At 42.7% G+C, this 57,671-nt stretch carries 54 protein-coding genes and 1 riboswitch (1 of these 55 running past the window's edge); of the genes, 1 reads left to right on the top strand and 53 read right to left on the bottom strand.

Annotated elements, in window-relative coordinates:
* Positions 1–259 carry the start of a BtaManbiosPhlase gene (locus tag ACGTNH_RS05665; protein ID WP_394586141.1) on the bottom strand. The gene continues 833 nt to the left of window position 1, outside the view, so only the first 259 of its 1,092 coding nucleotides appear in the window; its start codon is at positions 257–259; its stop codon lies beyond the left edge, outside the window.
* A 244-nt stretch (positions 260–503) separates the two neighbouring features.
* Between ACGTNH_RS05665 and ACGTNH_RS05660 the strand changes: the two genes are divergently transcribed.
* Positions 504–1,520, top strand: a complete 1,017-nt coding sequence (locus tag ACGTNH_RS05660) for a substrate-binding domain-containing protein (RefSeq protein ID WP_394585643.1) — start codon at positions 504–506, stop codon at positions 1,518–1,520.
* 186 nt (positions 1,521–1,706) lie between these two features.
* Here the strand turns inward: ACGTNH_RS05660 and ACGTNH_RS05655 are convergent, their stop codons facing one another.
* From ACGTNH_RS05655 to ACGTNH_RS05400, 52 genes are all read right to left on the bottom strand, one after another.
* Positions 1,707–2,912, bottom strand: coding sequence for an acyl-CoA dehydrogenase family protein (locus ACGTNH_RS05655; protein ID WP_394585642.1), 1,206 nt, complete (start codon positions 2,910–2,912; stop codon positions 1,707–1,709).
* 16 nt (positions 2,913–2,928) lie between these two features.
* Positions 2,929–3,975: a phosphotransferase family protein gene (locus ACGTNH_RS05650; RefSeq protein ID WP_394585640.1), complete on the bottom strand. Its 1,047-nt coding sequence runs from the start codon at positions 3,973–3,975 to the stop codon at positions 2,929–2,931.
* A gap of 39 nt (positions 3,976–4,014) precedes the next feature.
* Positions 4,015–5,397, bottom strand: a complete 1,383-nt coding sequence (locus ACGTNH_RS05645; protein ID WP_394585638.1) for a short-chain fatty acid transporter — start codon at positions 5,395–5,397, stop codon at positions 4,015–4,017.
* A gap of 15 nt (positions 5,398–5,412) precedes the next feature.
* Positions 5,413–6,168 carry an SDR family NAD(P)-dependent oxidoreductase gene (locus tag ACGTNH_RS05640; protein ID WP_394585636.1) on the bottom strand — a complete coding sequence of 252 codons (756 nt, stop codon included), beginning with the start codon at positions 6,166–6,168 and terminating at the stop codon, positions 5,413–5,415.
* Between the two features lie 3 nt (positions 6,169–6,171).
* Positions 6,172–7,761, bottom strand: a complete 1,590-nt coding sequence (locus ACGTNH_RS05635) for a class I adenylate-forming enzyme family protein (protein WP_394585634.1) — start codon at positions 7,759–7,761, stop codon at positions 6,172–6,174.
* 171 nt (positions 7,762–7,932) lie between these two features.
* Entirely contained in the window at positions 7,933–9,372 is a 1,440-nt protein-coding gene (locus ACGTNH_RS05630) for a sigma-54 interaction domain-containing protein (RefSeq protein WP_394585632.1), read from the bottom strand.
* 202 nt (positions 9,373–9,574) lie between these two features.
* Positions 9,575–10,615, bottom strand: coding sequence for a zinc-dependent alcohol dehydrogenase (locus ACGTNH_RS05625; protein ID WP_394585631.1), 1,041 nt, complete (start codon positions 10,613–10,615; stop codon positions 9,575–9,577).
* A 16-nt stretch (positions 10,616–10,631) separates the two neighbouring features.
* A complete protein-coding gene (locus tag ACGTNH_RS05620) occupies positions 10,632–12,629 on the bottom strand; it encodes a sigma-54-dependent Fis family transcriptional regulator (RefSeq protein WP_394585629.1) in 1,998 nt (665 codons plus the stop codon).
* Positions 12,629–13,396, bottom strand: coding sequence for an SDR family NAD(P)-dependent oxidoreductase (locus ACGTNH_RS05615; protein ID WP_394585627.1), 768 nt, complete (start codon positions 13,394–13,396; stop codon positions 12,629–12,631). Before ACGTNH_RS05615 ends, ACGTNH_RS05620 begins: the two co-directional genes overlap by 1 nt.
* Before the next feature lie 26 nt (positions 13,397–13,422).
* Positions 13,423–14,586, bottom strand: coding sequence for a dihydrolipoamide acetyltransferase family protein (locus ACGTNH_RS05610; protein ID WP_394585625.1), 1,164 nt, complete (start codon positions 14,584–14,586; stop codon positions 13,423–13,425).
* A gap of 56 nt (positions 14,587–14,642) precedes the next feature.
* On the bottom strand, positions 14,643–15,629 hold the full coding sequence (locus ACGTNH_RS05605) for an alpha-ketoacid dehydrogenase subunit beta (protein WP_394585623.1): 987 nt from the start codon (positions 15,627–15,629) through the stop codon (positions 14,643–14,645).
* Positions 15,630–15,641: 12 nt separating this feature from the next.
* Complete coding sequence (locus ACGTNH_RS05600; protein ID WP_394585622.1) at positions 15,642–16,646, bottom strand: thiamine pyrophosphate-dependent dehydrogenase E1 component subunit alpha; 1,005 nt, start codon at positions 16,644–16,646, stop codon at positions 15,642–15,644.
* Positions 16,647–16,813: 167 nt separating this feature from the next.
* Positions 16,814–17,455: an MBL fold metallo-hydrolase gene (locus tag ACGTNH_RS05595; protein WP_394585620.1), complete on the bottom strand. Its 642-nt coding sequence runs from the start codon at positions 17,453–17,455 to the stop codon at positions 16,814–16,816.
* 452 nt (positions 17,456–17,907) lie between these two features.
* On the bottom strand, positions 17,908–18,756 hold the full coding sequence (locus ACGTNH_RS05590; protein ID WP_394585618.1) for an N-acetylmuramic acid 6-phosphate etherase: 849 nt from the start codon (positions 18,754–18,756) through the stop codon (positions 17,908–17,910).
* A 75-nt stretch (positions 18,757–18,831) separates the two neighbouring features.
* Positions 18,832–19,857, bottom strand: coding sequence for an ABC transporter ATP-binding protein (locus ACGTNH_RS05585; protein ID WP_394585616.1), 1,026 nt, complete (start codon positions 19,855–19,857; stop codon positions 18,832–18,834).
* Positions 19,796–20,839: an ABC transporter ATP-binding protein gene (locus ACGTNH_RS05580; RefSeq protein ID WP_394585614.1), complete on the bottom strand. Its 1,044-nt coding sequence runs from the start codon at positions 20,837–20,839 to the stop codon at positions 19,796–19,798. Before ACGTNH_RS05580 ends, ACGTNH_RS05585 begins: the two co-directional genes overlap by 62 nt.
* 5 nt (positions 20,840–20,844) lie before the next feature.
* Positions 20,845–22,044 (bottom strand): anhydro-N-acetylmuramic acid kinase, encoded by a 1,200-nt coding sequence (locus ACGTNH_RS05575; protein ID WP_394585612.1) that lies wholly within the window; start codon positions 22,042–22,044, stop codon positions 20,845–20,847.
* A gap of 18 nt (positions 22,045–22,062) precedes the next feature.
* Positions 22,063–22,890: an ABC transporter permease gene (locus tag ACGTNH_RS05570; RefSeq protein WP_394585610.1), complete on the bottom strand. Its 828-nt coding sequence runs from the start codon at positions 22,888–22,890 to the stop codon at positions 22,063–22,065.
* 32 nt (positions 22,891–22,922) lie between these two features.
* Positions 22,923–23,867 (bottom strand): ABC transporter permease, encoded by a 945-nt coding sequence (locus ACGTNH_RS05565; RefSeq protein ID WP_394585608.1) that lies wholly within the window; start codon positions 23,865–23,867, stop codon positions 22,923–22,925.
* Positions 23,868–23,927: 60 nt separating this feature from the next.
* A complete protein-coding gene (locus tag ACGTNH_RS05560) occupies positions 23,928–25,475 on the bottom strand; it encodes an ABC transporter substrate-binding protein (RefSeq protein WP_394585607.1) in 1,548 nt (515 codons plus the stop codon).
* On the bottom strand, positions 25,468–26,538 hold the full coding sequence (locus ACGTNH_RS05555) for a serine hydrolase domain-containing protein (RefSeq protein WP_394585606.1): 1,071 nt from the start codon (positions 26,536–26,538) through the stop codon (positions 25,468–25,470). Before ACGTNH_RS05555 ends, ACGTNH_RS05560 begins: the two co-directional genes overlap by 8 nt.
* Positions 26,539–26,559: 21 nt before the next feature.
* A complete protein-coding gene (locus tag ACGTNH_RS05550) occupies positions 26,560–27,405 on the bottom strand; it encodes a MurR/RpiR family transcriptional regulator (protein WP_394585605.1) in 846 nt (281 codons plus the stop codon).
* Between the two features lie 201 nt (positions 27,406–27,606).
* Positions 27,607–29,049 carry an aldehyde dehydrogenase family protein gene (locus tag ACGTNH_RS05545; RefSeq protein ID WP_394585604.1) on the bottom strand — a complete coding sequence of 481 codons (1,443 nt, stop codon included), beginning with the start codon at positions 29,047–29,049 and terminating at the stop codon, positions 27,607–27,609.
* 18 nt (positions 29,050–29,067) lie between these two features.
* Positions 29,068–29,814, bottom strand: coding sequence for an SDR family NAD(P)-dependent oxidoreductase (locus tag ACGTNH_RS05540; protein ID WP_394585603.1), 747 nt, complete (start codon positions 29,812–29,814; stop codon positions 29,068–29,070).
* Positions 29,814–30,881 carry a tartrate dehydrogenase gene (locus ACGTNH_RS05535; protein ID WP_394585602.1) on the bottom strand — a complete coding sequence of 356 codons (1,068 nt, stop codon included), beginning with the start codon at positions 30,879–30,881 and terminating at the stop codon, positions 29,814–29,816. The genes ACGTNH_RS05540 and ACGTNH_RS05535 overlap by 1 nt, the downstream gene beginning before the upstream one ends.
* Complete coding sequence (locus ACGTNH_RS05530; protein WP_394585601.1) at positions 30,881–32,107, bottom strand: M20 family metallopeptidase; 1,227 nt, start codon at positions 32,105–32,107, stop codon at positions 30,881–30,883. Before ACGTNH_RS05530 ends, ACGTNH_RS05535 begins: the two co-directional genes overlap by 1 nt.
* Complete coding sequence (gene panF, locus ACGTNH_RS05525; RefSeq protein WP_394585600.1) at positions 32,108–33,577, bottom strand: sodium/pantothenate symporter; 1,470 nt, start codon at positions 33,575–33,577, stop codon at positions 32,108–32,110. It lies immediately after the preceding gene.
* Positions 33,574–33,852, bottom strand: a complete 279-nt coding sequence (locus ACGTNH_RS05520) for a YhdT family protein (protein ID WP_394585599.1) — start codon at positions 33,850–33,852, stop codon at positions 33,574–33,576. Before ACGTNH_RS05520 ends, panF begins: the two co-directional genes overlap by 4 nt.
* Positions 33,853–34,168: 316 nt before the next feature.
* Entirely contained in the window at positions 34,169–35,860 is a 1,692-nt protein-coding gene (locus ACGTNH_RS05515; RefSeq protein ID WP_394585598.1) for a DUF6044 family protein, read from the bottom strand.
* Positions 35,823–36,962 (bottom strand): dTDP-4-amino-4,6-dideoxygalactose transaminase, encoded by a 1,140-nt coding sequence (gene rffA / locus ACGTNH_RS05510; RefSeq protein ID WP_394585597.1) that lies wholly within the window; start codon positions 36,960–36,962, stop codon positions 35,823–35,825. The genes ACGTNH_RS05515 and rffA overlap by 38 nt, the downstream gene beginning before the upstream one ends.
* A complete protein-coding gene (locus ACGTNH_RS05505) occupies positions 36,959–37,315 on the bottom strand; it encodes an EamA family transporter (protein WP_394585596.1) in 357 nt (118 codons plus the stop codon). Before ACGTNH_RS05505 ends, rffA begins: the two co-directional genes overlap by 4 nt.
* Positions 37,316–37,327: 12 nt before the next feature.
* Complete coding sequence (locus tag ACGTNH_RS05500) at positions 37,328–38,008, bottom strand: GNAT family N-acetyltransferase (protein WP_394585595.1); 681 nt, start codon at positions 38,006–38,008, stop codon at positions 37,328–37,330.
* A 4-nt stretch (positions 38,009–38,012) separates the two neighbouring features.
* Positions 38,013–38,960: a glycosyltransferase family 2 protein gene (locus ACGTNH_RS05495; RefSeq protein WP_394585594.1), complete on the bottom strand. Its 948-nt coding sequence runs from the start codon at positions 38,958–38,960 to the stop codon at positions 38,013–38,015.
* Positions 38,939–39,967, bottom strand: a complete 1,029-nt coding sequence (gene rfbB, locus ACGTNH_RS05490; RefSeq protein ID WP_394585593.1) for a dTDP-glucose 4,6-dehydratase — start codon at positions 39,965–39,967, stop codon at positions 38,939–38,941. The genes ACGTNH_RS05495 and rfbB overlap by 22 nt, the downstream gene beginning before the upstream one ends.
* A complete protein-coding gene (gene rfbA, locus ACGTNH_RS05485) occupies positions 39,964–40,893 on the bottom strand; it encodes a glucose-1-phosphate thymidylyltransferase RfbA (RefSeq protein WP_394585592.1) in 930 nt (309 codons plus the stop codon). The genes rfbB and rfbA overlap by 4 nt, the downstream gene beginning before the upstream one ends.
* A gap of 230 nt (positions 40,894–41,123) precedes the next feature.
* Positions 41,124–41,678, bottom strand: a complete 555-nt coding sequence (locus ACGTNH_RS05480; RefSeq protein ID WP_394585591.1) for a hypothetical protein — start codon at positions 41,676–41,678, stop codon at positions 41,124–41,126.
* A gap of 200 nt (positions 41,679–41,878) precedes the next feature.
* Complete coding sequence (locus tag ACGTNH_RS05475; RefSeq protein ID WP_394585590.1) at positions 41,879–42,034, bottom strand: hypothetical protein; 156 nt, start codon at positions 42,032–42,034, stop codon at positions 41,879–41,881.
* A 164-nt stretch (positions 42,035–42,198) separates the two neighbouring features.
* On the bottom strand, positions 42,199–43,356 hold the full coding sequence (locus ACGTNH_RS05470; RefSeq protein ID WP_394586140.1) for a M20 peptidase aminoacylase family protein: 1,158 nt from the start codon (positions 43,354–43,356) through the stop codon (positions 42,199–42,201).
* Positions 43,357–43,432: 76 nt separating this feature from the next.
* Entirely contained in the window at positions 43,433–44,140 is a 708-nt protein-coding gene (locus ACGTNH_RS05465; protein WP_394585589.1) for an ATPase, read from the bottom strand.
* Positions 44,141–44,722: a cob(I)yrinic acid a,c-diamide adenosyltransferase gene (locus ACGTNH_RS05460; protein WP_394585588.1), complete on the bottom strand. Its 582-nt coding sequence runs from the start codon at positions 44,720–44,722 to the stop codon at positions 44,141–44,143. It lies immediately after the preceding gene.
* 11 nt (positions 44,723–44,733) lie between these two features.
* Positions 44,734–45,114 carry a bifunctional adenosylcobinamide kinase/adenosylcobinamide-phosphate guanylyltransferase gene (locus ACGTNH_RS05455; protein ID WP_394585587.1) on the bottom strand — a complete coding sequence of 127 codons (381 nt, stop codon included), beginning with the start codon at positions 45,112–45,114 and terminating at the stop codon, positions 44,734–44,736.
* Positions 45,075–45,671 (bottom strand): histidine phosphatase family protein, encoded by a 597-nt coding sequence (locus ACGTNH_RS05450; RefSeq protein ID WP_394585585.1) that lies wholly within the window; start codon positions 45,669–45,671, stop codon positions 45,075–45,077. Before ACGTNH_RS05450 ends, ACGTNH_RS05455 begins: the two co-directional genes overlap by 40 nt.
* The gene (locus tag ACGTNH_RS05445) at positions 45,644–46,411 is read right to left on the bottom strand and encodes an adenosylcobinamide-GDP ribazoletransferase (protein ID WP_394585584.1); all 768 of its coding nucleotides are present in this window, start codon (positions 46,409–46,411) and stop codon (positions 45,644–45,646) included. The genes ACGTNH_RS05450 and ACGTNH_RS05445 overlap by 28 nt, the downstream gene beginning before the upstream one ends.
* Complete coding sequence (locus ACGTNH_RS05440) at positions 46,408–47,877, bottom strand: cobyric acid synthase (RefSeq protein ID WP_394585583.1); 1,470 nt, start codon at positions 47,875–47,877, stop codon at positions 46,408–46,410. The genes ACGTNH_RS05445 and ACGTNH_RS05440 overlap by 4 nt, the downstream gene beginning before the upstream one ends.
* Positions 47,874–48,407: a bifunctional adenosylcobinamide kinase/adenosylcobinamide-phosphate guanylyltransferase gene (locus ACGTNH_RS05435; protein WP_394585582.1), complete on the bottom strand. Its 534-nt coding sequence runs from the start codon at positions 48,405–48,407 to the stop codon at positions 47,874–47,876. Before ACGTNH_RS05435 ends, ACGTNH_RS05440 begins: the two co-directional genes overlap by 4 nt.
* Complete coding sequence (gene cobD, locus ACGTNH_RS05430) at positions 48,404–49,468, bottom strand: threonine-phosphate decarboxylase CobD (RefSeq protein WP_394585581.1); 1,065 nt, start codon at positions 49,466–49,468, stop codon at positions 48,404–48,406. Before cobD ends, ACGTNH_RS05435 begins: the two co-directional genes overlap by 4 nt.
* The gene (cbiB, locus tag ACGTNH_RS05425; protein WP_394586139.1) at positions 49,443–50,390 is read right to left on the bottom strand and encodes an adenosylcobinamide-phosphate synthase CbiB; all 948 of its coding nucleotides are present in this window, start codon (positions 50,388–50,390) and stop codon (positions 49,443–49,445) included. The genes cobD and cbiB overlap by 26 nt, the downstream gene beginning before the upstream one ends.
* Positions 50,390–51,853, bottom strand: coding sequence for an adenosylcobinamide amidohydrolase (locus tag ACGTNH_RS05420; protein ID WP_394585580.1), 1,464 nt, complete (start codon positions 51,851–51,853; stop codon positions 50,390–50,392). Before ACGTNH_RS05420 ends, cbiB begins: the two co-directional genes overlap by 1 nt.
* Complete coding sequence (locus ACGTNH_RS05415) at positions 51,846–52,898, bottom strand: FecCD family ABC transporter permease (RefSeq protein WP_394585579.1); 1,053 nt, start codon at positions 52,896–52,898, stop codon at positions 51,846–51,848. The genes ACGTNH_RS05420 and ACGTNH_RS05415 overlap by 8 nt, the downstream gene beginning before the upstream one ends.
* Positions 52,891–53,868, bottom strand: coding sequence for an ABC transporter substrate-binding protein (locus ACGTNH_RS05410; RefSeq protein WP_394585578.1), 978 nt, complete (start codon positions 53,866–53,868; stop codon positions 52,891–52,893). The genes ACGTNH_RS05415 and ACGTNH_RS05410 overlap by 8 nt, the downstream gene beginning before the upstream one ends.
* A gap of 129 nt (positions 53,869–53,997) precedes the next feature.
* Positions 53,998–54,181: riboswitch (cobalamin riboswitch) on the bottom strand.
* Positions 54,182–54,680: 499 nt separating this feature from the next.
* Positions 54,681–55,904: a DUF819 family protein gene (locus ACGTNH_RS05405; protein ID WP_394585577.1), complete on the bottom strand. Its 1,224-nt coding sequence runs from the start codon at positions 55,902–55,904 to the stop codon at positions 54,681–54,683.
* A 354-nt stretch (positions 55,905–56,258) separates the two neighbouring features.
* Positions 56,259–57,662, bottom strand: coding sequence for a TcaA NTF2-like domain-containing protein (locus ACGTNH_RS05400; RefSeq protein ID WP_394585576.1), 1,404 nt, complete (start codon positions 57,660–57,662; stop codon positions 56,259–56,261).
* Positions 57,663–57,671 lie beyond the last annotated feature (9 nt).

Raw genomic sequence — 57,671 nt, 5'->3', positions numbered from 1 at the left:
AATCATAGGTTGAGTCATCTTCATGAAGCTCAATAAGATGAAGCTTCCCTTCTCCTTCACTAAAATCAATAATTGGCGCTTTTACAATTGCAGGATTGTTCGTAATTGGACGTTCTGCTACTCTTAATAAGAGAAGTGTTTCCCCTTCATACTCCGCCACCCCTGCGTTAAACACTCCTATCACTTCATGATCATCGTGATAAGGAGTAACGTCTGCCGGTGTAATTAACGGGTTGCGTTCCAGCCGTGTCACATTCATCAACCTTCATTCCTCCATCCATTTTGTAAGCCTTTTCAAAATAACTCGTCATTACATTACAAAATTATTATCCCTTTACTATCTTGTTTAGTAACCTTACAAATGATTATACATTCTGCATTTGTAATGTCAATATGTAATCCGTAATTTACTTGACTTAAGGAATTAATTGTAATTAAATCAACAATACAGTATATTATAAAGTAACGTTACAAAATGTTTTAAGAGAGAGGTTGTTTCCTTCATGGCAAAAAAAGTGACAATGCAAGACATTGCCGACCAGCTCAATATATCAAAAAACTCGGTTTCCCAAGCGTTAACTGGAAAGCCAGGCGTAAGTGACGAACTTAGAAAACTTGTCCATCAAGTAGCCAAAGAACTCGGATATAAATATAACCGCTCCGTAACTACTCGCAGTTATAATCAAGTTCAAAGCGGGAACATTGCCCTCATTGCGTCTGACTTCGCTTTTTCCATGAAAAGCTTTTTTGGGGAAATCTACTTAACAATAGAAGAAGAAGTCAATAAACGAAATAAAAACCTGCTCATTCAATCTATAAATAAGCAGTCAAAAGCGTCACTTACCCTGCCTTCATTTATTGAAAAAAAAGAAGTGGACGGCGTTCTCATTCTTTCTCATATTAGTAACGACTACATTCAAAAGGTGCTTGATACGGGGATCCCAACTGTTTTAATTGATCATCATCATCCGACCATTCATGCTGACGCCATTCTGACGAACAATCGTTTTGGCGCCTATACCGCTGTCCAACACTTAATTGAGCTCGGCCATGAAAACATAGCTTTTGTGGGGGATACAAGTTTTTCACCGAGTTATCAGGAACGTCTCGAAGGTTTTCTGCTTGCTCTTAAGGATTACGGGATTGAACCGACTCAAGAATTTTTACTAACCGATGCCCCAGAAGAAAATAACGTCCTTAATCATTTTATCGGTGAACTGTCGAAACAGCCGACTGCCTGGTTCTGTGTCAATGACGGACTTGGCTATCTTATTACTTCAGGTTTACAGCAACACGGGATTCAAGTCCCAAGTGATGCCTCAGTCTGTAGTTTTGATAACGGTCAGCTCTCTCAACTATCCACTCCATCAATTACGACGATGGATATTAGCTTTAAGGATTTTGGTCAAAATGCCGTGGAAAAGCTGTTTTGGAGAATGGATAATCCTGAACAGCCATATCAGGAGATTTTATTACCGGCGACACTCATTAAAAGAGACTCCACAAAGAAAAAGAAGTAAAATCATACAAAATAGCGCTTTGCAGAAATGAACTGCAAAGCGCTTTTGTTGTTTACCATTTTTAGTGTACCAGGTACCGAGAGTCGATTTTTGTGTACCTGGTACCAAAAATCTATCAAAAATTCAAAAATCGCCCTATTGAGTGGAAATCTCTTTAGGGCGATTTTTTGATGAGTGGATAGAAATCTATTGATAGTTTTTTAATTCAAGTCTGCCAATATCGCGCAGGTGGACTTGGTCTGGCCCGTCGACGATGCGGAGTGTTCGGGCGTTGGCCCAGTGCGCGGCCAGTGGGAAGTCTTCCGAAACCCCTCCCCCTCCAAATACTTGAATAGCACGATCGATGACGTTAAGGGATACGCGCGGAGCTGCGATTTTAATCATTGCGATTTCTTTTCTTGCTGCTTTTGACCCGTGTTCATCCATTTTCTGCGCTGCATGGAGGGTCAGCAGGCGGGCTTGGTCAATTTCAATCCGGGATTCAGCGATATGTTCGCGAATGACTCCTTTTTCAGCGAGAGAAGAACCAAATGTTTCTCTTCGCATCGCTCGCTCATTCATAAGTTCCAATGCCCGTTCTGCTGCTCCAATCGCTCGCATACAGTGATGGATGCGGCCTGGTCCTAATCGGGACTGCGCAATTTCAAACCCTGCTCCTTCTTCATATAAAAGGTTTTCTACAGGTACGCGAACGTCTGTAAAATGAACTTCTGCGTGGCCGTGGGGCGCGTGATCATAACCAAAGACCGGCAGATGACGCTTCACTTCCACCCCTGGCGTATCCATTGGCACAAGGATCATCGATTGCTGGCGGTGACGAGGACCATCTGGATCTGTTTTTCCCATGAATATCGCAATCTCACATCTAGGATCCATGGCTCCTGAGGACCACCATTTCCTCGCATTTATGACGTATTCGTCTCCTTCACGCTTGATGTAACTTTGAATATTGGTCGCATCAGATGAGGCAACATCGGGTTCTGTCATTGTAAAACAAGATCGTATTTCACCCGCAAGCAGGGGATTCAGCCATCTTCTTTTCTGCTCATCAGTGCCAAATTTCATGAGTACTTCCATATTGCCCGTATCGGGAGCATTGCAGTTAAACACTTCTGGGCCGATTAGAGAGCGCCCCATTACTTCACAAAGGTGTGCGTATTCATAGTTTGACAGCTGTGTTTCATAACCCTCTTCTCCTATAAATAAATTCCATAACCCTTCTCGTTTCGCTTTCGCCTTTAATTCTTCAATTATCGGCGGGATGGTCCAGCGTGAGTCAGCTTCGTTTAATTGCTGTTCATACAGTTTTTCATTCGGGTACACTTCTTCTTCCATAAAAGAAATGAGTTTTTCCTGAACGTCTTGGATTTTAGGTGATAAGGTTGTTAACATAGGCTATTCCTCCATTTTAAGTATAAATAGGGTGACGTCTGGTTTCTTCTGCTTTTTTCATTAAGTTACTAATGCCCTGGTCTAAGTTTGCAAAGCGGTCGTCTTGCAGCTCGCCGCTGCTCCATCGAGCATAAATCTGCTGAAGGATGCTGGCGATTTTATAAAAAGAAAACACGAGGTAAAAATTAATTTGACTCACGTCTCTCCCGCTTCTCTCCGCATATAACTCAAGCATTTGCTTACGAGAGAGAAACCCTTCTTCTTTGGTCACTGCTGTTAAACCAGTTTCAGGATCCCCTGGTTCCGTCCAATAAGCGAGTGCTGCTCCTACATCTGTCAACGGATCGCCAATGGTGCTCAGTTCCCAATCAAAAACACCTGTGACTTCACCAGGATTCTCTTTTGAAAACATCATATTATTCAGTTTAAAATCATTGTGCACAAGTGTAGGAACTGGAGAATCCGGAAGTTGCTGGAGCAGCCAGGCTTCCACTTCTTCTACCCCGGCGTAATCATGGGTTTTCGCCCGGTTGTAGCGTTTGATCCAGCCCTTTACTTGCCGTTCTAAAAAACCATCCGGCTTTCCTAGATCAGCTAATTGGTGGTCGTAAATATTAATCGAATGAAGTTTGACGAGAGAATCGACCACGGCTTCAGAGACAATTTTACGTATTCCTTCTATATCATCATAATGAGCTGGCAGCTGATCATCAATGACGACGCCCTCTTTACGTTCCATGACATAAAAGTGTTTATCCATTAATGAAGGATTCTCACTATATACATACGGCTTAGGAGCTAGAAGAAAAACAGGATGAATTTTTTCCAGGATCTTAAACTCTCGTTCCATATCGTGTGCCCGTGGCGGAATTTCTCCAAATGGCGGTCGGCGTAGGACGCCCTTCCAATCTCCTACTTCAATAGAATACGTAATGTTAGAATATCCGGCTGAAAAGCGTCGCACCTTCAGTTCTCCTTTTGCCTCGGGTATTTGCCTCTCCAGCAGCCGCTTTATCCCATCCCAATTAATTTCTTCACGATCTTGTTTCGTAAGCTCAGCCATCTAATGCCTCCTTTTATTGTAAACGCTTTCTTTATTTTGTTAAAAAATAAGCAGCACGATCGTTATGATGACCCCTGTATACAATAAGGTAATGGTGGCAAACCCCATCATGTCACGAATACGCAGCCCGGCAATTGCAAGCATCGGTACCGCCCAAAAAGGTTGAATCATATTTGTCCACGCGTCTCCCCATGCTACAGCCGTAACAATCTTTGCAGGATCGACACCCATATCCATCGCTGTTGGCAGCATGATTGGCGCTTGAACCGCCCATTGACCTCCTCCTGAAGGGACGAACATGTTCAGTAACCCTGAGGATAAAAAGGCAAAGAAGGGAAGGGTTTGCTCATTCGCTACACTGGCGATGTTTGTCGATAGCCATATCGCCAACCCGGATGCGCTGATCATTCCCATAATTCCTGCATAAAAAGGATATTGAAGCGCGAACTGTCCTACACTTCCAGAAGCTGCTTTAATTCCATTCCCTAATTCGCTTACGTTGCTATACAACAGTAACGCAGCGGTTAAAAACATTAAGTTTACGATATTTAAGTCTAAGGAAAACCCATTCATCGAAAATTGTGCGATGAGATACGTTAATCCCAGCAGACCACCCGCTAATACGATTAATCGGCTGTTATCTAATTTTTCGTTCGGTTGTAAGTCTTTCGTTTTTACCTGGTCATGGGTGATCTTTGTTTCTTTTAACATTTCTTTATCGATTGTCATTCGATCTTCGGGGCGCTTCGGGTGAATAAGCATCATAACAAACGGCAACGTGGTGAAAATGACAAGCACCAGTATGATATTTGTGATTGAAAACAAAGTCTCTGACGTTGGAATAAGCCCGACCATGTCCTGGAAATTGTGCCCTTCTGTTGCTACAAAAAGTGAAGGTGAGGAGGATAATCCACCTTCCCAAATGACGAAGCCTGAATAGCCAGCCGCAACTAATACACGATAATCAACGGTCGTCACTTTTCTTCCTACAAGTCGAGCCATAATCCCAGCGACGACGAGGCCAAGTCCCCAGCTGATGAGTGAGGCAACGAGTGAGGAAAAGGTTACGACTAATATGGCTGATTTCGAAGTTTTACACAAACTCGCCGCTTTCTCAAGCAGGTTAGATACCGGCTTTGTTAAAGCAAGTGCATAACTCATAACAAACGTGGTAATGATCTGGGCCGTAAATTCAAGCAATCCCCAAAATCCATCTCCCCAGTGTAACACCATATCAAATGGAGAACTTTCAGTAATAAATACCCCGCTAAGAAAGGCGACAATCGTTAAAAGCACAGCAAATACAAAGGCATCAGGCAAATATTTTTCTGCAATTTTCGCAAAAAACATTGCCAGCTTTGAAACGAGGTTGTTTGATTTCGGCGGCTCTTGCCAATCCATTTTTTTCGCAGTCGGTTCCATACCTTATCCCCCTTATTATTGTGCAGTCCATCCTCCGTCAACATAAATCGTTTGTCCTGTCATATAGTTCGAAGCATCTGAGGCAAGCAACAGGAGAGGGCCTTCTAAGTCTTGTAATTCCCCCACTCGTTTGACCATCGTTTGATTAATAATTTGGCTACAGCGTTCTTCATCATCAAGCCATCCGGCTGTCATTGGGGTTTTTATGTACCCAGGTGCTAGGGCGTTGACGTTGATATCCTTATCTGCCAATTCATGCGCCCATACTTTCGTTAGTTGATTGATGCCTCCTTTACTTGAAGCGTAACTCGTTTGAAAGCTGCTTCCTACACCTCCAAAAATAGATGAAATGTTAATGATACGTCCGCCTTTCCCTTGATGAATCAATTGTTTTGCGACCGCTTGACCCACGAGAAAGACGCCTTTTAGATTCGTATCGAGGACACGATCCCAATCTTCTTCTTCCACTTCTATCAACGGTTTTCGAATGTTCGTCCCCGCATTGTTCACGAGGATGTGGACTTCACCAAATTGCCCGACCACTTCGTCGACCCATGCGTTCACACTCTCTTTATTCGTGACATCCACTGATGTAGCCATCACGTCATATCCTTCATTGGATAGCTCTTTTTCCGCATTCTCTAAGTCGTCCAACCCGCGGCTGGAGATGGCCAGCTTCGCCCCCATTCGACCGAGACAATGGGCCATCCCTAATCCAATTCCTTTACTTCCTCCTGTAATCATCGCAACTTTTCCTTCGAGTTGAAACATCTTTCATCCCCTGCCTTTCATGTTTTGTACATCCGCTAGACGCTGTTTTAGTATTTTTCCTCCAGGATTTCGCGGGAGATGGTCAATGAACACCACTTGTTTCGGTACTTTATAATCGGCGACCCGCTCTTTCATAAACTGCTGGATGTCATCCTCTGTCGGGGTGCTCCCTTCTTTTGGCACGATAAAAGCTTTCACTTCTTCTCCAAAAATTTCATCAGGAATCCCGACAATCGCTGCTTCTAACACATCCTTATGACCGTATAACACATTCTCCACTTCAGCAGAAAAAACTTTTTCTCCACCTCGATTAATAATGTTCTTCTTACGATCCATTAAATAGACGAAATTTTTTTCGTCTACCATCGCCATATCTCCAGATTTCCAATACCCCTCTACAAAAGAACTCAAATTCGCTTCATCGTTCTTCCAATATCCAGGCACGATCATCGGCCCTCTAATGAATAATTCCCCGACTTCTCCCGGAGGCACTTCGATCCCATCCTCATCCACTACTTTAATCTCTCCTGCAGGAACGGGCTGTCCGATCGAAGCAATTCGAGAAAACCCTTCAATTTTAGGAGTAATGGTAGCTGGAGAAGATGTTTCCGTCGCACCATAAGCGTTGTGCAGACGAATAAAAGGAAGCGCTTTCATTAAAGACTCTATCGTTTCCTGTGACATTGGCGCCCCTCCGAAGGCTGCAATATCCAGGGAACGCATATTTTCAGGCTCAAATGTATGATGGCTCAACATCATAATGTAAATCGTTGGGACATTAAATAAAAACGTGATCTCTTCCTTTTCTATCAGTTCAATGAATTTCCCTGTCTGATAACGTTTCATTAAAACATTAGTTCCACCGACGAGCAGCATATAAAATAATTGCCCAATTAAGCCCGTGACGTGAAACAACGGCACAGCGATTAACGTTCGCACGGGTTCCTTCGCTTGAAATACCTCTTTATAATGAAGCGCACTGTGAATGATGTTCACATGACTTCCAATCGCTCCTTTCGGAAGTCCAGTCGTACCAGATGTGTACATAATATAAAGAGGATCTTCCTCTTGCAGATTGGGGTAATCAGCTTCAGGAAAAGCGTGATGCAGCAAAGATTCAAATTGGTCATATAATAATCCCTTATCCACATCTTTCGTCCCAATCACTAATGATTCTGGGTGTGTTCCTTTCCACTTCTGAACGACGTCATCAAATCCTTCTTCAACGAAGAGTACTCGGGCTTCAGCCTGGTCCATCATGTTGATTAGCTCTTGAACCGATGAACGTAAATTCAACGGTACCACAATGATCCCTAAGCTTGTACACGCGAGAAACATTTGAATAAATTCAGCCCGGTTTCCGACGAGTAAAGCCAGTCGATCTCCCTTTTCTAACGAACATTCATAATGCAAATAAGCACTTATTTTTTTCACTTGCTTCATCAATTCTTCATACGTGATGCGTCTGCACTCATAGACAACCGCTTCTCTTGACGGATGATTTTGTACCGTTTGCTCAAAAAGTTCCCACACGCTGGCAGGGCGCGTATCATATGCGTAAACTTCCCGATCATGAATCCGTTCTTTTTTCATGAGGACAATCCTCCCCTTTTTTAAAAATACCTTCACTCTTATACAAGCAAGAATCATGCCAACTTTTTTATTTTGAATAATTGTGAAAATTCAGTATTTATGTAAAAGGGAGTCTGCTCATGCGATTCATAAAAGAATCAACAAAGGAATAAACGAATCAAAAAAGAGAGGCTATAGATGCCCCTCTTCATGGACGTATTCCTGATCATTGATTGGATACTTGTTCAACTTTTTCACTAGAGAAGATTGGCTGATCCCGAGCACTTCAGCTGCTTTTCTAGTCGTTGTATGTTCTGCTAAAGCTTCTCTAATGAGTGACAATTCATAACGAATAACTTTTTGTTTTAAGTCCAACTGCTTCCATTTGGAAGACTCTTCTTCCTGAGTAGTAATCGACAAGTCAGAAGGCTGAATCTCTTCATGATCAGAAATCACTGCGGCCCGTTCCAGCACATTTTCCAGCTCCCTGATGTTCCCATGCCAATCATACTGTTCCAAAATGGGCAGCGTGTCAGGATGCAGTGTTTTATTGAAATGATACGATTCATTTAATCGGCGTAGATAAAAAAATGCAACTGGTGTAATGTCCTCCCGCCGCTCTCGCAATGGAGCAATCGATATGGGGATCACGTTTAAACGATAATACAAATCCTCGCGAAATTTCCCTTCAACTACGAGCTGCTTTAGATCTTGATTAGTAGCAGCGATGATACGCAGCTGCAGTGGAATTTGCTGAGTGCCTCCGACCCTTCGAATCTCTTTCTCTTGAAGCACCCGCAGAAGCTTCACTTGAAACTCTGGTGGAATTTCTCCAATTTCATCTAATAAAATCGTTCCTCCGTTGGCTTTTTCAAAAAGTCCCGCCTTTCCGTTTGCCGCCGCGCCAGTAAACGAACCTTTTTCATAGCCGAATAATTCAGCTTCCAATAATGTAGAGGGAATAGCACCACAGTTGACTTTAATAAATTCGCGGGTCGAATACGGACTGTTTTGATGAATGAAGTTAGCGATAATCTCTTTACCCACACCCGTCTCTCCTGTAAGCAGAACGGTCGAATTCACCTTAGCTACCTTCTCAGCTACTCTAAAAGCTTCCTTCATCTTTTTACTTTTAGCCGTCACCCCTTTAGGAGGAAGGTTCGACTCCTGCCGTACCGGCGGCTTCGTTTCTTTTATGTCCCATTCCATTGTATCTTCAGAAGAGTGGAGCTCGAATTTTAAATAATTCAAATCTCGCAGATTGCGAATATTCGTGACCACGTGCGAGATTTTCCCATCTTCCCCTTTTACAGGGCTCCCCGTCGCAAGCACTTCAACTCCATTCACATTCTGAACGATTGTAACCGCTTTCTTTTCCTCTAAAACTTTATACGTTACCGAATCAGAGATAATCCCCTCATCGATTGCTTCTTTTAGATTGCGGTGCAGAAGTTTATGCTTAGGGACGCCTGTTATCCGAGTATACGCATCATTCATTGTCCACCCGATTCCTGAAGCATCCGCTACAAAAATTCCGTCGTAACTGGACTGAATGATAGAATCAAGTAGATGCAGGTTTTGCGGTAAAGAATGCTTAACTTCTTGTTCATTTTGCTCCAGCGATGGTTTCATATTTCGCCTCCTACTCCGTTCATTTGTAACTCTATTATTAGCCAGCTTTATAAAGTTGTCAAAGTATTCCCCCAATAAAAAGTACCAGGTACACTTTAACGTCTTCTATGTACCTGGTACCAAATTCTTTTTTTCTTTTTTCTCTGTGTACCAGGTACACGTATTTATCTTCTATGTACCTGGTACCGGTTTTTATATGATTTTACGGTTTTACGACTACTTTTACGGAATCCTCTGCTTTTTGCTGGATTTTAAAGGCTTCCTCTATATCTTCAAGGTCATACGAATGGCTGACCAGTGCATTCAGGTTTACTTTTCCTTCTGATGCGTATTGAACGGCCGCCCCCATATCTGATCCAAGCACACCGATAATTTCAGGGGCTTTATGCACGACCCTCATTAAGTTAACAGGTACAGGCTGATCCGGAAGAGCTACAACGCCAATAATCCCTTTACTCCTTACGGCTTCTAAACTCTGTATAAACGTTTGTCTGCCCCCGGCACAGTCTATTACAAGATCGGCTAACCCTCCTGAACCAAAGTGATATTTCCCTTCTCCCCATAGTTCTTGAAGAAATGGTATTAAATCCTGTTCAAAAGGATTAATGGTGTGGTCTACCCCATGGGCTTTATTTCTCCGCAGTTCGGAGGGTTCGGAAACGACCACTTCATAGTTATATACATTTTTCAATAATTGAGCCGTTAAGTTTCCTATAATCCCTCCACCTAAGATGACCGCTCGTTTGAATGATGCCCGGTGTACTTTAGAGACGGTCAGAGCGGCTACACCTAAAGGTTCCATTAAAGCCGCTTCCTCATCTAGTAAATTCTCTGGAACGTGAAAAACGGTTTGATCCAACAGCGCGTTTTCAATTCTTACATATTCAGAAAAGCCGCCTGGGCGTCCATATCCTATGGCGGTATGAAATAATTCTGGACAGTAAATAAAATCTCCTGTTTGACACCACTGGCATTCCCCGCAAAAAACGGCAGAAGAGCCGACTACTCGATCACCGCTCTGTATGCCTTTGACATTTGAACCTGTCTCCGTGACTTCTCCTACAAATTCATGTCCCATAATTTGCCCTTCGGATACAAAGTCTCCTGTTCTCATTGAATGTAAGTCCGAACCACAGATCCCACATGAACGAACTCTTAAAATAATATCATGATCTCCGCACGCTAAAGGAGCAACCTTATTTACTTCCATTGACTGCGCTCCTCTAAAAATGGCTGCTTTCATATAAACCACCTGCTTTCTATATCTTTTTTTCGTCTCTCACTTTCTTTATCTCTATCCCGTACACTTGCGCCCAACGGTAAACGGTGCTCGAGGAAACCCCTAACCTCCTAGCAGCAGCTCCAACACTTTTGTTCTCCTTAAGAGCAATGATTAGTGATTCTTTCTTTGTTTGATCAGCATAAGATTGATAGAGGGTATTGTCCTCTTGATCGTCTTCCTCTAATTGGTTTTTCATATAAGAAGGCAACGCTTCTGCCTCCAGTTCTTCTCCATCCCCGAGAAGCTCCATTTGCTCTAAAACATTTTTTAACTCTCTTAAGTTTCCTGGCCAAGAATAAAGGTAAAAGCTTTCCAGTACGTCGTTACTAAGCTTCTTAGTTGGTAAAAAAGTTTCGGCGAGAAGCTTAATGTCTTCCTTTCTTTTACGTAAAGGAGGAATAGGAATGGAAATTACATTTAACCGGTAAAAAAGATCAAGGCGGAATTTTTTCTCTTGCACAAGCTTGAATAAATCATGGTTCGTAGCAGCAATTACTCGTACATCAATTGGCTTTGACTGGATCGCTCCAACAGGGGTGATTTCCTGCTCCTCTAAAACTCGAAGCAGATGAGTTTGTAGGTCTAAGGGCATGTCCCCTATTTCATCTAAAAAGATAGTTCCCCTGTCCGCGGCTTCAAATTTACCTTTTTTACCGCCTCTTGATGCATTTGTAAAAGCTCCATCAACATAGCCAAAAAGTTCACTTGTAATCAATTCTTTAGGTATAGCTGAACAATTAATCGCAAGAAACGGCTCCGTCTTTCTCAAGCTTTCACTATGAATCGCCTGAGCAAATAATTCTTTTCCTGTCCCGCTCTCACCAACGAGTAAAACACTTTTATCTGTAGGGGCTACTCTTTTCGCTAAGTGAATGGCACCTTCAAAAGATTTAGCCTTCCCTACAATAGAAGAAAAAGAATACTTTGCTCGCATTGTCCGTAACTCATTTGGCACTGTCTTTTTCAAGATAAGAATGGTACCTATGTGATCGCCGCCAACCAAGATTCTTCTGGATGTTAGTAATAAATTAATTCGTCCTTCTGGTGGAAGTTCAAGTGTTTTTTGAATGATCACTTCATCTCCCTGAATGGCTTTGTCCAAGTGTTTTTGTAAGGGTGTTAATTTCTCGATCTCATGGATCTTTAATTTCCGCTGCTCGTGCGCGGGCAACTTTAATAGGTGCGATGCAACTTGATTGTACCGAATAATTTCCCCACTTCGATTTAATATGAGAACCCCGTCTGACACGGATTCCATTGCTGCACTAAAATAGTTATTAATCATATACTGCTCATGCTTCAACCCTTGCTGTTCCAATAGTCGAACAACTGTTTCGGCTGCTGTTTTTACAAGAGCTAAAGAATGAGGATGGGTAGATCGTAAGTAACCGATTAATGTTAAAGCTCCGATTACTTCATTCGTGCAGGGATCTTTAATAGGTGCACTCGAGCAGTGAGACGTATGCCAAGCCTTGCAATAATGCTCTGCACCGACTACTTGTACGGGGCGTCCAAGAGCTAAGGAGGTTCCAATGGAATTCGTACCAATCAACTTCTCATTCATATGGACGCCAACTTTAAAATTAGTTGATGTAGCATTTATCGTGATATCGTTATCCCCCTGAAGTTCAAGCACGACCCCTTCATTGTCCGAAAATGCAATAATGCTATTCGTACCTTCTACAATTTCAAATAGGTCTTCCATAAAGGGCCGGATTAACGTAAGGGCTTCTTTATTGTTCTCTTTCCTTTTTTCTAATTCATAATCATCACATATGACCGTGGCCTTCGTTTCAAACGGGTCTACTGCATATTGTTCCGACCGCTTCCATGAATCAAGGATCATCGGCCGAATGTCTGCTGCGACCTTTCCTTTTCTAAAGAAATTCGTCCAGTTCCATTGCAAGGTCCTTTCTCTTACTGAAGCTCTAGAAGATGAATAACTATGTTGTAAGAAAAAGCGATCATTTCCCATCACACAGCACTCCATCCGCCATCTACTGGCATAACCAGTCCCGTAATGTAGCTTGCTTCCTCTGATACTAAAAACAACGCGGCTTGAGCCACCTCTTCTGGTTTACCTACTCTTCCTAGAGGTCCCGCTTCGTAGTTCTTAGCAATCTTTGGATCATCCAAAACCTCTCGAATCATAGGGGTGTCAATTGCCCCAGGACAAATACAGTTCACCCGAATATTATGCTTGCCATAATCAACAGCCATGACTCGGCTTAAAGCGACCACCCCGCCTTTTGAAGCTGTATAGGCATCTGCTCCAGTTACGCCAAGAATGCCGTTTAGCGAGGAATTATTTACAATGCTGCCTGATTGCTGCTCGATCATAATCGGCAGTATGTGTTTACACATTAAGTAGGTGCCATTTAAGTTAATCGATAAAATTTGGTTCCAATCCTCAAGCGGCGTCTCAAGCACCGAGGCCATTTGATATTTCGAACGGGAAGAAAAACCAACCCCGGCATTGTTAAACAGAATATCAATTCGTTGTTCCTCATGAACTACTTGCTCAACTAGCTTTTTTACGTTTTCTTCATTAGAGATGTCTGTTTGAATGAATGTGGCGTTGTTACCTTCCTCTCCTATTTCCTGCTCTACATTCTTTCCATGCTCTTCCTTCCACTCTGCAATAATTACACGAGCACCCTGGGCCGCGAATAGTTTCGCGGCCTCTTTGCCTTGTCCACTGCCTGCACCTGTAATTATGGCTACTTTATCTTTTAATCTCATACCATCCCTCTTTCCTGAAAAGTAGATTAAGAGATTACATCCTCAACGCTCAGCCTCTCTAATCGATCTCTCAGTTGATTTGTAAACTCCGCGCCGGTTATCCCGTCAATAAAGCGGTGATCATAACAGATGGATAGGGACATCACCGGAGCAACCACCACCTCACCCTCTTCGTTTACGATAGGAGTGTTCTTAATGGCACCTGCAAATACAATCGTTGATTGCGGGCTGTTTATGATAGGTGTCCCCGACTCAATACCTACGCTGCCTAGATTAGAAACTGTGATTGTGCCATCCACGTAGTCCTCCGGCCTCAGCTCATTTGCTTCGGCTTTCTTTGCTAATTCCTTTACTTCTTTGGAAATTTCGTCTACACGTTTTTCAGGTACGTTTTTCAAAACCGGTACGACAAGTCCGTGCGAACTATTAACAGCGACTGATACATTGACTTGTTCAAAAATATTCACTTTCTTATCCTTGCTAAGCTGGCTATTTACGATAGGATAATCGGCAGCAGCTTGACCGACGGCTTTAACGAGCAGGTCATTTAATGACACTTCTAATTCTTTTTTCACGGCTAAAACATTCTCCATACGAACCGTCACCATTTGTGTGAACTGAGGAATGGTCTGCCAGCTTTTCAGCATGTTGTCGCCCATCGCTTTTTTCACATGGTTGAGTGAAATAGTTTCTTTAACCGTCAGCTGAGAATCTGTGTCTGCACTTACAAATCCTTTTACATCTTCAACGGTAATCAGACCATATTTTCCCGTTCCCTCAATTTCGTCTAAGGAAATACCCATTTCTTTGGCAAGTTTACGAGCTCGCGGAACGGCTTTTTTTCGTTTACTTTTAACAGCTGTAGCCACATTAGTAGTTTCTGCACTAGATAAACTTTCTTGTTTCTGTTCATTTGAAGAAGGGTTGAGGTATGCTGACACATCGACGTCTTCATCAGCATCGGCAATAATCCCAACGATCGTATTCACAGGTACTTCCTCACCTCCTGAAACGATGACTTTTTTTAACACCCCGGATTCTTGGGCTTCGATTTCGAGCGTTGATTTCTCTGTTTCAATCTCAAAAATAAAATCCCCTTTATTCACTTCCTCGCCTTCATCTACAAGCCATTGATTGATCGTACCGTTTTGCATCGTAACCCCAAGCCTCGGCATCTTCACCTCATACATGAACGTACACCCCTTATTCGTTAGTATTCAAAATGTTCCGATAATTTAGGGCAGAGTTATACGGGAACATCATTTAATTCATTGACTGCCGTTATAATCTGCTGCGTGTTCGGACGGTAATATTGCTCCAGATGAATACTTTGAGCAATAGGAACATCAGGACTGCCAATCCTTTTTATCGGAGCTTCTAAATCAAAAAGAGCTTCTTCTTGAATTTGAGCAGCAATTTCAGCTCCAGAGCCACCCGTTTTTGATTCTTCATGAACGATAACCACACGGCCTGTTTTTCTTACCGAATTCAAAATGGTTCCCATATCTAAAGGAGCCAGGGTACGCGGGTCAATCACCTCGGCTTCCACTCCCTGTTTAGAAAGCTCTTCCGCTGCTTCTAAAGAAGTATGAACTTGGAGAGCAGTTGCAATAATCGTGACATCTTCCCCTTCACGTTTTACATCTGCTTGTCCAAAAGGAATAAGAACCTCTTCGTCAGGAACTTCGCCTTTCAAGTCATACAGCAGTTTATGTTCAAAGAACAAAACAGCATTATTATCACGAATTGAGGTTTTCAATAACCCTTTGGCATCTGCTGGAGTGGATGGAACGACAATTTGCAAACCAGGGCCATGCATAAACAGGGCTTGAGGACTTTGTGAATGTTCTGGTCCCGCTCCCCCGGCAATTCCAATGGGCAGCCGTAACGTAACAGGCATCTCCATCTGGCCACCGTGCATAAACCGCCATTTGCCCATTTTATTAAAAATTTCATCAAAGGCGATACTGGCAAAATCACCGAACTGAAGTTCTGGAATCGGTCGAGCATGTCCTGTAATGGCCATCCCTACTGCAGCTCCAACAATGGTCGCTTCAGCTATGGGCGTATCGTACACTCGAGAAGACCCGTACTCTTCATAAAGACCTTGAGTGACTTTGTTAATTCCGCCAAACTTCGCCACATCTTCTCCAAAAAGCACTGTACTTTCGTCTCTTGCCATCTCTTCTCTTAACGCTTCATTTAGAGCTTCACGCATCGTAATTTCTCTCATTGTCTCTCCTCCTTATGCATATAAACCTTCTTTAATTCGGTCACCATCTGGCATAGGGGCAGCTTCTGCTTTTTTAATTGCAGCCAAGATCTCTTCTTCGATTTGTTGATCTAATTGATTTAATTCTTCTTCTGTCGTAATATCCTTCTCTATTAATTTCTTTTTAAAGTTTTTAATAGGATCACGGTTTTCTTTCCAATCTAACAACACGGCTTGATCGATGTAATCATAAGGATCACCTTCAAAATGTCCGCGGTGACGGAACGTTTGGGCCTCTATGAACGTCGGACCTTTCCTTTGCTTGGCACGTTCCACCGCCTCTTTCGTCACTTCATGCATAAGAAGAACATCGTTTCCATCGACGACACAGTTAGGAATGCCATAACCTTCTGACCAGTCCGCAATATGCGCTTTTACCCCGTGGGTTTCTGAAACATGACACGATATGGCATACTCGTTGTTTTCACAAATATAAACAACCGGCAAGTTATAGAGTTTCGCCCAGTTCAATGACCCATGCATCGTCTCTCTGGAAGCGGCACCATCTCCAAAGTAAACCACCGTAACCTGATCCGTCCCTTTCATTTTGGAAGCATATGCGGAACCAACAGCTAAACTTAACTGCGAACCGATCGTACCAGCCTGACCCAGTACTCCTCTGGAAGGATCGGCACTATGAACAATTCCTGCTCCAAGACCTCGAGTAGTCCCTTCAGTTGTTCCTAAAAAGTCACCATATATCTTAGACAGAGGGACGCCCTTTGCAATTTTTTGATTACACCCTCTATGGTTGTAGTAAATATAGTCGTCATCTCGTAAAAGTTGTGAAATCGAACCAGCTGAAAGACCTTCAGAACCGATACCAGAATGATAGAAACCAGAAACTTTACCCTCTTGCATTAATCGGATTAAGTGTTCATCAAACGTACGGATCTTCCCCATCGTACTGTATAGATCCATTAACAAATCTGAATCATAGTCTTCCACGTTTGTATCTCGGTGGTAAATTTCAGCCATTTCATACACTCCTTATTAATTTTTATCCCCAAATCCTTAAGAACTGATGAAAACATACGTGTGCTGCGCTCGATTCCTCACCTCCTTTAAATAATATTTGGTGAATGGAAAGTAAGTAAATTCGCGTTCCTTTAATGTAAAAAATTACCAGAAAACATCTCAATTGCTTATTGAATTAATAATTCCATCACATTGGGAAATGTATTATTTTTCTTCTCAAAACCTATCGTCGTTTTAGGGCCGTGACCTGGATAGACAACTACTTTCTCTGGAAGGGTAAACAGTCTTTCTCTAATAGATCGTTTAAGCATGGGGCGATCACTGTAAGGGAGGTTAGTAGGACCGATAAATCCTGCTAATAAAGAATCTCCAGTGAACACACATTCGTCACTGATGAGATAGCTGACTCCTCCCGGGGAATGCCCCGGTGTGTAGAGGACTTTAATCTTCATCGGATCGCATTGAACCACTTCTTCTCCTGTAAATAATATATCCGGCCATTCTCCATAGACTGGCGCACCAGTGTTGGATGAACGATTGAGACGCGGCTCAAGAAGCCATTTTGCTTCTAACTGGTGGATACCAACGAAAGCAGTCGTATATCTTTTTAACCTTTTCACACCTGCAATGTGGTCATAATGGCCATGGGTAAGTAATATATAATGTATCTCTCGATCACCAATATAGGAGACGACATCTTCGACACATTCACCGGGATCAATAACCACACATCCCTCGTCTAAAGTTACAACAAAACAATTACTCCTTAAGGTCCCAGTGATAAAACGCTGAACAGTAATTTCTCCCATTTTCACTTCCTCCCTATTTTTCTATAAAGCCACTAAAAGAAAGCGTTTTCAAAATGTTTTTCTTTTACCCTTATTTATGCAATATTCATGCCAACATTAAAGTCTTGTATTTACTCACTTTCAAACTCTAAAATTATTAAATTTAATAAAATTATTATTATCTTTCTTATTCATGCAGTTCTTTTATGTAAAGAAATCGGAAGAAAGAGTGAAAATGAAATAATGGTATATGTGAATAGAACGATTGGAAGTCTATAGATGGTAATAGATTGGAACAAGGAGATCAGGTCTTCGGTAAGTGGAGTAATCGTTTGTTTCATAAGAAATGTTACATTTCATTATAAAGGTTTTCTGCTATTTTTACAGAATTTAACTTACGCACAAAAAAAACCCGGACGGGATGCCGAGTTTTGTCTTTCTTCTCTGGATACAGGTACCTAGTGGGAAGAGTCCTACCTTTTATCCTCCTTTATCCATTCCATCACATTTGGAAAATGACCATTATGTTTATGTAACATATGCTGGGCATGAGTTTTATCAGATGGGAGCAGTATCATGAGAAACGCTACTTTCACATCCCCCTCTGTTTCCTCAGCATAACGTCGAGCTGTTTTTTCTTCGACACCTGTAACTTCCTGGATGATAGAAAACGTTCTTTCCTTTAGTTTATAATTGGAGGCTTGCACGTTAATTATCAAGTTATTATAAACTATTTCTAATTTAATCATCAGATTGTAGAAATTATATTTAACCTCATCTTTTGTGCCGTACCAGCTTTTAATCTTTTTTGAACCTTTAATAATTTCTTTTCCTACGTTTAGATCAATGGGAAAGTCTACTAATTCAGAAAGAGCAGCATTTTCTCTACAGCTAACCCCGGCTGTTAAAATTCCAAGCTGTTCTGCCTTCTTAACTGCTCCAAGTACATAAGGAGTTTTTCCGCTAGAAGCGATTCCTATCAACATATCATTTTCACTTATGCGTGCCTCTACATCTTTGGCTCTGTCGCTTTCACTATCTTCGGCGTTTTTAATAGGGTACCGCAATGCTTTGTCCCCGCCTGCAATAATTCCATTAACGAGAGAGGGATCCACTCCAAAAGTAGGGGGACATTCAGAGGCATCAAGGACACCTAATCGTCCACTCGTACCCGCTCCAAAATAAAAGATTCTTCCCCTTTGTTCCAAAATGGCTGTAGCGCGGTCTATTACATTTTGAATTTGGGGAAGCGCCCGGTGTACCACGTGCGCGATTTTATGATCCTCGCTGTTCATAACATGCAGTAATTCCTCGGTAGACATTTGGATGCAATTCTAGATTATTTAATTCTAACTCCAACACATCTCTTTTCATCACCTTTTCACCTCTTTTCCATCCTAATAAGCGTGTTCAAGACCCTGCTTAGTTTCATTCACTCGGCTGTCCTCGTTATATAGATGACACGCTACCCAGTGATTATCTTTCACCTCTTGATAAGTCGGCTTTTGTGTTTCGCAGAGTTCGTGAGCCTGCGGACACCTGAGCCTAAACGGGCACCCTGAAGGAGGATTTGCAGGATCTGGCACGTCCCCTTTTAAAACGATTCTATCCTTTTTCTTATTACGATCATAAGAGGGTATCGCCGAAAGAAGAGATTTTGTATAAGGGTGTAATGGATGGTTGAACAACGATTCGGTCGTGGTCATTTCCATCATTTGTCCTAAGTACATAACTCCTATACGATCACTTAAATGCTTGACCACATTAAGGTCATGTGAGATAAACACATAGGTTAATTTAAATTCTTTCTGGAGATCAATTAATAGGTTTAAGATTTGGGCCTGGATAGAAACATCAAGAGCGGAAACAGCTTCATCCAATATGATTAATTTAGGGTTCATGATCAAGGCTCGTGCAATACTTATTCTCTGTCTCTGCCCTCCACTGAATTCATGAGGATGACGAGAAACCTGTTCCTTCGAGAGTCCTACTCGCTCTGCAACCTCATAAACTTTGTCTAGTGCTTCTTCTTTTGAATATAATTTGTGGGTCATTAACGGCTCTAAAAGTAAGCTTTTAACTGTCATTCTAGGATTCAGTGAACTAAAGGGGTCTTGAAAAATCATTTGCATATCTTTGCGGTACTTTCTAAATTCCTTTTGTGTGCATTCCAGGACCTCTTCCCCATTAAAATAGACTTCACCATCAGTCGGCTCAGTTAAACGAAGAATCGACCGTCCGGTTGTGGATTTTCCGCATCCGCTTTCGCCTACGAGAGAAAAAGTCTCTTGTTCTTGAACGTCAAAACTAATTCCATCTACTGCCCGAACATAACTTTTGGTTCTTTTGATAATCCCGCCTTTAATCGGAAAATGTTTTTTCATATTCTTCACTTTCAACACTGGCTGTTTGCCCTTGTTCATTGTACTCACCCCTTTCTGTATGTAACCAGCACTTACTCACCTGATCTTCAGAAACCTCTACATACGGCGGAGTTTCTTCCTTACAGATATCCATCACGTGAGGACACCTTGAGGCAAACCTGCAGCCATTTTTCTTCAATTGAGTAGGAGTCGGAACATTGCCAGGAATAGAATATAATTTTTCAGATCGATCACCTAGGGTGTGTATGGATTTTAAAAGTCCCTGGGTATAAGGGTGCTTAGGATGACTAAATAAGCTATCAACAGAAGATTCTTCTACAATCTCTCCCGCATACATAACCGCTACTCTCTCACATGTTTCATTGATCACACCTAGATCGTGGGTAATCATTAAAATAGAAGTATCATATTTTTCAGTGAGTTCATTCATTAAATCTAAAATTTGCGCCTGAATCGTCACATCTAAAGCCGTGGTTGGTTCATCAGCAATTAATAGTTTAGGCTTACAAATTAACGCCATGGCTATCACCACTCTTTGACGCATTCCACCCGATAATTCGTGAGGATAGCTTTTCATAATAGACTCCGGCCTAGGAATACCGACATCTTTTAATATGCTGATAACCATCTTCCGCATTTCTTTTTTCGAATGATTGAAATGGATTTTTAAAACCTCGGATATTTGATACTCTATTGTAAAAATTGGATCTAAAGCAGTCATAGGTTCTTGAAAGATAATCGCTATATCTTTCCCTCTAATCTTCATCATTTCTTTATTGGAAAGAGTCGTAAGCTGCTGGTTTCCTTCAAATAATATTTGTCCTTCACTGACACTGAGAGAATCGGCCAATAAATTCATAATGGCAAGAGAAGTTAAGCTTTTTCCACTACCAGATTCCCCCACTATTCCGTATTTTTGTTTTTTGGCAATCGATAAACTAAGCCTATGGACAATGTTGTAGTAAGACTTTTCGATTTTAACATCAATCGATAAATTATTGATTTCGAGTAGATTGCTCAAGACTTTCAACTCCTTATAGACATTAAGCGTTGATAGGCTTCTGGCTGGGAGTATGCGATTTTCCCCATAATAACTGAACGTTCAGCTCCCGTAGCTGAAGGTATCTGATTTTCTTTCCCTATAATAGTTTGATAGCCCATTACAGCAAAAGCTAATGCTTCTTTAAAAGAGCTTGGTACTCCAAAATCGTCGATGGTTCTTACTTTGAGGTGCTGCATCTTTTGCTGTAATCTCTCTAAAATATACAGATTATAGCTTCCTCCCCCGCCGATAATAACTTCATCTAAGTGTACTCCATCCACTTCTATAAAGTCACGATACCCCTTTACGATCGACTCAACGGTCCATTCACTGACGGTTGTCACAAGATCCTCCTCCGCAATATGTTTAAAATCTTCCATCATTCGAGCAGCAAAAGACTGTCCAAATAATTCTCGTCCGGTCGTTTTAGGAAGAGGGCTTTGAAAATATTCATGATCCATCAATTGACTTAACAGTTCTTTATCAATATTTCCTTTACGAGCTAGTTTCCCCTCATGATCATAGCTCCATTTTCCATTCGTTATAGAGTGAACTACTGCATCGATAACCATATTTCCTGGTCCCGTATCGAATGATAGAGTGCAAGAAACATCTCCATTTGAAGGAATATACGTAACATTTCCTATTCCTCCAATGTTCTGTAAAGCTCGTGCTTTTCCATCTCTACCGAACATTAAATAGTCCAGGTAAGAGACGAGTGGAGCTCCCTGTCCGCCAACAGCCATATCTGCTGTTCTAAAATCTCCAACTACTGCAATGCCTGTTTCTTCAGACAGCACCGACAGATCACCTATCTGGAAAGTATTCTTTAATTCATATGATTTCTGCCCTGCTAAAGGCTGATGGAAAATAGTTTGGCCGTGGGAACTAATGAAGTGAATATCTTCCGGCTTCATCTTCGCTTTTTGCAGCAATTGATGAACAACATCAGCAAATTTTTTCCCTAAATACATGTTCATGGCTGATACTTCTTCGATCTTCGCAGTTTCTGGATCACAAATTCTCATAATAGATTCATAGATTTCCTCGTCGTAACTTTTGGTTAGTGATTCTATAATACGAAAGGGAAGACCTTCCTCATTATAAACGCTTTCGACGAGAACTGCATCGATGCCGTCTAATGAAGTTCCTGACATTAAACCAATTCCATATATTTTAACCATCCGTTCACCCCGCTAAAATTACTTCAGTTTCGGATCTAAAATATCTCTTAAACTGTCACCAAATAGATTGAAGCAAAAAATTGTAAAAATGATCGCTCCCGCTGGAAATAAAATCGTCCAAGGGGCAAATTCCATCAGTGCTCGTCCATCGTTCAACATGACCCCCCAGGAAGGATTCGGCGGCTGCACCCCCAACCCAAGAAAACTTAAAGCAGCTTCTGTTAAGATAGCTCCTGATAAACCTAAAGTCACCTGCACAATAAACGGTGCCATAATATTAGGTGTTACATGCTTAACAATAATTTTCACAGGTGAAACGCCAATTGCCACAGCGTTTGAAATATATTCATTCTCTTTCACACTAATGACCGTCCCCCGAACGACCCTGGTAAATACAGGTGTGAAGACAATTCCAATAGCTATCATTGTGTTCGTAAGACTTGGTCCCAGAACAGCAACGATTGTCAACGCTAATAGAATGTCAGGGAATGCAAAGAAGACATCCATGATTCTCATTATAATTTGATCGACTTTGCCTTGAAAAAAACCACTAATTAAACCAAACAGAAGACCAAAACCTGCTCCAATCCCTACAGCAATTAAGCCTACTTGCAGAGAAACCTGAGCCCCGTATACGATTCTTGAAAAAATATCCCGTCCAAATTCATCTGTACCAAAAATGAATTCTTTACTTGGTCCTTCCATAACGTGAGTTTGAGACATTTCTTCAGGTCCGTAGGGCGCAATAAGAGGAGCCAGCAATCCTATAATGATAACCATGGCTATACCAACAAAGCCGACTATCCCTATTTTATCTTTTCTCAATCGTTTGAGAAAATGCTTCATTACTACTCACCCTTTTGTTAAAAAACTTCAACTTATTTATACTTGATTCTTGGATCTAAGTAAGAATAGAGTACATCTACTAGTAAGTTAATAAGCACAAAAACAAAGGCGATAAATAATACAGCTCCCTGCACAACTATAAAGTCCCTTTGATTAATGGCTGTTAATACTAGCTGACCAAGGCCCGGCAATGAAAAAATCTGTTCGATTATGACCGTGCCGCCAAGAAGCGTTCCCACTTGCAGACCTATAATTGTCAAAATGGGAATCATGGCGTTTCGAAGGGCATGGTTGAAGATAACTATTCTTTCTCTTGCACCCTTTGCCCTAATTGTTCTAATGAAATCCTGCCTTAGGATTTCCAGAATAGAAGACCTCGTCATTCTCATCACTGCTCCAGCCATCGAACTTCCAAGTACAATAGCTGGTATAATCATGATTTCTAAGTTTTGAAGTGGATTTTCAAAAAAGCCAACATATTCAATTGGAGGACTATACGAGAATGCGAGTGATAAAACAAGAATAATTATGATCGCCAAAGCAAAGTTTGGTACAGAGACCCCCAGCAACGAGATTAACCTTACGCCAAAGTCTGCATTTGTATTTCTTTTGACTGCTGCAATAATTCCTAAAGGAATGGCAATAATCCAGGAAATAAAAGCAGAAAGCAAAGTAAGCTCAAACGTCAACTTAAATCGGTTTAGAATATCTGGTAGCACTTCTTGACCTGTTCGCATGGACTGACCGAAATCTCCTGTTAACACTCCACCCATCCAATTAAAATATTGCACATACAAAGGTAAATTGAGACCGAAATCTTCACGGAGTTGACGTAGTGATTCCGGCGTGGCGTTATTACCTAAGATCGTCATCGCTAAGTCACCAGGTACGATGCGCATGATGATAAAAATAAACACAGAGACTCCGAATAGAACTGGGATTAGCATTAAGATTCTTCGAATTATATATGTAAGCATTCTATTTCACCCTTAAAATAAATGTTGAGTGCTGCCTGGTATAGGCAGCACATCAATAAGTTATTCTTTCGTAACTTCCACAATATCTTCTGCATTATGCGCATAAGGGGTGTAGTTGGCTACACTCTCATTGACAGCTACATAATTTTTTGGAGAAACCAAGAACAAGTTTGGTGAAAGATTGATTATTTCTTCTTGTGCTTCCACGTACATTTCTTTACGAGACTCTTGATCGTTTTCCATTTCCGCTTCTTCTACAAGCTGATCATAGTCTTCGTTAGAGAAGTTCCAAACATTTGCTGAGCCTTCTGTATGGAAAAAGTAATTAAGTGAACGATCAGGGTCTGTGCCTGAGCCATTTCGGCCAATTAGGACGTCAGCTGATGTGTTAGACCAAACATCGATATACTCTCCCCATTCAATCTGGTTAATGGAAGCATCCACGCCAATTTCTGCCCATTGTTGTTGTAAAAGTTGAGCCGTATCGACCATATCCGGGTAGGTAGAAGCCGTAGTAATTTCTGTCTCAAATCCATTCTCATAGCCTGCCTCAGCTAACAGTTCCTTAGCTCTTTCAATATCGCGGTTATAAAGCTCTTCCTCCGTTACATCAATAGGCCATTCCCCCATGGACGGAGCCACAGGTCCGGACTGCTCAGCGTCTCCATCCCATACAATCTCCGTAACTTTATCGCGATCAGTAGCTAAACTTAGAGCCTGGCGAACTTTCTCATCATTAAACGGTTCTTTATCTACATTAAATCCAACGTAGCTGTACTCGAGGGACTGATAATCGATCACTTCGACATTTTCCTGATCTTCAAGCAGTGAAGAAGATTTAGCCCCTACGGTAGTCATATCCACTTCACCTGTACGGATCGCTGATAACCTGGACGCCTCTTCTTTCATTGTGTAGTAGCTTACAGTGTCCAGTTTAGGCTGTCCTTCAATATAGTAATCTTCATTCTTCTCAAGAGTAACTTTACTATCAGGTACCCATTCTACGAATGTAAAAGGTCCTGTTCCTTCAGCCACCTGTTGAAGATCTCCATCGTTTTCTTCCACTAGTTCTTCAGGTACGATAGCTGCACTTGCATTGGTTAGATTATTTAGGAAAGAAGCGGATGGCTCAGATAAATTAAATTGAACAGTATAATCATCTACGACTTCGATCGAATCCACCATATTAAAATAGGAAGCAATGTGAGAAGCCGTTTCTTCGTCTAAAATACGTTCAAAGCTGTATTTCACATCTTCAGCTGTCATTTCTCTACCATTATGAAATTTTACACCCTCCACAAGATTAAAGACATAAGTGTCATCACTCGGCTGATCCCAGCTTTCAGCAAGCTGACCTTCAATTTCCATATTCTCATCTAGACTGACAAGTCCTTCATAAACTTTCGAATAAATGCGAACTGAAGAATGGGCAGGTGTCTTATGAGGATCAAGCCCCGCCGGCTCCTGGTCATTCGCGATCTTTAATTCTTGTGCAGTGCTCTCACTGGTATCCTCACCCTCATCACCTGCATCACTCTCTTCTGAACAAGCTGAAATAACCAGGGAAAGAACTAAAACCAACAAAAGTAAACTCCATTTCTTAAGCATAAAACCTCTCCTTTTTTATGTAAGATGTAATCATTTGAATCGCTTCTTTTCTAAAGTCATAAAGATTTTTCGGAGATGAAACATTTAAACGATTGGTTAGAATCCCTACAGAAATTCGCTGTTCCGGTTCCACAAAAAGCATTGTACCCGTAAATCCTGTATGTCCCGCACCGGATAAAAACGGATCAGAAATCTGCCATCCTAATCCTCTGCCAGGTGCCTGTTCCTTTAAAGACTCTTGAAGCAAATGCTGATCGATAACTCTATTCTGATTTTCATCCAGCACATACATTTCTCCTAACGACACGAGATCTCTTACATTTGAAAACAGACCAGCGTGGCCAGATTCTCCATTAAAAAAGTAATAAGTATTCCCATCATTCACTTCTCCGACAATCGGGAATTTTACATCCCTCCAATTATTAAAGGTATAATGGCGATCATTCACCATCTTCATTTCTATTTGATTCCCAAACTCTGTTTCAGCAATCGACTCCCAAGTGGAAGGCGAATAACTCAACGAATTTAAGTGATAAGGCTTTGAAATGTGGTTGGAAACTATGGTAGATAAGCTTGCTTGATAATGGTTTTTCAACACTTCTCCAAGCAAAATGAAGTTTAAGTCACTATATAAGACTGAATTCTGTGATGTATGTAGAAGATTTATGCTGTTTAATATGTTCCATATGTTCTTATCTGGAAGATGAGAGTAAAACGGGTACCAGCTGATTAAACCGCTAGTATGAGTAAGTAATTGACGCATCGTAATGGGGGAGAGGATAGAGTGATCTACTGATGCTGGAAGACATTCCCCTAATGAAGTTGATAGTGTAAATTTCTTATTGGAAATGAGTTGAAGAATTAAAGTAGTAGTTACCAATTTTGTTAAACTGGCTAAATCAAAGATAGTATCCTTGCGACATATTTCATTGCGTTGATTACTTACTTTTCCGTAGGCTTCATGGTAAAGAACCTCCCCATCTATAGAGACACAACATGTAAGACCTGAAAAGTACTCCTTTTGAAGATGTTTGTTAAAAAACAAGTTTAGTTCATCTTTCAAAAATTTCTTCCTCCTTTCAAATTAAGTTTTTTTGCGCAGAACTTCCCTCGTTTCATCCAACATTCGAACAGAGTCTTCAAAGTTAATGGAAGCAAGGGCTGTAAACAAAACGTCTACAATATTTAACTGTGCGATTCTTGAAGCAGTGGCGCCACTGCGAATATTTTTTTCAATGGGAGAGGCGTATAAATTAACATCGGCTAATCTCTGTACAACATTATTTCCATAGCCCGTAATGGAAATAGTCTGTGCCCTCCGTTCCTTCACAACTTTCATCGTATCGACGATTTCTTTTGTTTCCCCTGAGTAGGAAATCGCCATCACAACATCCTTTTCGGTTAAATGGACGGCTGATGTTAATTGCGAATGTCCATCCGTAAATGCTTCACACCACATATTTATACGCTTGCACTTTTGTTCAAAATCCAGTGCAACTATAGCCGAAGCTCCGACACCAATAACGGCAATCCTTCGAGCACAATTTAAAGCAGAGACAGCTTTCTCCATTTGGGCCTCATCAATTAATGAATGAGTCAACTTAATCGAACGCATATTGTTATTGGATACGAGCTGTATAATGTCCGTCAAGTTGGCATCCGCTGAAATATCCTCATACCGATCTTTGTACTCTTTTTCTCCATTTAATGACGCCGAAATATTCAACTTTAAGTCCGTGTAACCTTTTAAATGAAGAGAACGGCACATCCGAATAATTGTGGCTTCACTCGTAGCCGTTTCTTCAGAAAGGTTAGCTATTGGCATTCCTAACACTTTGAAAGGGTTTTCAAGAATATACTCTGCCACCTTTTGTTCCGCACGGCTCAGATCCTGATAACACTGACGTAATTTTTCAATCGTGTTTGGCACATCAATCATCCTTTAAAAGAAGCAAAACTTCATAAAGTTTAGTTAATCTTGTAGTTTAATTACATACTAGGCTTATTGTACTTATATGTCAATGGAGAATTGATAATTTTCTGAATTTTTCATTTGGAATTTAACTAAAAAATCCTGTAACTAGATCTTAAGTAGATCTTGAAACAGGATTTAACGTAAGTATCATTATAGTTATCTATACTTAATCGCTACATTTTTCAGCTGGGTATAGTTCTTCAGTGCTTCAAATCCTTTCTCCCTGCCGAACCCACTTCTTTTATACCCGCCAAATGGCATTTGTATGCCGCCTCCAGCTCCATAGTTATTCACAAAAACCTGGCCCGATTGAATTTGATCAGCGAGTCGGTGGGCTTTGCCAATGTCTGAAGTCCATATGCCGGTTACTAACCCATAATCAGTACCGTTGGCCAACTGCAATGCTTCTTCTTCTGTTTGAAAAGAAAAGACAGCCAACACGGGGCCGAAGATTTCTTCTTGAGCGACCGTGCTGTTGTATGGCAGCTGATCGATGATGGTCGGCTGCAGATAGTAGCCTTTTTCACAGCCTTCCACTTGCACGCGTTCGCCTCCCGTAATAATTTCACCTTGTTCTCTACCTTGCTCAATGTATGAAACGATCTTCTCATATTGCTCTTTAGACAGGATAGGGCCGATATCACAATCTTTTTCACCTGATCCAACCGTTAGGTCCTCAAATCTAGCTTTTAATAAGGAGAGAAATCTTTCTTTATATGAGTCTTCAATTAAAAGTCTTGATCCAGCAGAGCACGTTTGGCCGGCGTTTTGAATAATAGCTCGTATGACACCATTTAAGGCTTCCTTCTCGTCACAATCGGAGAAAACGAGATTGGGAGATTTACCTCCCAGCTCTAGTGTGACGGGAACGACGTGATTCGCTGCTGCTTTCATTATTTTAATCCCTGTAGGCACAGAGCCAGTAAATGTAATGTGATTGACGTCCGGGTGATTGGCGAGTCGAGCGCCGGCTTCCTGTCCCAGGCCTGTGACTACATTAAATACACCTTTTGGCAAAGCCGTTTCGTGAAAATACTCCGCGAGTTTCATTGACGTTAATGGGGTTTGTTCAGCGGTTTTAACGACGACCGTGTTACCTGTGGCAATGGCGGCAGCTGTACTTCTTGATGTAATTTGAATCGGGTAGTTCCACGGGATAATGTGGGCGGTGACCCCGATTGGTTCTCTGACGGTGAAATCGATCAAACCGTCTTCGATCGGAATCGTTTCGCCCATCAATTTGTCGGCTGCTCCTGCGTAAAATTCAAAATAGCGGGCTGCTGCCTCTACGTCCGCATGTGCTTGAGACAAAGGCTTACCCACGTCCAACGTTTCGAGGCGAGCCAATTCATCTTTATTTTTCCTTATCTTGTATGTCATTTCTGATAAAATATATCCTCTCTCATGAGGTTTAATTTTTCTCCATTCGTCCGCTTCAAAAGAATCTTTAGCGGCTGAAACTGCTCGATTGACATCTTCCGCTTTCCCTCGTGGAATGGTGCCAATCACTTGTTGATTCGCTGGATTGACGTAGTCTAAACGTTCACCTGAATGACTCTCTTGCCATCTCCCATCGATGTACATAAACAGCTCGTCCATATGTTTCCCTCCCTGTCTCTAAATGCCTCTTCCGCCGTCTACGTTAAGAGCGGCACCAGTGACCATATCCGCTTGATCCGATAATAGGAAAATGATTGATGATGCAATGTTTTCAGGAGTTAAAAGTTTTCCTAAAGGGACACTATTCTTAAACGTTTCATCCTTTGCTTTCTCAATATCTACACCTTCACCGGCAAACTTATCGAGCATAGTCGTATCACACGGACCCGGATGAACCGTGTTTACTCGAACGTTATTCTCGGCCAATTCGATGGCTAGTGCTCTTGAGAAGCTTTCGGCTCCGCCTTTTGATGCTACGTACGCTTGCAGGCCGGGACGCGGACGTACCGCAGAGATGGAAGCGACATTGACGATCGAACCGCTTTGCTTCGCTTTCATAAATTTAGCCGCTTCTCTACACGTTAAAAATAACAGCTTCATATTAATATCCATTAAGTTCTCCCACGTTTCCAGGGAGACATTTTCAATCGGCTCCGCCTGCTGTGCGATACCTGTGGCATTGACAAGACCATCAATTTTGCCGTAACGATCATTCGTTTCCTGAAACACTCTTTGGACAAAATCTTCATCAAGTAAGTCGCCTTCATAAATGGATAGTTGCTGATGCTGAATGCTGTCTAGTTGATCACGATTTAAGTCACAGCCAACGACTTGTGCTCCTTCATTCAGTAATTGATGAACGACCGCAAGTCCCATGCCTCCGTTTGCCCCTGTGACGATAATCGTTTTTTGTTTAACGTCCATTATTCCACCTCCTGAAATGCGGCAGCCACTCGGTCTCGAATAGCCTGTCCGACTTCTTTCGTCGAGTAGCTGCCTCCAAGATCGGGCGTTACCACTTGACCACGCACCGTGCTTTCTATTGCTGAAAAGATGAAGTTCGAATGCTTCGTGTACCCTAAATGATCAAATAAAAGGGCCAGTGACCAAATTTGCGCCACCGGATTCGCAATGCCTTTTCCGGCGATATCCGGGGCTGAACCATGAACAGGTTCAAACATAGACGGATAGCTGCCTTCTGGATTAATGTTTGCTGAAGGAAAAACACCAAGCCCGCCAACAACAGCTGAACCTAAGTCTGATAGAATGTCACCAAATAAATTAGAGGCGACAACAACACCGAATTCTTCTGGCTGCTGTACCATTGAAGCAGCCAGCGCATCAATGTAAACTGAATCAAAAGCAATATCAGAATAGTCGTGTGAAACGTTCGTCATACTGCGGTCCCATAGCTCCATCGTATGGATAATCGCATTTGATTTCGTCGCACTCGTGACCGATGTGTAGTTATTTTCCCGGGCAAAATCAAACGCATAGCGGCCGACTTTTTCACAGCCTTCCCGCGTCATGACTGTATTTTGAACGGCCACTTCTTGATGAGTGTTTTTATAAAGGTGCCCGCCCATGTTTGAATATTCTCCTTCCGCATTTTCACGTATAATGACGAAATCGATATCTTTCTTCCTCTGAAGTGGGGATTGTATGCCATCGAGCTGCTTTGCTGGTCGATAGTTAATGTACTGTTGAAATTCTTTCCGGATCGGCATGATGAGTTCCCAGATTGTGACATCGTCAGGAACCCGGGCGTCTCCAATCGCACCAAACAAGATAGCATCAAACGTCTTCAATTGATCCAGGCTGTCTTCCGGCATCATCTGCCCATGCTGTAAATAATATTCAGAGCCCCAGTCAAAAACTTCCCATTCTAAAGGTAAGGAATCATGCTTAACGATCTCCTCTAACAGAACAAGGGCTTCGCTGACTACTTCCGGACCAATTCCATCGCCGGGAATAACGGCAATTTTATGCATTACTTTTCGCCCTCTTCATTTAAAAAGTCTAAGCATGCTTGTCGGTAGATTTGAGTCGTAACAGCTAATTCGTCCACTTCTACGTATTCATTGATTTGGTGAGGAATGTCACGATCTCCCGCTCCTATGGTTACGATCGGTACACCTGCGATATGAAGGAAGGTGCCGTCGGTCGCTCCTGGGACGCCGTTATACACTGGATCTTTTTGCGTGACTTGTTTAACCGCTTTTGCTACAGCCTTTACAATCGCTTCTTCACGATCCGTCTCAGTCCATGGACGGTCTTCAATTACGTTAAAATCAGCTTTAAAGTTTTCGTCGTCCTTTGCTAATTTTGCAAAAATATCTCTGATTTCTCGTTTGAGTTCCTCATGGTCTTGACCCGGCACTGAACGAATATCAAGTGTAGTCATGCATAGATCAGGAATGACATTAATTTGGGCATCCCCTTTCACAGGCGCTCGTAATATTGTCGGCGTTATACTAGGCCAGCCCAAAGTTGGGTGTTTTCCTAAGCGTTCCTGCTCTTTCATTTCGAGCTTTTCCAGCTCTACAATTACTCTCGCCATCCGCAAATTAGGATTAATACCGCTCCATGAAATCGCACCATGCGCCATTTTTCCATAAGTAAAGAGTTCAATCCTCATAGCCCCGCGCTGGCTGATGCATACCTGGTTTTCTTCAGGTTCGCATATGATTGCGCCATCAACACCTTCCGCCCAGCCATTTTTTATAAAATGCTTAATGCCAATCATCATGCCTTCCTCGTCACACGGAATGCATAAAATGATTTTGCCATTGAACGATTCTTTGTCCTGTAAAATAGAATTAACAGCGGTAATCATACAGGCTAAGTTTCCTTTCGTGTCATTAGTGCCTCTACCATACATGACGCCGTCAACGATTTCCGCGTCAAAAGGGCCGTATTTCCACGCACAGTGATCGCCTTCTGTGACAACGTCCGTATGTCCTTCAAGCAGTAGCGTCTTCCCCGGCTTTCCAGAGTCGATGATGCCAATGACATTCGGACGTCCTGGTTCGACTTCTTCAATATATACTTCGATGCCTTTTTCTTTTAAATAATCAGCCACAAAGTGAGCGGCTTTCTCTTCATTCCCGCCTTCCTCGCCCGGACGGTACACGCTGGGGATTCTAACAAGCTGCTGTGTTAATGAAATAACTGCCTCCCGATCTCTTAATTGCCTTTCATTTATTTGGGTTTTCATTTACATGCTCCCTTCCAGATTTTGCTGTTCACTATACTCGTTAAACGCGAGATTTTTCGTTGCGAGACTAACCGCTATATAAGCAATTAAGGATAGAACTACTGGAAAAACAACACTGTGCAAGCCAAATAACGACGTGTAGAAGACATCGATAATAATGTAAGAGCCAATACCTACGACCATTGAAGAAATGGCACCATATTTATTGCCCGTTTTCCAATAAAGCCCCAGAACTACTGGCCAAATAAACGTTGCTTCTAAGCCGCCAAACGCGAACAGGTTAAGCCAAATTAATAAATCCGGCGGGTTAAGGGCCATGAGAAATACGAGAATGCCGAGAACGGCCGTAACGCTAAAGCTCATTCGCTTAATCCTCTGATAGGAAGCATCAGGCTTAACATAATTGACGTAAATATCCTTGACAACAGAAGAGCTGACGAGAAGAAGCAAAGAATCAACGGTCGACATAATCGCGGCCATCGGTGCAGCGAGCACAATGCCGGCCACCCACGGCGGGAGAACTTCAAGCGCGATCAGCGGCATCACCGTATCTCCCACTTCAATACCTGGAAGACTCGGGCGGGCAAACACACCGATTAAATGCATGTTCAACATAATAAAACCGACGACAAGCGTCCCAATGATGAGGGCACGGTGCATCGCGCGTGAACTTTTATATGACATGGCACGCACCGTAACTTGTGGAAGCCCTACAACAGCGACACCTACTAAAATCCAAAATGATGAAACATAGGATGGTGTTAAACTCTCCTCTGCTCCAAAAGGGGTAATGAGGGAGGGATTTTCAGCTGTTAAGTCAGCCATAATATTTGTAATACCGCCGCCAGCAATGATCGTAGCGATAAGTAAAATTAAAGTTCCTCCCACCATGACAACGCCTTGAATCATATCAGTTAAAGCAACAGCCTTAAATCCGCCGATAACGACATAGATGAGAACGGATAAGGCAAAGATGAAAAGAGCTGATGTGTAATTGAGTCCAGTGAGTGATTCAATTAAACGGGCACCGCCGACCCATTGTGCGGCCATAGCAGAAAACAAGAAGATAATAATACTAAAAGCCGCAATTAAGACGACCCACTTGCTTTGATAACGCCCTTTCAAATAATCCGTAAGCGTGACAGCATTGTACCGTCTCGCCATAATCGCAAACTTTTTCCCTAGAATCATAAGTACAAAATATCCGGACGCCACTTGCGCCATCGCAAGAAGTACCCAGCCAAAGCCTTCATTATAAGCAACACCAGGCCCGCCTATAAAACTGCTCGCACTTCCGTATGTAGCGATCATCGTCATGGCTAAAATAAATCCTCCAAGCTGACGGCCGCCAAGATAATAATCCTGCATAAAGTCATCCTTGGATTTAGTTAGTGAGCGGCTCGCCAGAAAACCAACACCAAAAATGAGTACGAGAAAAGCAACTAAAGGAATGATAACGGCCATATTCATGAGCGGTCACCTTCCCCTTCATCATCCAGCGGTACTTCTACAAAAAAGACTTTTACAACAAACGTGACAAGTGCAGCGATCAATACAAAACCGCCGATGCAGCTGTAAAAAAACCACGAAGGCAGCCCGAGGATGTAAGTGTATTCTTCAGGCGGACGGCTGCCGAGGCCATAGGCAAAAGCAAACCACCAAACGAAGTTGATGACAGCCAGTCCAACGCCAATTAAAGCTTCGCGATTGGCAATTTTAAAACGATAATCTTCTTGGGGAGGCACTTTGGTCCAACTCCTTTACGATTTATTTGTGTGCTCGTTTTTTAAAGGTTTCTATGAACTCTGCTAGAATTCCTGCTATTTTCGGAACATTCAAAATTAATTGTATAATTAATTCTCTACTTATTCATTAGACAAATCATTACTTCTTTCTATTGTAAACTAGACACATTGTAAAAAAAGGATAAAGTTGAATTGGACGTTGTGGTGAGGGTACCATGGTGAGGGTACCAGGTACACAAGGTGGATAATTGTGTACCTGGTACCGAAAGTTGAACGGTGTGTACCTGGTACCAAAATAGGTGCAAAAATTCATTTTTTATTGTACTTGGTACAGGTAAATTCGCCAGGGGGAGTGTTTGTTTTCAAATGTTTGTTCGTGATGGAGATTGATTTGTTCGTGATTTTCTATAGGCAGGGCAGATAAGACATACTCCCCTCCTAGTTCCTTTAAAGCTTCGGTATTAAGAGATAGTTCTTCGATCGAGCGGTCGCTCGTCTTTTTGAACAAATAGTGTTTTCCGAGCTCACTGGAATATGTGTAAGCTCTGCCTCCCCATGTATCAAAGTAATTTTCTAATGAAGGACTCTTTTCTAATTCATCAGCAATCACTTCACGGAATTGATGTTTATACTCAAGAGGATACGTATTGTTGTACGTGTCCAACGTATAAAACCCATTATACTGCGTGACCGCCGGGTGCATCGCCACACTAATGACTCGGTATGAGGATGGATCCTCGCCGATATACTCTTTGATTTCATCAAATAATTCTGTCGAGTAAAACTCGTTAAACGTCGGAGTGTGGACCTCACTATATTTATTTTCTTCATTCAACTGAAAAACGTTCCAACACTGAGCGATGAGAAGAGCCGCGCCGATCAGCCAGCCAGCTTTCACTTGCTTTACTACAATACCTAATGCCATGGCAAAGCATATGTACCATATCATCGGATCAAAAAAATGAATACGAGCAAAGTTAAAGGTATTGAGTAAGTTTAAACTGTCTTTGAGCGGCCGAAATCCTTCCCAATACCAAAGGGCATACCACATGGAAAGAATAGGTGTCGCGGCAAAAAGTAAAACCAGCCGTGTGGGATAGCCGCAGCGGACAATGGCAATAAATACACCAAAAATAATGACAGGCAATACAATAGATGTGTGGACCGCCATGTCATGTGTGTGGCCATTAAGAAAATTATGTACAAATAGATCAAGTGTACCTTGAAGACCTTTGTGTCCGAGTTCATTTTCTTCTCGATGCGATGTGAAAGTGGAATCGATAAACATCGTGTAGAGCAGCATATAATTTTTCAATAGATAAATAGCTGTCATACCTGTGATGGCGATAAAAAAAGGCATGTTCAATTTCTTCTTCCAAACCCATTCAACGAGCCAGAGTGCACCCATTAGTGCGAGGAAGAAGATAAACGTTAATATAAAATTAGACAGAAACGGGATCAATCCTACCGGAACCCATACGTACCACGGCGTTTTTTTTCCCTGGTTCCGGATTGTAAGAAACAAATAAAAAGCCAGAGGTAATCCCGCAATCGTTAACACACCTGACGGCCAGAAGGGCAGCATAGCAAAGGCTAAGGAACAGCCTGACGTCAGCCATGATCCTTTAAAATCACGAATAACGAAACGGCTTAATAAAAGATACATACCCAAAAAAGCTACGAAGCGCATAATCGTTTGACTGATCGTATAGGCGGTAAAAGGCTCAAACCACACGTACAACCATGTTACAGCATCGAAAGGAGAAGGAAGAGCACTTCGCGGAAGTCCGTTTATGACGTTTGGAATTGTTGCTCCCGGTCCTGCAAAGAGTTGGCCGGTTTCCGCAAGCAGTTTGTACCATACGATGTTCGAATCTAAGTTATCGTGCACACGAATATGAGTATCTCCACCTAAAGTAAAATAAGGAAATAGATACATCAATAAAACTACGCACGCTAATATATTCCATTTATACTTGATAAAAAAGCTGAATTTGCTTAACGACATGATGGACATCCTCTTCTAACATTCCATAATATAACGGCAGTCTTACTACTCGTTCACTATCTCTTGTGGTATAGCGGTCTTCGCCTGTAAATACACCATACCTCTCCCCTGCGTAAGAGGAGTGTAACGGTACGTAGTGAGGCACAGCCATAACAGCATTCTTTTTTAAATAATCAATGAGTTCAGTACGCTCATTTTGATCGCGACTTTTCAAATAAAACATGTGGGCGTTATGCCCCGCTTCACCGGGAATGTGAGGGCCTTCAACAGCATCTAAAGCTATCACATGCTCTAGCTCCCTCGCATACATATTCCAAGTTTTTTTACGATCTTCATTAATTTGATCAATATATTGCAGCTGCTTGTAAAGATAAGCTGTATTGAGTTCACTGATCACATAAGAAGATCCTATATCACGCCACGAATATTTATCAACCATTCCACGGGAGAATTGAGCTCGATTGGTTCCTTTTTCCTGAATCATTTCAGCTCGTTCGATCAAAGGAGCATGGTTAATAATCAAAGCTCCCCCCTCCCCGCACGAGTAATTTTTCGTTTCATGGAAGCTGAACGCACCTAAGTGGCCTATGGAACCTAAAGGCTTTCCTTTATAAGTACTCGTTAGCGCCTGAGCCGCATCTTCAATCACCCATAAGTCATGCTCATCCGCCAGCTTTATAATTTCTTCCATCTCGCAGGCAACCCCAGCATAATGAACGACTACAATGGCTTTCGTACGTTCGGTTATCGCTTTTTGGATTTGCTCGGGATCAATGTTGAGCGTTTTTTCATCAATATCAACAAAACGAATCGCTGCGCCCCTTAATGCAAAGGCATTAGCAGTGGATACGAATGTGTAAGAGGGCATAATGATTTCATCATCAGGCCCTGCTTCTGTTAAAAGCGCAGCCATTTCAAGTGCAGCGGTGCAGGAGGGAGTCATAAATGCTCGTTCGCAACCCAGCTGATCTTCCAGCCATCGCGCACATTTTTCACCAAATGGCCCGTTTCCAGACAGCTTACCGCAGGCAATCGCTTCCTGCATATATTCTTCTTCTCCTCCAACCACACATGGCTGGTTAAATGGAATCAATTGGATCACCTCATTACAATAATTCCTATCACAATGAACGAGACTCCCATCACTTTTTTCATCGAAATCGGTTCACCAAACATTACAACCGACAGAAGAAAAACAAGTACGAAAGAGAGGCTCATAAAAGGATAAGCGTAGCTTATATCAAATTTTGTCATCGCGGCCATCCAAAAAATAGACGCCACGAATGCAGATAAGAAACCTGATAAAATAAAAGGATTTAACAGCAGCTGCAGGAGAAATATGAATTTATCTTTCCACAGCTCCGGCAGACCACCATATTGGTCAATTTTCCATTTTAAAATTAATTGGCCATAAACCGTAAAGAAAATGGTGCCAAAAATATATGCATATCCCATAAGTCACCTGCCTCATAATCGACGATTTAATTTGTGGTAGATGTCTTTCGCGCTTTCTAATCGGAATCCTAATGTGTGAAATAAATTCAAGGAAGCCACATTAGCTGCTGATATAGACGTGCGGAGTTCAGACAACCCTGATTCTTTCATATGTTTATCACATGCTTTACTTGTGAATGACTTCGCCAGCCCTTTATGACGATAATTCTTACTCATGCCGAGCAGAAGTACATTCTCTTTTTCAAAACCGTAAAACCCCGCAATTTCTTCATTACATTTCAGCGCATAAATCTGCTTTTTATCGATTAAGTCACTCACCCAGTTCATGTACCTTTTGTCTGCCTGCTCATTTGGAATATTAAAATCCCGGTGGAACCGTCCATGAGCAAACGTCTCTTCAGCGATCGTCAAGATACTTGCCCGATCAAAATCGGTTGAAATCGTGGTACCTTCTTGATCAAACATGTTTAAGTTTCCCTGCCTGCAGACCGGTTCGATTAATGTATCGACGTAATAAAACCCATGCTCCAGCAGCGGTTTCGGGTTATCAAAAGGATCAATTTTAATCGTGTAATGACCTTCTCGTTCATCCGTTTGCTTGAGGGCATCTTCTTCCAGGCTCATTACTTCAAACGTATCGATATGAAAATTCCTTACATCCCACGGGGTCGGCCGTAAATAGTGTAACGTCATAAGATCACCTCCGCTTCCTTCCATTAATCTGTTCACGAATTAGATAAAGCGGTCTTCCTTTGGCCTCATCAAACACTTTCCCTATATAGAGACCTAGAATTCCAAAATTAAAAAACATCAATCCGGCTATGAAATACATGCTGACCATCACGCTTGTCCATCCTTGCACGTGCTGATCCATAAAAAAGTAACGGATAAATAAATACAATCCATAAATGAACGAACCAAGTGAAATAAAAAAACCGAATTGAATCGATAACCTCAACGGTTTGTTCGACTGAGCTATAATCGTATCTGTGGCTAATGTAATCAGCTTCTTTAAGCTGTACGAAGAGCTTCCATCGCCTCTTCCATTATGCTCAACTGGAATGCTCGCCGTCTTGTAGCCCATCCACTGAAGAAAAAGAGGATAAAGTCGATTTTGCTCTTTCATCTGCCTGAACCCCTCAATTACTTTTTTTTCGGCAATACTGAAATTAGCTACCGTATGATCCGAGGAATGCCCCGTGAAATAATCATATGTCCGGTAAAATAATTTGGAAGAGAGACGTTTCTTTAATTGATCTTTACGCTGAACTCTTTTGCCGAAAACGACTTCGTAACCTTCCTGTGCTTTTTGAAAAAGGGTAGCGATTTCTTCTGGACGATCTTGTAAATCACAGTCCATGACTACGATCCAATCGCCGGATGTCTGGTCTAAACCTGCCGTAATGGCGTAATGCTGTCCAAAATTACGGGCAAGATCAATTCCCCTTACTCGTTCATCTTCCTCACCCAGTTGAATGATCGTCTCCCAGGCATGATCGGGGCTTGCATCATTGACTAAAATAATTTCATAATCAGCTGGAATGCTTGTAATTGTCTTCCTCAATCGTTCGCATAACTCGTGTAAGCAGGAGCGGCAGCCATAAACAGGGACTACAACAGAAATTAACGGCTGAGTGGTGTCCATTGCTCAACGTACCATTCCACAGTTTCTTGTAACCCTTGCTCCATTTCAATGATTGGCTGCCAGCCCAGCGTTCCTCTTAATTTCGTATCGTCCACTGCATACCTGCGGTCGTGCCCGAGTCGATCTTTCGTAAAGGTAATTAATTCTTTAAAACTAGCTAGACTCCCTTTATAAGCAGGATAAGTGTGATCAAGTATCTCACAGATTTCCACAGCTAAATCGATATTTTTCATTTCGTTCCCGCCTCCGACATTATAACTCTCCATTGATTTTCCGTGATGAAAGATGAGATCCAGCGCGCGGCAGTGATCCTCCACGTAAAGCCATTCTCTTATATTTTTACCATCTCCATAAATAGGGATCGGACGATGGTTGAGCGCATTAGAAATAATTGTCGGAATCAATTTTTCAACATGCTGGTTAGGACCGTAGTTGTTGGAACTGCTTGACAGCACTACGTTCATCCCATATGTATAGCCAAAACTTTTCACAAGTAAATTAGCCCCTGCTTTAGAAGCGCTGTAGGGATTTCGAGGATCGTATGGCGTATGTTCATTAAATTTCCCTTCATCATCCAATGACCCGTAGACTTCATCCGTAGAAATCTGGTGGAAGCGAGCCGTTTTAAGTTCGCCGCGTCTTTCCCATTCCCGCTTCGCTGCCTGCAGAAGGATCATCGTCCCTTTTACATTTGTATCAATAAAAGAGCTTGCATCCTCAATTGAACGGTCAACGTGAGATTCGGCTGCAAAATGAATGATCCCTTGTATCGGAAAATCCTCAAAAATACTCTGAACGAGCTTTTCATCCGTGATATCTCCGTGAATAAAGTGATAGTTTTCGTGATTTTCTACTTCTTTTAGCTTTGAAGTCGACCCAGCATACGTAAGCTTGTCGACGTTTATGAGCGGCGCATTCGGATACGTATCCAAGTAATACTTAATGAAATTGGAACCGATAAATCCTGCCCCGCCCGTCACAAGAAGGTATGGCTTTGAATGATTCATGGCTTCGTCCCCTCTAACATCGGATGGCTGTCAAATTCATCCCAATATTGTTCAATATGCTTACGATTAGCAATATCAATCAAGTATTGACCGTAATCTGTTTTTTCCATAAATTTCCCGATCTGCATTAATTCCTGCTTGTCGATGTGACCCATATAATAGGCGATTTCCTCAATACAGGCGAGTTTGAACCCTTGTCTTTGCTGAATATTTTTGACAAACTCAGAGGCCTCAAATAATGAATCGTGGGTGCCGGCGTCCATCCAGGCAAAGCCTCGACCGAGCAGCTGAACATCAAGCTGTTTTCTCTCTAAATATTCTTTGTTTAGATCGGTGATCTCTAATTCTCCGCGTTCTGATGGAGAGAGATGCTTAGCAATGCCGACAGCATGGTGATCGTAAATATAGAGACCCGTTACTGCAAAATCTGATTTAGGGTCCTCGGGCTTCTCTTCTAAGGAAACCACTTTTTTACGTTCATCAAATTCAACGACCCCAAAACGCTCTGGATCTTTGACACGATAGCCAAAAACGGTAGCGTGTTCGTGCTGTTGAATCGCTTTCCGGAGAAGCGTTGTGAAACCCTGCCCATAAAATATATTGTCGCCAAGGATGAGCGTCACATCGTCTTCACCAATAAAGTCCTCCCCAATCACTAAAGCTTCAGGAATGCCATTTGGATCTTCTTGAGATTGATAGGTAATCGAGATGCCTAAGGATTCCCCGTTCCCTAAAAGACTTTCGAATCGGTTTACATCTTCAGGCGTAGTAATAATTAAAATCTCTTCAATGTTAGCAAGCATTAATACAGATAAAGGGTAATAAATCATCGGCTTGTCATACACCGCAAGCAAGTGTTTATTTACACTTAATGTGCTTGGGGACAACCTTGTTCCACTTCCACCTGCAAGAATAATTCCTTTCACTCTGATCACCTCAATCCATAAAATTGGTGTTACTCCCCCTATTACCTTTTTTTAGTACTTTAACTCTTACATTTCTATTACATTTTCGGTACCAGGTACAGGAGGAGAAAAAAGGTGTACCTGGTACCGAGATAAAAAAGAATAAAAGTACTGCTTATGAACTGCATTCTTTTTATGAAATGAGCTCTTATCCTTCTTGAGATCAACTGTATTTCTTCACTACGATTTCTTTAAAGAAGTAAGAATACTAGAGTTCTAGCCGCTACTCCCGAGAGCCAGCTTGGCATTCCTTCGTCTTGCATCTCCACCGATAAAGTATTGGTGATGTCACCTTTAGAGTCAGCAGCACTATTTAACATTTCCATTACAAATTGGTAGCCAAAGTACTTCTCGAACGTACGTTTAGAATCTGAAGTAATTGGCAGCTTGCTCGAATATTCTTCAATGGAGAGATTCCAGGTGTATACACCCGTGTTTTGCAACTTGTGTATCATTTGCTTAGCTGCATAAGCAGCTTCTTTCGTTTCCGGCTCATGGGGTTGGTGGCTCGTTTGCTCGTCGTAAGAGGGTTTGCTTGATAACTGTTCATCTAATCCCGTAACAATATCAAACTCTAAAATCATGTTTTCATGCAGTTCATTTTCTAATAGTTTCACTTCATGATTTTGTTCACTTAATGAATCAATAGATGGAGAATTTTCAGAAGCTTGAACACTTCCCATTACAGGTAAAAAAGCCATAATCACCGTGCTGAGTGCAATTAAATGAATATAGTTCTTTTTCAAATTCATTCTCTCCCTTCTAGTAGATGCGATCAAAATATCATAGAAAGCGAAAAATGAACATGAAAATAGACAAAGTTGAACAAAATTTACCATCTGATTTTCTAAGTTCTTTACCTAATCTGTAGAAAAGATGAACTTTTTTCCCACAAAAAAACCTGCCGTTTAAAAGGCAGGCACAATCATCTAAATTTATACTTTCTCTATGAAAGTTGATCGTTTTGACAATCTTCACAAGTTCGCGGGTACATAGGCGGTGAGTCAGAAAACGACTGGTGACAATTCTTACAAATTGTCCCTTCCATAATATCCACTGTGTTTCCCGCTTGGCGCTGCTCTGCAAGAAGTAAGTTTTCCATAATGATATACGCCCCCTCACCCAATTATATTTTTTCTTATCTAAGCAAAAAAACAATAGGAACGGTTAACATTCACCTGTATTTTATCATATTTTTCACCGTTTGAAATATAATTGTAAGAATTTTGACATAATTATTATGCAAGAAAACTAACTACTTTATACCTATGACTTAAAAATATTAACCACTGTCCGATACAAGATCTCCACTCCATCTATTAATGCTGCATCATTGAAGGTCATGTGGGAATGGTGTAGACCTGGCTTTAAATTACACCCAAGTCCGATCATTGTAGCTTTTAAAGAAGGTCTTTTTCTAGTGTAATAATGAAAATCGTCTCCTCCCGGCGTGACGATTGAAGAATGTACACTTTCTTCACCAAGCGTTTCCTTAATTCCTTTTTTCATGAGTTCGATTGCTTCTTCATTTGTTTTAGCAGCTGCTGCACCCTTGATCTCATTTATTTTTATATCAATATCATATAAATTTTCCAACGCTTTAAATAGGCTGCAAATTTTTTCTTCCATTTCATCCATCAGTTTATTGCTCTGCGCTCGAAGGTCTAAAGAAAATGAGGCGCTGCCGGGAATAATATTCGAACTCTTCCCGCCTGCATGAAAATTTGTCATTTTTACCGAGTGGGGGACCTTAGGATCTAAATGGATCTTACTCAAGTGGTTAATTATTTGTGATCCTACCTCGATCGCATTGTGATTGAGGTGTGGTCGTGCTCCATGAGCGTCCTCGCCTTTAATCTCAGCGTTATACATTTTCACGGCTCCATGTACAATTACAGGGGATGCCTCGCCCATGGCAAGCTCCTGAGCTGGTCTTAGATGAATACCAAATAGATAATCGAGGTCATCGACAACTCCCTTCTCGACCATTTTTAACGCTCCAGCACATACTTCTTCTGCAGGTTGAAAAATAAACTTAATCGCCACTTTATCCTTTAGCTCAGGGGTCTGTTCAAGCTTCCATAACAGACCTAAAACCATCGACATGTGAGCATCGTGTCCGCAAGAATGGTTGGCTTTAAACACTCCATTCACTTCCTGCCACAAAGCATCCAGGTCCGCCCGGACGCCAACGATAGGCAGGTCACTGTTAAAATTACCATATTCCCCGATTACGCCGGTACAATCATTAAAAGTAGTCACCTTACATCCGCTTTCCTCTAGCAATCTCTTAATATATTGAGTGGTCTCATGCTCCTCCCAGCTGATTTCCGGATGTTCATGGAGATAACGAAAAGTGGCAAGAACCCTTTCTTCAATCCCATTTTTCAAATTTCCACCCTCTTTCGGTACCAGGTACAGCATTTTCACCATTGCGTACCTGGTACGGATCTTTCTCTTCATTGTACCTGGTACCTCATTGATACCTCAATGCTAGATGCTAGCCTAATACCGTTAAATATCTGCCGGCTTGTTTTTGTAAGTCAAGGCCTCTCTTTAAGTCATAAGTGATGAGGAAGCTCGTGGATGGTCCCCCTGATTTTTTTCGGTCAAAAGGAACGATCCATTCTTGAGGATTCCATCCGTTTCTTTTCTCGAGCTCGATTAAACTGCCTTCAATTCCTTTAGAGCCTACTGGTAAAATTTCATGCACCCAGTCCTGTTTTGTCAAACGCAGGAACAAGTCTAAGGGTGCAATTTTATCTGCTTCATGGATAACTTCTTCTCCTACAAGCGGCTCTCCGATCAAGGCAACGCCACACCCTTCATTTGAACAGCCAATTTTCTTTTCCTCTTCTGAAACCGTTCCGATTACACTTAGCCCTATTGCCGATTGATTCATAGAAAAGTTAGACTCTGTACTTCCGGTAATCGACAGTTTGAATCCCAAACTTCTGCATTGTTCCGTAATTGTTTCTTCCAGCTCCAGCCACACGTCATCCCCGGCAAAGTTCATTACATTCACTGCATAAGGGGAAGCCCCCACTGCTACCGCATCCATGAAAGCGACGCGAAACAACGCTTCAGCTACGATTGAATAGGGAACCTGTACTTGATCTTCAGATTTACTCCCAATAGCCCCTGCATTATCCGTGGCTATAACAAGTTCGCACTCCTTTTGAACGGGTATGAACAGAGGGACGCCCATTTATTCATTTTCCTTTCGTTTGCCTGAACGAAAAACTTTGGCACTGCGAATATATTCTACGTCTTTCGTATCGTTCAGCTTATTGACGTAGCGGGCCAGACCGAAGAAATAGTCTGATAGACGATTTAAGTACATTAAACAAATAGGGTGGATTTCTTCTTGTTTTTGCAAGGTAACGACGAGACGCTCCGCACGGCGTGTAATTGTTCGTGCAATATGCAAGGTCGCAGAAGCGGCTGATCCGCCTGGTAAAATGAAGCGCTCAAGTTCAGGTGAATTTTCTATATATTCATCCATGCGCTGCTCCAGCCAGTCAATACTTTCCTGCTGAAGCTTGTACGGACGGTTCGACTTCTTATTCGCTAGATCACTGCCGCAGTCAAAGAGCTCGTGCTGAATCCGCTCCAACTCTTCTTGAATTTCAGCAAATTTCTCCCCTTCTAATTCCGTACGTGCTTTTCCTACAAAACTGTTCACTTCATCGACTGTTCCATAAGCTTCCACACGCACGTCATCTTTCTCCACTCTTCCGCCAATGACGCTCGTCTGTCCTTTATCTCCTGTTCTTGTATATAACCTCATGTTAAAACCTCCTACTTTAATTGTTGTGGAATGCCAAACCAAATGCGGTAAACGGTCTCAGCGTCTTTCATGAACTGCTGGTATTGAAATCCGACCTCATCCCGCCACTGACGTTCTTTTGCTTCCACCGGGACAATGCCGCTTGTAATGTCCGTTCCAATGAAAACGAGTTGACGAACCTCTTTCCTGAGTTCCCACTCTACTAACTTTTGAAAAAATTCTTCAGCACTGCTCCACTCACCAATAATTGTTTCTACTTGGTCCACAATGACTAAAGAAGCTGCTTCCTCATCGAATGCTTCCCTGGCGCGAATAACGGTCGCTTCTCCTTCGTAATGCTGTAAAGCCCAGGCTAATTTGCCGTTATGCGCTCCGCCTGTAATAAAATCCACTCATTCCCCTCCTTCAGCAGTTGAATGTGGTAGGCTTCACCTGGATCAACGCTCCATTCCCACATGGAACTGGTCTGCTTTGAAAAGTGCTGCAGCAACGTACGAATGACGCCTCCGTGAGTAACGAGAGCTACTGGTGAGGCAGCACATTCGTAGGTTTCTAGAAAACCATTCACAAACTGAAGCACACGATCTTTAAAATGTGAAAAACGCTCTCCATTTCCAGGCGTTTCATTCTCCATATCATCCAGCCAGCGTTTATAGCTTTCCTCGTCCTTTAATTCCTCGTACCTTTTGCCGTCAAAATCTCCAAAATCATATTCCCGCAGTGCTTTTTCTTCTCGAAATACCAGCGACAAAATACCCGCGGTTTCCCGGCAACGGGATAGATCACTCGTGTAAACGGAAGCCATAAGAGGCAGCTTCTTTCTCAGCTGTTCCACTTGTTTCACACCTTCTTCTGTAAGAGACTCCTCGCGCCAGCCAATGTAACGTTTTTGCCGATTTGACTCTGTGGCTCCATGGCGAATTAAATAAAGATCCAAACGATTAACCATAAAAATGTCACCATCCCTTCCAGCATTGCGCCGCACACATCGCCTGTGATTCCGTTAAAAGCTTTTACCGCCCAGCTCTTTATGATCCAGACCCCGGCACATACAGCTAAGCAAAAGGCAATGGACACACCGATTGAAATAAAAAAACATCCTATTATAAGAAAGATACTTGTACCAACAAGCCACCACGTTACACTTGCCTTATACGACTTTTGAAAAAACGAGCTGAGTCCGCTGGTTTTCGCAGAGGGTGCAAAGCCGAGCAATCCGACCATGACAATGCGGGCGAAACACGGGATGACGAGTAAAAACCAAACAGCAGCTTCCTCTAGGCGCACGGCTTCATATATAAAGATGAAGCGCAGCGTAAGAACGAGGAATAAGACCATCACACCAAATGCCCCAGTACGAGGATCCTTCATTACATCCAATCGTTTCTCCGGGGTCTGGTAAGAGAAATAAGCATCTCCGGTATCCATAAGTCCATCTAAATGAAGGCCGCCGCTTAACACAATTGGAATAAGTATCGAAAGCAAAACGAGGCTGAGTAAACTCATTTCCGTGTACGTATGCATCATTAAAAAAAAGACAACATTTGCAGCACCAAATGCAACTCCCAACAATGGCAGCCAGCGCAAGGACCAGCGAACGCGGGAGAGGCCAGGCTCGATTTCGAGATGAACTGGAATAATTGAAAAAAACTGCAGTGCGAACAATCCACCGAAATAAAAGTTCTTCATGAGCGGCTTTCCTCAACAATGTGCAGGAGCGCCTCATGATCTAAGTATTTTTCTAGATGATCAGCCAGTCTGTCGTAACGCTTCTGACGATCGGATAAGTGTAGAACCGGCTGTTCAGGCAGACCGGCTTGCTTCCGCAGGCGGTTAAGCCAATCCGTGCGCCACTCGTCATTATGAAAACAGTCATGCAAATAGGTGCCGATTAACCGGCCCTCATCAAGGCTGATGCCTTCAGGGCCATCCAACAGTTCAAGAAAAGGCGTCGTATTCAAGCCTTTTGTACGGCCTAAATGAATTTCATAACCAGACATCGATGATTCTGCAAAACCGCTTGCCGGGTGTGTACTTCCTTTAACACGGATCGTCTGTTTCTCACGAAAAAACATCGTCGATAATGGAAATAAACCAATGCCTGTGGTTCCGACCGTGTCAGCTTTATGCTCGTACATCGTTTCACACAACACTTGATAGCCGCCACAAATACCGATGACCGTCCCTTCCCGCGCATATTCACGGATGACTTCTTTTAAACCCAGTTTCTCAAACGTACGATAATCGTCGATTGTACTCCTCGTGCCAGGTAAAATTAATGCATCAGGGTCACCTAACTCATCAAAAGACCGGACATAACGAAGCGATACATCCGATTCGTGTGATAACGGGTTTACATCCGAGTCATTCGCTATATATGGCCAGTGCACGACAGCAATGTCTAATGAGTGGACCTGATCAGCATAAACAGACGCTGCAGTGAGCGAATCTTCCCCTTCAATGCCGTGATTTTCTAAATGAGGCAGGACGCCGAGCACCGGGATCCCCGTTCGCTCTTCAAGCCATCTCACTCCATCTTCAAACAACGAACGCTCCCCGCGAAATTTATTAATAATTATTCCTTTCACACGCTTGCGATGGTGTTCTTCCAGTAATTCCAGCGTACCGACTATGCTAGCGAACACACCGCCTCGGTCAATATCAGCTACTAAAATGACAGGAACGTCAAGCATGTCAGCAATCGACATGTTGACGAGTTCCCGGTCGTTTAAGTTGATTTCCACCGGACTGCCGGCTCCCTCAATAACGAGCATATCGTATGCGTCATTTAAATTCTCAGCCGATTTCTTGATGGCCTGCTTTCCTTTTTCATATCCTTTCATCCGATATTCAGACCCGGACCACACAGTTTGACTGACCCCGCGCAAGATCACCTCTGACCGTTGTTCACTCGTGGGTTTTAACAAAATTGGATTCATTTCAACCGTGGCCTCCACTCCGGAAGCTTCAGCCTGGATGCCCTGTGCACGGCCGATTTCCTCTCCTTTAACTGTTACGTACGCATTATTGGACATGTTTTGTGATTTAAACGGAGCCACTTTTATGCCTTTTCGGGCAAATACCCGGCATAATCCAGTAGCGATCCAGCTCTTACCCACATTTGATGCGGTTCCTTGAATCATGACACCCTTCATTCATGCACCTCCTTATGAAAAACTGGTTCACCAAATACCATTTCTACCGCCTGGTGACTGTGTGCAGCAAGATGCTGGTTTAACGTTCCAATAATGTATTTATAGTTTTCCACCATTGAAAATGGAGAAGGAAGCTCGCGGTTGACATCATTCGAAACAATGTATACTTCGCCCGGCTGAGCGATGAACTCTTCTACTTGGCTCAGCAACTGATCAATCAGCTGATCTGGTTCCAAGTCTTTATGCTCCATCATTTCATTCGCTGTCCACGTCGTGATGCAGTCAAGTAGAACAGCATCTTCTTTTGAAAAAGTCAGTTCGTTAATCTCCGTTGCCTGTTCCCACGTTGTCCATGGGCGTTCACTCTTTCTTCGATCTTCCTGATGATGAGACACACGCTCCTCCATCTCTTCATCCGTTATTACCCCGGTGGCTATATAATGAAGATTTTTGCATTTACTTTTTAACATCTGCATTTCAGCAAAACCCGTTTTCCCGCTTCTTACGCCTCCGCAAATAAAAAAAATCACAGCGTCCACCTCCTAAGCAGTTCGAGCAGTCGATCATTTGCCTCTTTTTTATAGATACATAATCGAATATTCTCCCCATCTAAGCCCGGAAAATTGTATGTATGCCGCACAGCGATCCGATTTTCTAAAAGGAAAGAAAGTAAGGTTTCGCTTAAACAGGGATATCCACCAAGTAAGTAATAATTCACTTCACTATCCGTTACTGTAAACCCCAGGTCACGAAGTGCTGGAAAAAGTCGATCTTTTTCTGATTGGATGTAACGTCGCGTCTCTATACGAAAAGCATCGTCCTGAACACAGCGCTCAGCAATCACTTGAGCTAGGCCGTTCACACTCCATGTCGGTTGAAAGTGAGAAAGCTCTTCGACGAATTGTTGGCCGGCAGCTGCGTACCCTATTCTCAGCCCTGGTACAGCATACATTTTCGTTAAGGAGCGGAGCACGATCAGCTTTGAATAGCTCTTTACATGCTGAATCAATGATGGCTCGTACTCCACAAAGTCATAAAATGCCTCGTCTATGACGAGATGTGTTTCCATCCTTTCACAACTTTGAAGCAAAGGTACTATTTCACTTTCAGCATAATGAACACCTGTGGGATTGTTCGGATTACATACAATAACGAGATCGACCCCTGTCATTTGTTCTGCTATTCGTCCAACCGGCAATTGCCATCCCTCTTCTTCCAGGAGAAATACAGTCTCGACTTGACAGCCGTGAGTTTGCGCAATCGTTCGATATTCTGAAAACGTCGGTTCCACAATGAGCACTCTTTTGCCAGAAAAATAGTTTCCAATCAACATCAGAAGCTCGGAAGCTCCGTTTCCAACAAGCACTTGTTCCTTCGGTATCCTTTCTCTCTCAGCAATCGTTTTGATCAGACGCTCGTTATGAGGATCCGGGTAATCCATAACGAAGGGATAAAATTCCGACCATTTCTCTTTCAGCCACGAGGGAGGGCCTAGCGGGTTAACGTTCACGCTAAAATCATACTGCACAGGCGGCAGGTTCATCGATTCGGTTAAGTAATGCGGGTTAGCGCCATGAGCTGGCCATTTCAATGAGAATCCCTCCTATCCATAAAACGATGAGAAAATAGATAACGGCTCTAAGCATAATTTTCGTAGATTCCAAGATGTGGTGCGCGTGAAGTTCTTGTCGTTGAAATCCTATCGTCGGCCGATAGGATGCTTCACCGAAATAGTAGTTTTTACCACCCAGCTGTACACCTAGTAAGAGAGCAAATGAAGCTTCACCCCAGCCGCTGTTTGGACTAGGATGACGCCTCGCCTGCTCACGAAGCATTCGTAAAGTAACATGGGAAGATTTTTCTGCAATAAGCAGAAGCAATGCCGTCACTCTGGCCGGTATCCAGTTCAATACATCATCAAAACGCGCTGATCCCCAGCCAAACTTCACATATCGGTCGTGCCGGTAGCCGACCATAGAATCACAAGTATTCACGGCACGGTACAGCATCGCTAAAGGCGCACCTCCGATTAAGGCAAAAAAGAGAGGGGCCGTAATGCCGTCGCTCGTATTCTCGGCCACTGTTTCTACGGCTCCGCGAGCAATCTCTGATTCGTTTAATTGCTCGGTATCCCGCCCGACGATCATCGCTAAGTTGTGACGCGCTTTTGGTAAATTTCTTTCCACTAAAGGGATGTAGACGTCCATTGCCGCTTCCTTTAATCCTTTCGAAGCAATCGTCGTCCAAATGAGCAGCGTTTCCGCAGCGATACCAGCAGCCATGTGAAGCTGATAACCCGCCCAAATTATTGTCCACGAGAGGAAAAAGACGACGATGCATAAAACAATAAGCATTACTACGCCTTTTATACGGCGAAAATTTCCGCGATTCCACTTTCCCTCAAAATAAGCGATCATTCTGCCGATCAATCGGACCGGATGAGGCAGCCAGCGCGGATCACCGAGCCATAGATCGAGCACAAATGCGAGCGTTATCGACGTTAAATGCGTCATCATACACGTTTTCCTTTTAACGAATTCTCAATAGCTTCCACCGTAGCTTCAAATACCGTGCGGCCGATGGTTCTTCCGAGTGGCGTCACAGGTCCTGCGTATTCGACATGCTGGCCCGTCTGTGAACTTGCAATCAGAATACTGTCGGTGGAAGTGCCAGTCGCCTTTGTGCCAGTTAATTGATCGGTTATTTTACAATCTGAAAAAGCCTTCGTCTTCGCTTCTGTTGCCGTTACAACCCCTTGAATAAAAGCTTGCTCAGATAGCTCTCCTTCAACAAAAACCCACGTATTGACGGTTCCTGGCGCGGCAATAAAACCGTGCTTCGCTCCATGCAGCACATCAACGGCATTACTTGTTCCTGCTGTGACTATGACAAGGAGTGTAAAATCGTTCTCATATACATAGCGCTTCGCGTAGTTTGTTACATAAGCTGCTGTCATCATCGCCAGTGTTTCGTGTTCAGGAAGCTTCCACTCGCGAAATTTCCCCTTCATAAATCGTTCGGGTGAATCACATCTAAAGCTTTTTTCAACGTGATAGTTCACGAAGTTTTGATACCATCCAAATCCGGCACCAACCACAGCTGAGGAGAATGTTTTCAATGGCCGCTTCGTCTGAAACAGCAGCTTTTCCTTACTGACTTGTAAAGACTCCGGCGACAGCTGTGAAAATGCAGTTGATAGATAACCTGGCATGACATTCATTTGAGGGCTTGCAACAGACGGATTCGCATACACGTCGATTGTCGATTGATAAACCCCTTCAAGCAGATCCTTCTGCATAACTTCATCCGGTGTCCCCATCTTCTTTATCCTGCCTTCTTCCATAAGGAGCAGCCGATCGCAATACAGGCTGGCAATATTTAAATCGTGGAAAATAGATACGACCGTTAACTCATCCGTTAACGTTAACTTTTTTAATTCATCAAGGAGCTGCTTTTGATAGCTGAAATCAAGGTGATTCGTCGGCTCATCAAGCAGTAATACGTCAGGCTCCTGGCTTAACGCCTGTGCTAAATACACACGCTGCCGCTCTCCACCGCTTAACGCCGTAATCGGCAGATGCCTCATTTGTGTTAAGCCCGTTTGATGTAAAATGCGCTCAACGACTTTTTCATCTTCAACAGAAGGCTGTTTAAACAAGCCGGTTTGGTATGCATACCGCCCCATCATTACAGTCTCATACACGCTGTACGTAAAGTAGCTCTGCTGGATCTGCGGCAGGGTTGCCACTTTTCGTGCCAGGCTTTTTCGATCGTATTCATCTATGGTCCTCTCATCTATCGATACTGTACCGCTCCATAAAGGGAGGACGCCGCTCATCATCTTAAACAACGTTGTCTTACCGCAGCCATTTGGACCGACCACGCCAAAGAATTCGCCTTTTGAAACGAAAAAATCAACATGATCAACAATCGGCTTCTCCTCATAACCGCCGCATACGTTTTTCACTTTAATCATGTGCAGGTCCCCTCCTTTTAAACGGTGTGCTGCGTTCTTTTCGTTGCTGATACAAAATAACCGCAAAGATCGGAGCTCCAATTAGTGAAGTAATCACACCTATTGGCAGTTCAACGGGAGCGATAATCGTGCGTGATACGAGATCAGCTAAAATTAAGAACGTCGCACCGTTGATTAATGACAGCGGCAGTAAATGGCGGTGATCGACGCCAAATATCTTCCGGCAGATGTGAGGCACGACGAGTCCTACAAATCCAATTGTTCCTGAAACCGCAACCGCAGCTCCTGTTAATATTGAAGCGGCCAGCAAAATAACCGCTTTTCGTTTTTCGGTCGGAACGCCGAGCTGCTTCGCCCGTTCTTCTCCTAAAGACATCGCGTTAAGCTCTTGTCCTTGAATTAAGAGCAGAAGTGACCCGATTACAAAAAAGGGAATGAGCAGACTGACGTAATTCCAGCCTCTCATTGCGACGCTTCCTAGCAGCCAGCCTACGATCTGCCGCAGTTCATCGCCAGTTAAGGCAATCATTAAAGAAATGAGGGAGCCTAAAAAAGATCCCATCACAATTCCTGTTAAAATAAGCGTCTCAATCGACAGGGTGTGATCAAGCATGCGGGCAAACGTAATGACAAACAGCAGCGCTAGTACGGCCGTTAAGATACTCATAACCGGCAGCGTAACCATTGAGAAGATGGGAAATGAAAGACCGAGGAACAGGACGAGCACGGCCCCTACGGAAGCCCCTGATGAAACACCTAACGTATAAGGGTCAGCCAGCGGATTTTGTAAAAGTCCTTGAAAAGCTGCGCCTGAAATCGCAAGCGAGGCCCCCACCAGACCAGCTAATAAAACACGCGGCAGCCGGACATCCCCGATAATACTGGCATGAACAGTATCCACCTGTGGGAAAAAAGGTGTTACTTGAGCAATAATCACTTTTACAATATCTGGAAGTGGAACAGACACGCTGCCCGCTCCTACCGCGGCTATGATCGCACCGGCTAATACCAGTAGAGATCCTGCGTAGGTGAAAAATTTACTCATCGCCAAATGTGTCAGGGTAAACCGCTTCTGCCAGCTCTTTCAACCCTTCTACTAACCGCGGTCCTGAGCGGGTGACAAGGTCAGAGTGCACATCGATGACTTCTTCATTTTCAATTGCAGGAACTTCTTCCCATCCCTCACGGCTTAACACTTGCTCTACTGGATCTTCTGTGTAGTAACCATACGTCGTAATAATCGTGTCCGGCTGCATGTCGATGACAGCTTCCTCATTCATCTGCACCCAGCCCTCTTCATCAGCTGCCGCATTTTCCGCCTGAATCATGTCAAGCATCTCATTCATAAATGTGCCTGTCCCAGTTGTATAAATTTCCGGCTCAGGAGACACCTCGACAAACACACGTTTCGACTCTTCGACTTCTGCAGCCTGTTCTTCTACTGCCTCAACGTCTTCCTGCATGCTATTTACGATTTCCTTCGCATTTTCCTGCTCATTCACGAGTTCACCAACAGCTTCGATCGTGTCGTAAACCCCGTCAAAGCTGGCCGCATCTTCAACAACGTATACGGCAATTCCTGCCTCTTCGATCTGTTCAAGTGCTTCCTGTGAATTGTGCGCGCTGGAGGCATGGGCCAGTACCAAATCAGGCTCAAGGGAGATTACTTTTTCCACATTAATTTCCATACCCCCGACCTGATCAAGCTCCGATACCTCTTCCGGGTAATTATCGTTCTCTGACACACCGACGACCTCATCGCCTGCGCCAAGCTCAAACGCAATTTCCGTATTGCTCGGAATTAAACTGACAATGCGCTCAGGATCCTCTTCTATTTCTACTTCGTTTTCCACCGCATCTTCGACTATTAACGGATAGCTCGTTTCACCAGAAGCTTCTTCATTGCTATCTTCCGGTGCTTCATCATTTGATTCCTCACTTGAATCGTCTGCACATCCCATGAGCAATCCAGCGGATAAACAAGCAACCCCTATGTAACGCCAGTACTTTTTCATAACGATCTCCCCTTTTTATAAAAATGAACACAAAAAAACACATCCTACATTTAGATGTGTATACGTAACCAACGCGTCTGCACGATTATGGCAAGCCGCTTCTGATCACACCTCCTATCCGCGTAGGGTTTTGGTGAAGAAAAATAGGTAGGTCTCCTGGCTTATGGTCATCGCTTGCTGCTCCTTCCCATGCTTACACACAGTGGAATTATGCAGATCGCTCGCAAATACAGTGGCGGGACCGCGTTGGAATCGAACCAACTTCCCTTTTAAGTGATGAAACGTCCATCACGCCTATTTTTTCGACGATATTCTATTCCTTTCTATTTTAAATGAACAATTCGGAAAAATCACGGGTTTACCTATAATAATTGTATAAACGTCTTCCTCTCCCATTTACTAATTATTTTCCCAATAAAATAAGAAGCCGATACATAAGTATCTATGCTTCAGTTGATTGTTCTTCGTTTTCATCTTATATCGTTCTCTAACCAGCCCCCATATAGAAGGTTCATAAGAGCAGATATTTTAAACATTCGAATGGGTGTTAAATTGATCTCTGTTGATACTGCGATGAGCGTTCGGGGTTGACGCCTGGTCGATTAAAACCGGCCACGTCCTGTGATGCGTCGCGGGAACAGCGCAAGCCGAGGATCCACTGGGTCAAGTGATCTTCTTGACCAAGTTAGCTGAGGCCGTGCCCGCGGAAAGCATCCCCCGACAAGTAATGCGTGGGGCTTGATAGAATTTATCCAGTAAACTCAAGTATTTTGAGGGAGCGATAATGCACTTTGTCCTGTCCTATTCACTACTTAAAAACTACTGAACCAGACACCAATACCTGTACCGATATAGTTTCCTACAATATAACCGAGTGTACCGACTAAGAGAATCGGCACCACCAGCTTCGTCCATCCCTTCGCAATCGCCATCGCAGCTGCTGTCGTCGGGCCGCCAATATTGGCGTTAGACGCAACGATTACTTCTTCCAGGCTAAATTTAAAGACGCGTCCTAAGACAAAAGAAACCACCATATTACTCATCACGATAATAAATACAAACACCAGCAGCATTGGAGCATTTTGAAAAATAAGCACAACTGACGCTGGAATTCCTATGACCACAAAGAAGATATAAATCAAGTATGTGCCTATTTCCTGAGCGCCATGAATCCCTTCAAAATACTTTGGAAACACAGTAACAGCAATCATCGTCAATGTAGTTAACATTAAATATCCATCACCTAGAATTCCGTTTAGTACATTACTTAGGATATTAACATCCTCACCTGCTGGAATAAGTTCACCAAACCAATCGGCAATTGTAAAAGAAGCAGCCACGAGCACAAATGAACTACCAACAGCCAAACCTATATCCTGAAGCGACATTTCTTTTCTACCCCAGTAAGAGGCCGCATCTGTTTGGTCGTTCTCATTCACATCAGACTCAGACCGCTCATCCATATAAGGCGTCTTAAACCTTTTAGTAAAAAAGCCAATTGCCGGCAGTGCCATTAGTATGAAGAAATAAACAGCCATCATTAAATTATCTGCAACCACAGCAGAGGAAACGAGTTCTCCAGGTGCTTCAAACTTAGCAGACAAAGCCGCAAAGTTCACGCCGCCCCCTATGTAAGACCCTGTCATCATCGCCCCTACCTGATCTAGACCGGGAACTACGTCTTTTAAAAGAAAGAAACCAATGATTGATCCTGCCACAGTACCGGCAGCACTAAGGAAAAATAACAATAATAACCGGCCGCTTTCACTCCATATCTTACGAATATTCGCTTGAAACAAAAGAAGCGGAATAGCCAGTGGCACAACATAATTCCAAACCGTATCATACACAGGTGATTCTAATGGGATTACTCCAACATTCGCTAAAATCATCGCCCCGACTAAAGCAATAATTGCACCGGAAAATTTGGATGCCCACTTGTAATTTTGTTCCAAGTAAATACTGATTGCAGCCCATCCTGCAAGAAATGCCCACAATATCCATACATCATCTGGTTGAACTAAACTGTTCTCCATGGAACCACCTCCTGTTTTGGTATATCATTCTAAGGTTTTTATTGGAAATCAGCAACACATTACAACAAAAACCTAAAAGCTTTTGCTCTCTATAACAAAACAGGCTGACAAACGGAATAAAGCAAAAAATCATCCGAACGATTCTGGAGAAATCAGTCCGAATGATTTATGGTAAAGAGAATTTAAACATCGCTTCCTCAAAATGATTCACTCTTCATGGACCCGCCTCAGCTACCTCAGAAAGAAGCGCTCGGTTCGAGCTGTTCCCTCTGACGTCTTCGCATTTTGACTGCGCTAATGATTTGCCCTTATTAGAATGTTCATTTTTTCACCTCTATCTCCAGTCTCTTTTTTCTAATCAATATTCACATACACGTCTACTTTATAATCTCCTTCATCCTCTTTAAGGAGATATGTTCCTTCCAATCTCGGTTCCTTGTACTCGCCATCCGTGTAAGTAATTTCATAGTTTTCACTCATAACAACCTCAATAAAGCCCTCTTCCTTCTCTTCGTAGTCAAGTAATTCTCCACCCAGAAAGGTTTCACTTTCGATGCGGTCACCGCTAGAGTCAATGAAGTCTTCATACTCTGCTTTTCCTTCTCCATCCTCAGTAAATGAAGAAGCAACCATTGAAAAGTCACCGTGATTCAATGCGTTAACGCTGTCACTTAAGAATCCGATCATAAAGTCCTCAATTGCATCAAAATTGTCGTCCCCTTCATCCTCTGCTTCCATGCCAGTGGTTTGCTCAGAGGCATAAACTTCCTCTTCTTCTGGATAGAAATAAAAAGTGGGTCCACCCCAAATGTTTGAGCTGGCATCAAGTTCTTCTGATTTATGAATAGTTCCATTTTCATCTTCCCATTCCGCATGGAGGTCTACTATTTCTCCCTCTGGGAAAGGTCCGATTTCTGTATACTCGCCGAGGGAACGATCTGTGCTTTCTCCATTTATAAATAAAATGGCTTCTTCTTGATTTGTGTTAATGGCGTAAGTTTCAGTCGGAAACGAGATAGCTACTTCGGCTTCCTGCGTTTCATTTGGGTACACTGTCATCGTCTCTTGATAATGAAACTCGCCAAATTCATTGGATGCTGTGCCTTCGACTGTATATTCGCCGGGGTAGGCCCACCCCAGGGTTGTAATTTCTTCTGAATTCTCTAATTCAATCTTTTCATCGTTAAAAGTGATCTGAGTATTTTTTAAATTGGTAGTGCCCAGTAGTTCAACGGGTATAGCTTTAATATCGTACGTGTGATATAAACCAGGGACAACAGCATTTCTTTTTACAGAGAATAACGGATTTCCATCGTAGTCCCTTATCGTCGTATCAAATGATTGATCATCTTTAGACTCAAACGATTCTGTTAATTGATAACGAATATTTTCCCAATCTGAGTCTCTTACATACTCCATGTACTCTTCCTTATGAATGAAGGCCTCTCCCTCTAGTTCTACGTAGTTGAAAAAATCATCAACATTCTGATCAGTCATGGCGCGATCCATACCCTGGATCGTTTTCATCAGGTCCAATAAATTAGAAATTATAAAGTGAGCACTTATAAGAAGTACAGCGATAGAAGCAGCAATAATAATAGCGTTTTTCTTCTTCTTAGACATGGGCTGTTTAGGTGCAGCATTTTTTGAAACAGAAGTTGTTGACTGATTAACGGGCTCTTCCTGCTTGTGACCGCAGGAAACACAAAAGGATTGATTTTCCTTCAAGGACTCTCCGCAATTCATACAATATTTCACATGGTTCAC

The sequence above is a fragment of the Halobacillus sp. B23F22_1 genome (genome assembly GCF_043497005.1).
Classification (GTDB): domain Bacteria; phylum Bacillota; class Bacilli; order Bacillales; family Halobacillaceae; genus Halobacillus_A.
This window is presented reverse-complemented; position numbering and strand designations above follow the sequence as displayed.

Bases quoted from the DNA above. Each gene is read 5' to 3' on its own strand.
- ACGTNH_RS05660 (WP_394585643.1), top strand. From the start codon at position 504: ATGGCAAAAAAAGTGACAATGCAAGACATTGCCGACCAGCTCAATATA.
- ACGTNH_RS05655 (WP_394585642.1), bottom strand. From the start codon at position 2,912: ATGTTAACAACCTTATCACCTAAAATCCAAGACGTTCAGGAAAAACTC.
- ACGTNH_RS05650 (WP_394585640.1), bottom strand. From the start codon at position 3,975: ATGGCTGAGCTTACGAAACAAGATCGTGAAGAAATTAATTGGGATGGG.
- ACGTNH_RS05645 (WP_394585638.1), bottom strand. From the start codon at position 5,397: ATGGAACCGACTGCGAAAAAAATGGATTGGCAAGAGCCGCCGAAATCA.
- ACGTNH_RS05640 (WP_394585636.1), bottom strand. From the start codon at position 6,168: ATGTTTCAACTCGAAGGAAAAGTTGCGATGATTACAGGAGGAAGTAAA.
- ACGTNH_RS05635 (WP_394585634.1), bottom strand. From the start codon at position 7,761: ATGAAAAAAGAACGGATTCATGATCGGGAAGTTTACGCATATGATACG.
- ACGTNH_RS05630 (WP_394585632.1), bottom strand. From the start codon at position 9,372: ATGAAACCATCGCTGGAGCAAAATGAACAAGAAGTTAAGCATTCTTTA.
- ACGTNH_RS05625 (WP_394585631.1), bottom strand. From the start codon at position 10,615: ATGAAAGCAGCCATTTTTAGAGGAGCGCAGTCAATGGAAGTAAATAAG.
- ACGTNH_RS05620 (WP_394585629.1), bottom strand. From the start codon at position 12,629: ATGGGAAATGATCGCTTTTTCTTACAACATAGTTATTCATCTTCTAGA.
- ACGTNH_RS05615 (WP_394585627.1), bottom strand. From the start codon at position 13,396: ATGAGATTAAAAGATAAAGTAGCCATAATTACAGGTGCAGGCAGTGGA.
- ACGTNH_RS05610 (WP_394585625.1), bottom strand. From the start codon at position 14,586: ATGTATGAGGTGAAGATGCCGAGGCTTGGGGTTACGATGCAAAACGGT.
- ACGTNH_RS05605 (WP_394585623.1), bottom strand. From the start codon at position 15,629: ATGAGAGAAATTACGATGCGTGAAGCTCTAAATGAAGCGTTAAGAGAA.
- ACGTNH_RS05600 (WP_394585622.1), bottom strand. From the start codon at position 16,646: ATGGCTGAAATTTACCACCGAGATACAAACGTGGAAGACTATGATTCA.
- ACGTNH_RS05595 (WP_394585620.1), bottom strand. From the start codon at position 17,455: ATGGGAGAAATTACTGTTCAGCGTTTTATCACTGGGACCTTAAGGAGT.
- ACGTNH_RS05590 (WP_394585618.1), bottom strand. From the start codon at position 18,756: ATGTCTACCGAGGAATTACTGCATGTTATGAACAGCGAGGATCATAAA.
- ACGTNH_RS05585 (WP_394585616.1), bottom strand. From the start codon at position 19,857: ATGAACAAGGGCAAACAGCCAGTGTTGAAAGTGAAGAATATGAAAAAA.
- ACGTNH_RS05575 (WP_394585612.1), bottom strand. From the start codon at position 22,044: ATGGTTAAAATATATGGAATTGGTTTAATGTCAGGAACTTCATTAGAC.
- ACGTNH_RS05570 (WP_394585610.1), bottom strand. From the start codon at position 22,890: ATGAAGCATTTTCTCAAACGATTGAGAAAAGATAAAATAGGGATAGTC.
- ACGTNH_RS05565 (WP_394585608.1), bottom strand. From the start codon at position 23,867: ATGCTTACATATATAATTCGAAGAATCTTAATGCTAATCCCAGTTCTA.
- ACGTNH_RS05560 (WP_394585607.1), bottom strand. From the start codon at position 25,475: ATGCTTAAGAAATGGAGTTTACTTTTGTTGGTTTTAGTTCTTTCCCTG.
- ACGTNH_RS05545 (WP_394585604.1), bottom strand. From the start codon at position 29,049: ATGGACGAGCTGTTTATGTACATCGATGGGAGATGGCAAGAGAGTCAT.
- ACGTNH_RS05540 (WP_394585603.1), bottom strand. From the start codon at position 29,814: ATGGACGTTAAACAAAAAACGATTATCGTCACAGGGGCAAACGGAGGC.
- ACGTNH_RS05535 (WP_394585602.1), bottom strand. From the start codon at position 30,881: ATGCATAAAATTGCCGTTATTCCCGGCGATGGAATTGGTCCGGAAGTA.
- ACGTNH_RS05530 (WP_394585601.1), bottom strand. From the start codon at position 32,107: ATGAAAACCCAAATAAATGAAAGGCAATTAAGAGATCGGGAGGCAGTT.
- panF (WP_394585600.1), bottom strand. From the start codon at position 33,577: ATGAATATGGCCGTTATCATTCCTTTAGTTGCTTTTCTCGTACTCATT.
- ACGTNH_RS05515 (WP_394585598.1), bottom strand. From the start codon at position 35,860: ATGTCGTTAAGCAAATTCAGCTTTTTTATCAAGTATAAATGGAATATA.
- ACGTNH_RS05505 (WP_394585596.1), bottom strand. From the start codon at position 37,315: ATGGGATATGCATATATTTTTGGCACCATTTTCTTTACGGTTTATGGC.
- ACGTNH_RS05500 (WP_394585595.1), bottom strand. From the start codon at position 38,008: ATGACGTTACACTATTTACGGCCGACCCCGTGGGATGTAAGGAATTTT.
- ACGTNH_RS05495 (WP_394585594.1), bottom strand. From the start codon at position 38,960: ATGGACACCACTCAGCCGTTAATTTCTGTTGTAGTCCCTGTTTATGGC.
- rfbB (WP_394585593.1), bottom strand. From the start codon at position 39,967: ATGAATCATTCAAAGCCATACCTTCTTGTGACGGGCGGGGCAGGATTT.
- ACGTNH_RS05475 (WP_394585590.1), bottom strand. From the start codon at position 42,034: ATGGAAAACTTACTTCTTGCAGAGCAGCGCCAAGCGGGAAACACAGTG.
- ACGTNH_RS05470 (WP_394586140.1), bottom strand. From the start codon at position 43,356: ATGCTGTACCTGGTACCGAAAGAGGGTGGAAATTTGAAAAATGGGATT.
- ACGTNH_RS05465 (WP_394585589.1), bottom strand. From the start codon at position 44,140: ATGGGCGTCCCTCTGTTCATACCCGTTCAAAAGGAGTGCGAACTTGTT.
- ACGTNH_RS05460 (WP_394585588.1), bottom strand. From the start codon at position 44,722: ATGAGGTTATATACAAGAACAGGAGATAAAGGACAGACGAGCGTCATT.
- ACGTNH_RS05450 (WP_394585585.1), bottom strand. From the start codon at position 45,671: ATGGTTAATCGTTTGGATCTTTATTTAATTCGCCATGGAGCCACAGAG.
- ACGTNH_RS05445 (WP_394585584.1), bottom strand. From the start codon at position 46,411: ATGAAGAACTTTTATTTCGGTGGATTGTTCGCACTGCAGTTTTTTTCA.
- ACGTNH_RS05440 (WP_394585583.1), bottom strand. From the start codon at position 47,877: ATGAAGGGTGTCATGATTCAAGGAACCGCATCAAATGTGGGTAAGAGC.
- cbiB (WP_394586139.1), bottom strand. From the start codon at position 50,390: ATGACGCATTTAACGTCGATAACGCTCGCATTTGTGCTCGATCTATGG.
- ACGTNH_RS05420 (WP_394585580.1), bottom strand. From the start codon at position 51,853: ATGATTAAAGTGAAAAACGTATGCGGCGGTTATGAGGAGAAGCCGATT.
- ACGTNH_RS05415 (WP_394585579.1), bottom strand. From the start codon at position 52,898: ATGAGTAAATTTTTCACCTACGCAGGATCTCTACTGGTATTAGCCGGT.
- ACGTNH_RS05410 (WP_394585578.1), bottom strand. From the start codon at position 53,868: ATGAAAAAGTACTGGCGTTACATAGGGGTTGCTTGTTTATCCGCTGGA.
- ACGTNH_RS05405 (WP_394585577.1), bottom strand. From the start codon at position 55,904: ATGGAGAACAGTTTAGTTCAACCAGATGATGTATGGATATTGTGGGCA.